Source organism: Amycolatopsis sp. NPDC104863, from assembly GCF_055582965.1.
In genome coordinates, this window is the sequence record NZ_JBVJOW010000003.1 from 198,764 (window position 1) to 252,144 (window position 53,381).

Genomic DNA, 53,381 nt, shown 5'->3' on the forward strand with positions numbered 1-53,381 from the left:
ATACGCAGGAGAGACAAAAGACGCGCCACCCGCACCCCCCCCCCCCCCCCCCACCCCCCTCCCCCCCCCCCCCCCCCCTCCCCCCCCCCCCCCCCCCGGGACCTCATGACGTTTCCACTCCGCTCACCGCTTCTCGAATACTCCGTCGCGGGTCGGTCGCCAGGATCTCCCGGACCTGCGTGTGTTCCGGCCGATCGGTGAGGGAATCGGCCAGACTTGCTCGGACTATCCGAGCGGGATCACGCGCCAAGGACAACCCGGGCTCCGGTTCTTCAGGCGCCTGAGCCCACAGCACGGCGGCCAGCGCCCTGACATGTTCGCTGACGTGGGTCGCCAAGAGAGCCGGTGGCAGGTCCTCCGCCGACGAATCCAGAGTCAGCAACGTCCGGACGATGTTCTTCACGTCGATCTCGTCCGGGCGGCCGAGCAGGCGGATCGCGTGTTTCCGGACCGCTGCCCGCTGCTCCGCTGTGTCCGCCAAGTAGGCACAGGCTTGGACAGCCCCATCGGCTGTCGTGCTGGGACCCATGTCGACCCGCATCGCACTCAACGGATGCCTCATTCCCGCCATCAGCAGGTCATGCGCGCCGAGGGCCTGGTCCCCGCCGGTCAAGGGAAACACGGCGTCGAACGCGCGCTTGCGTTCTCCGGGGGGTAAGTCCGGCGCGAGGCCGGCCAGCTCGGCCAGGGAATCCCGGCGGTTGGTCATTCCCGTTGCGGGGTCGAGAGAAGACCGCAGCAACGCTGACACGACCTCACTTCTCAGTCCTTCGTCCAGAAAAGCGGCGGAATGAACCAGCGACGCGTCGTAGCCCCAGATCGACATGACGCCGGGCTTCGGGCGTTCGCGATCGATGAACGCTCGTGCCGCGGTCGCCATGTGCTCGCGAGTCCGTTCGGTGGCGACGCCGATGGCGGCGAGGATCGAGCGCGCCCACCGGTTTCTCGCTTCGGCGGGACCGGTCAGCACAGCCTCGGCTCGCTGTCGGTGCTTCTGCAGAACCGGTAGTCCCGGACCCAGCGCTCGTTCACCGAAATGCTGACTGAAGATCGCACCTTCGAGCAGTTGCCGGATTGCCGAGTCGGCCAGGTCGGCGTGCTGTTCTGCGATACCGAGCAGCAGCCGTGAGTGATCACGATCCGTCAGCCGGTACCGGTTCTCGTCGCTGGGCAGCCACGGTTCCGTCGCGGTCAGGACCCGACGTGCCTGGGCCTCGTTCAGCTGCGAACAAAGCGCCGCGAGGACCGTCGTGCCGCGCTCGACGAGATAGCTGAAGAAGGTAGGGCGCGGTCCGCCGCCTTCGATCAGGTCCAGCGCAACGGTGATCCAGGCCCCTGCGTCTTCCTCGTCGAGGAGGTCGGCTACGACCGCTGCGACTTCCAGAGCTGCGCCCAGCTGACCAGCGGTGCCACCGCCGACCGAAACCGGCCAGCCGAGCGGTGCTTCCGGAAGGGCGGCTGCCGCTGTCGCGGCTCTCTTTCCAGCCTCCCCTCGGACCAGTTCTCGCAGGCCTGCGACGGGCTCGCCGTTGTCCTTCAGCACGGCGCCGAGCCGTCCCGAAGTCTCGTTCTCCCCGACGAGGTCGGCCCGGATGCAGGCCTTCCACCGCCATTGCGTGAGCAGCCTCACGGCGCTGCGGCCCTTGCCTTCGGTCAGGCTGCGGAGCGCTCGTTCTTCGAGCATCGGGCTGCCGGGGAGCTGATGTGACACGCTGCCGTTGCGCAAGTGCTGGGCGAACGGGTGCTCCGTGTCGCCGGTTGCGAACAAGGCGCCGCAGCGGGCTCGGAGTCCCCTGAGCGAGTAGAGCCAGTCGGCAGCCTCTTCGTTCATCCGTTGGGTGAGCGCCTGCGAGATCGCTTCCTGGTAAGTGCGAATTGCTCCGGCGAAGTCGTCCGTGAACGACAGGCAGCGCGCCTCGCGGGCGAGGATCCACGTTCGTTGCACAGGCGTGAACAGGCGAGCTCGATCGTGCAGTTCCGTCCATTCCCCGGTGACATCGGCAACACACATGCTCAGCCGTACCACCAGAGCCTCTTCGGGCGAACCGCTCGGGTGCAACGGAAGAGACAGGGGAACCAGCCGTTCGAGGCGCTCCTCGAGCACGTCGTGCTCTCGTTCCGCGATCGAGTGTTCGGCCAGGAACACGGCCGCCTCCAGCAAGTAAGGATCGTCTTGCCGCAGCGCATCGAAGGAAGCCGCGAGTTCGCCGGCGCCGAGCAGTCCGGTGAGGACGCGCTCGGCAGCCCGGGCGGCGGCGATTGCCCGGCCGAACCCGCAATCGCCGGCGTGCCCCTCGTCCGGTCGTTCGAACAGGGGAAGCCTTTCCGTGGTGTCCCCGATCTGGTTCATCGACGTCCACATCAGGCCGAGGCGGACGTCCGCGCCTTCGTCGAGGCAGCCGGCCTCGTCCAGTGCTTTTGCTTGTTTTGACCGGAGGTCTCGCGCATGCACGTCGAAGCCCGCTTGGACGAGGACTTCGGCGGCCCTGCCGTAGCGACCCGCGGCCCCCAGCGGATCCGTCTTCGCCATCTCGTCGGCCTCGGCGCACTCGTGGTCGATGCCGAGGTGGCGCAGCGGTCCCCGGTTGACGGCGTCGGCCAGGACCTCGTGGTCCGACGGCAAGGCTTCCACCGGAGCGGACTGTGCGGTTGTCGAGTACTTGCTCCGGAACTCGGCCACCGACCGGCGGATCATCGGGGCGACGGACTGCGCGAACGCGGGTGTCGTGCCGGCCGCTTCGAACGCCGCACGGACGTCGTCCTGCCGCAGTGGAGGGATCCGCAGTGGTTCGGAGGGCAGGTTGCGGCCGGGACCGGTGGGCAGCAGAACGTGGTGGCCGCGCTCGATGGCCGCATCGATGTCAGGGTCGTCGTACCGAGGTACCAGGACGCACGGGCGCGCAACGGCGATGCACCGTGACCAGGCTTCGGCGTCGAACACCAGGATGGTCCGCAGATCCTGCCGCACTTCGACCGAGAAAACAGCGGCGATGAAGGCCAAGGTCAGTTCCTCGGACTCGCCCTGGACGACAGTGGACGCTGCCGGTCCTGCCGGCAGCTGCCGAACGGCATCAACGGCCGCCGAACGGCCGGCCAGCAGGACAGCGGCCGGCAGCGCCGGCTCAGTCTGCTTCGACCACTCCGCCCACCAGGCGGTGAGCTCCTGGCTTCCGGGAAAGCGGCCTGCTGCCAGTTCGGGGACTTCGTGGATCAGCTCGGTGACCACGCGCTCGATGTCCTGGGGTGTGCTTCGCCGGTTGATCGGGCGATATTGGCGGTCGAGGAGGCCCCGGATGTCGTCGGGCAGCTGCTCGCGCGCCGGCATCGTCGTGTTGACCAAGAGCGGAACGACTCGCTTTCCCGCGGTCAGGGCGAGCCGGATCTCGCGACGGACCCAGTCTCCCTCAGCATGCAGCTTGCCGAGGTTGACCTCGTCCAGCCAGCGGTCTCCGATGACGACGATCAGCACCGAGCAGTGCGCGATCGCCTGTTCGATCTCGTCGGCGAACAGGCTGCCGGCGGGCGCCTCCTGCGAAACGTGAAAGACCTCTTGCTGGCCCAGCTTCGCCTTCAGGTGCTCCGCCAGCAACGCCGCGAACGCCGCCTCGTCGCCGACCCGGTAGTTCACGAAGACGGTGCCTTCAAAGGCGTTCATCAAGTCTCCTTCGGCTCCGGACGGATCAGCTCATGGTTCACGACCGGTGTCCGGCCGCGCCATGCTACGGGCGAGTAGGCAACGGGAAACACCTGTCCCTCACCAGGAAACCCCAGGAGACTCGGCGAAGCTCGTCCACGGCTCTCGAAGGAGTCCGCTGTGTACTCGAAATCGCATTCCCGGTCGTTGCAGGAAATCCGGCGGCAATGCTTGGTGGTAATTGCCGCCTCCTCTGTCGCGCTGGAGGGCTGGAGGCTTTCCGGCGACCTGCCGGACCGTGCCCTGACCTGGACCGAGCTGGTCGAGCTGGCACAGTCGGCGACGACTTCGCCGGAGGCCAAGGCAGCGATCTGGGCGGAAGCCGTCAGACTTGCGCAGACGGACCCGCGGTCCTGGCTGCCGGCGGCCGTGGCATTGATGGTTCCGCAGTTCCTGTTCGCGGTCAGGAAATCAGCCGAAGAAAACGGCCTGGACCCCGACGACGTTGCGGGAGACCTCGTGGTCGGGTTCCTCGAAGACCTACGGGGAGTCGATCCCGACATGCGGAGGCTGTCGGCTCATCTCAAGCGCCTGACCAAGGCGAGGGCGACACGCCCGTTGGACGGTCGCACCGCGGGGTACGGAGCCGTGCCGGCAGTACGTGCGGTCCCGTTGACACCTCCGGCCGGTCACATCGACCTGGTGCTCGCCGAGGCGGTGGCGCACCATTTCCTGACCCGTGCCGAAGCTGAACTGGTGGCCCGAGCGCACTTCGAAGGTCAGCCCGTGTCCGTCGCGGCTCGGGAGCTCGGTTTCCCGCCAGGACAGGGACCGACGGCGCTGCAGCACGCCGGGCGCAAGTTGATCGAGTACCTCGGGTGCGCGGCGAACTGGTCTGTCCGTACCGGGCGTGGGCGTTAGCGAGCCGGCTGCAGGGCCAGGCTCAGTGCCGGCTCGAGCGCGCGCACTTCGGAATGACCGTGCCACCGCCGGAGAGTCTTGGCCAACAGGTGGAGATCGGAGCGAATGGTCGCGGAATCGATGCGTGCTGCGTCGGCGACGATCGCACGCGTCAGTGTGCAGGCCTTGTCCAGTTCACCCGATGCCGCGCATGCCAACGCCCTTCGCGCGCCGAAGCGGGTGCGTGCGCGGACCGCGCCGGGCAGAATCCGGGGTACTTCCCGGTCGAGGATCTCGGTGGCCGCTCGCGGTCGGCCCAAGTCGTACAAGCACCACCCGGTCACCACGCCGACCGGGTCCGAGACGTGCGCAGTGCCGATCACCGGCCCTGACGGCCGATCCGCCGACGCGAGCGCCAGCTGTTCGCGTGCCCGGTCGAGAGCCCGCATGCAGGCGTCGTAGTCGCCGGCCAGTGCGTGTCCTTGCGCTTCTCGTTGGGCGGCCAGGCCCAGAATGCGGTGCGGTACACCGCGTTTTGCCTGCGCTTCGCGGGCGAGTGCCACGGTGGCCGCGGCGTCTCCGCGGTAGAGCGCGATCAGGCCACGCCGCACGAGCGCATAGCTCGCCACATGGTGGTCGCCCGCGGCGGCGGCGACTTCAACCGCTTCGTTTGTCCACCACACGGCTTTGTGGTCGTTCCCGGATTCCTGAGCCATCCACCCCGTGTATTCCGCCACGCGCGCGGCGAGGGTCGCCAGGGGGAGGGGTGGCGTGCCGCCACTTCGGCCGATCAGCGCACGCAGAGCGTGCGCTTGGGCCGTCACCATGGGAAGAACCGCGGCCGGCGAGGCCACCTGTCCCAGCTCCCGTAGCCCCGCGAAGATCTCGAGGTGACTGGTGAGCTGGTCAGCGGTCTCGACCGGACTGTTCCGGCGAATCGAACCCGGCCGATCGGACTGGCGCGACATCCTGACCAGAGTGGATTGCCAGGCTTCTTGGCACGCCGCCGGTTCCGGGAGACCTTCCGGAACCGGCGGGGAGACCAATGACGACAACATCCCCTTCGCGTCGAGTTCAACGTCGCAACGACGTGCGAAGAGCACGGTGGGGCGCTGGTGCCCGTTCTCGATTTTGCTTAGGTGACTACTACTGTAGTTGAGGCGGCGGGCGAACGCGTTGAGCCCCAGGCCGCGCTTCGTCCGCAGGACCCTGAGTCGTGGACCGAACTCGTTCGGAAGACCCGATGCGACATCGTCGTTCTCGATGTCGTCCGCCATGGTTCCTCCCGGGCGCTGGATCGGTCACGCGGATGTTAGGGGAGGCCGTTCCGCCGTTGTTCGGTTTTTCGTGCCATCACCCGCTTGCCGCAGACGATTCGCGCGCCCGGGTGAACCGGTCACTCCCGCCAGCCGGACAGCTCCACGCCCTTCGCGACATCCACCCGATAAGACAGCGTCACCACGCCCGTTTCCCCAGGCGCCAACGACAACTGCCACGTGAACTCACCCAGCGCCGACGTCTCCACCGGATCCGGCGACGTCTTCACGTCCCGCACCGTGATCGTGTCGTCGCGGGACACCGGCGCCTGGTCCAGCACCGTCACCGTCGCCGGACGCGGCCCGTGGTTGCCCACCGAAATCCGGTACTCCGCTTCACGCCGTTTCTGCCCCGACAGCGTCGCCTTCGAAGCCGTGCGGCGGACCAGCTCGCGCTCGATCCGGATCCGGTCGTCGACGCCCAGGGCCAGCTCGAGGTCTTCGCCCGGCGCCCACGCCTCCAGCACCGTCGTCCCGACGAACTCCGCGTCGTGGAACACCGAAGCGCGCCCAGGCCGCAGCGCGTGCTCCGACGTGTTGACCACCGTCGCGCGCAGGTACGCCTCTTCGGCCAGCACCGGCGCCGTCACGTAACCCAACGAGGCCGTGAGCGAAAGCTGCGCCAACGTCGTGCGGTGGCCCTGCGCCCCCGACGGGATCTCCACCGGGCGCGAAGGCCGGTACGTCACCGCCGTCGTCCCCTGCTCGACCGCGGCGAACTTGGGCGCCATCGCCGCGAAGCGCATTCGTGAACCCTCCGGGACGCCGCCGCCGGAACCGCCGTACGCCGCCGCCGGGGCGGCTGGGACCGGGTGGACGCGGTCCAGGTACCACGGGGACAGCTCCGGGACCACCACCGAAACCGCCGGCCGCGCCGTCGACAGCGCCAGCTCGCACTCCGGCCAGTCCTCACCCGTGTGCTGGGTGACGAGCCCGTACGACAGCACCGTGACTTCGGTGCCGCGCACGCGGATGTCGTACCCCGGCTCCCAGCTCGCTCCGGGGACCACATAGGACAGTTCCAGCTCGGCCGACCCGGCCGGGTCCGAAATCTCCAGCTCCACCACGACCGACGTACTGTCCTCTTCGGACCGGGTGCTGTGGGACTCGATCCGGCGGTCGAGCGCCGCCAGGTCCTCGCGCAACCGCGTGATCCGATCCGAAAGAACCCGCCGGGCCTTCAACGCCGAGGCCAGCCGCGAGCCCAGCGCGTCGGTCACCTCGCTGACGCGTGACGGCTCCGCGGTCCCGGCGGCCAGCGCCTTCGCGAAGCTGCCGCCACTGCGCTTCGCGAGCGAAGTCAGCAGATCCACCTTCATCGCTTCGGCCGCTTCGTCGTCGACGACGCCGTCGAGCGTGGCTTGGTCCGCACGCCGTTGTTCGACGAGCTCCCGCAACCCCGCGTCGGCCGGCGCGGCGTGCCGCTCGGTGCGCACGTCGACGCCGGTGATCAGCGCGGGCCCGGTCCCGGTGACGCGCACCGAGCCCGCGTCGAGGGCCAGGGGGAGCCCGGCGAAGGTCAGGCGCGGCCCGCCGTCGAGCGGGGCCTTCCCCCGGCGGGTGATCCGGGCCTGCTGCGGGTAGACGGTCACGGCTGCGATCGGCGCTTCCACGGTCGGCATGCCCCCGACGTTAGTCGCTTGACACCCCCTCGGCCCGGACGGAAGTCTCGACAGGTCGTCCGCTTCGCCCGGCTTGGGGGTTTGAGTGAAAGCCGCACGAACCGCAGTCCTGCTCCTCACCTTGGCGGTCCTGCCGCTGACAGCGGTCACCGCCGAAGCCGCCGATCCGCCCGGCCCGGTCTTCACCGGCGGCCAGGCGCAACCGGTGTTCGACCCCGCCGACGTCATCCGCGAGGACGTCTGGGTCACCGCGCCGGTCGACAGCGACCACGACGGCGCCGACGACCTCGTGCACGCCCAGGTCGTGCGCCCGCGCGCGACGCAGCAGGGCCTGAAGGTCCCCGTCGTCTACCAGGCCAGCCCGTACTACGCCGGCGGCAACGACGTCGCGAACCACGACGTCGACGTCGAGCTGTCCGCACCCGGCTACGCCCGCGAAGCCGAAGGCCCGCGCGTCGCCGCGCACGGCGTCGGCCCGGCCGCCCCGATCACCTGGCGCTACCAGGACTACTTCACCGCGCGCGGCTTCGCCGTCGTCTACGGCGAATCGCTCGGCAGCGGCCTCTCGACCGGCTGCCCGACCACCGGGGACGTCAACGAGACGATCGGCGCGCGCTCGGTCGTCGACTGGCTCAACGGCCGCACGCCCGCCCGGGACGCCGCCGGCGCCGCCGCGAAGGCCGACTGGAGCACCGGCAAGACCGGCATGATGGGCGTGTCCTACAACGGGACGCTGCCCAACGCCGTCGCCAGCACCGGTGTCGAAGGCCTCGAGACGATCGTCCCGATCGCGGCGATCTCCAGCTGGTACCAGTACTACCGCAACGACGGCGCGGTCGTCGCCGCCGGCGGCTTCCAGGGTGAGGACGCCGACGTGCTCGCCGAGTACGTCTACACCCGCGCGGACCGGCAGGTCTGCCGCTCGGTCATCGACGGGCTGACCCGCGACCAGGACCGCGTGACCGGCGACTACACGCCGTTCTGGGACGTCCGCAACTACCGCAACGACGTCGCGAAGGTGCACGCGTCCGTGCTCGCGGTGCACGGCCTCAACGACTGGAACGTCAAGACCGACCAGGTCGCCGAGTGGTACGAAGCCCTGAAGGCCCACGGCGTCGAGCACAAGATCTGGCTGCACCAGTCCGGCCACGCCGACCCGTACTCGCTGCGGCGCGACGTCTGGCTCGCAACGCTGAACAAGTGGATGTCGCACTACCTCTACAGCGTCGACAACGGCATCCAGAACGAGCCGAAGGCGACGATCCAGCGTGAAGACCTCTCGTGGGTCGACGAAGCCGACTGGCCGGCGCCCACGACGGCCGACGTCCGGGTCTACCCGTGGCCAGGCGGCAAGGCGAAGGGCACCATCGACACGCGCAACCCGGTGCCGGGCTCGTCGACGGTCGAAACCCTCGCCGACGACTCGTCGAAGACGATCGAGCAGCTGGCCGGCCTCGCGTCTTCGGGCAACCGCCTGCTGTACGCGACTTCGGCGGCGAAGCAGTCCGTACGGCTTTCGGGGACCGCTCGTGCCGACCTGGCGCTGGCGTTCGACCGGCCCGCGGCGAACGTCTCGGCGATCCTGCTCGACCGCGCTCCTGACGGCACGTCCCACGTGATCAGCCGCGGCTGGACCGATCCGCAGAACCGCACGTCCCCCGCCCGCACCGAGCCGATCACGCCGGGCCAGACGTACAAGATCGGCGTCGAGCTGATGCCGAAGGACTACGTCCTCGCGGCGGGGCACCGGCTGGAGTTCCTGCTGGCCTCCAGCGACCACGACTACACGCTGCGGCCGAGGCCGGGCGCGGGGCTGGCGCTGGATCTGACGAAGACGTCGGTGACGCTGCCGGTGACGGGAGGCAAGCCGGCCCTGCGAGCCGCGTTCGGCTGATGCTGCCCGCGCACCTCCACGCCGACGTCCGGACGTTGTGGGACTACCACGACCTGCGGCACCCGTTACGTCGGTCGGACGTCGGCATCGGGCTCGGCAGCCGTGACCCCGGCGTCGCCGTCCACACGGCGGAGCTGTTCCACGCCGGACGGTTCCCGCTGGTGGTCTTCACGGGCGCCAACGCGCCGACGACGGTGGACCGCTTTCCGCGCGGCGAAGCGGTCCACTACCGCGAGATCGCACTGGAGCTCGGCGTGCCCGACGAGGCGATCCTGGTCGAGCCCGAGGCCCGCAACACCGGTGACAACATCACGTTCACCCGCCGGCTGCTCGACGAACGAGGGCTTCCGGTCCGTTCGGTGACGCTGGTGTCCCGGCCGTACCAGCAACGTCGTGCGTACGCGACGGCGAAGCGGCTCTGGCCGGACGTCGACATCGTCTGCGCGGCGACGGCGGTCTCGCTCGAGGACTACTTGTCCGGCAGCGAGGACGCCGAGCGGGTGATCGGCATGCTCGTCGGCGAAACCCAGCGGATCACCGAGTACGCGGCGCGCGGGTTCGCGATCCCGCAGCGGGTCCCGACGGGGGTCGAGCGGGCGTTCGGCCGCCTGGTCGACGCCGGGTTCACCCAGCGGCTGATCCCGGCGGCTCAGTCCGCGATGCCCGCCCGGTAGGCGAAGGCGACCGCCTGCGCGCGGTCGCGCAGCCCGGCCTTCGTGAACAGGTGGTTCACGTGGGTCTTCACGGTCGCCTCGCTCACCACCAGGGTCCGCGCGATCTCGGTGTTCGACAGGCCCGCCGCGATCAGCCGCAGCACCTCGATCTCCCGCGCGGTCAGGCCTTCGACCTCCTTGACCCGCTTGGGTGTGCTGCGCGTGGCCGCGTCGACGAGCCGCCGCTGCAGCTCGCCGTCCACTGTGGACTGGCCGGCGGCGGCCGAGCGCAGCGCCCTGGCGATGGCCTCGGCGTCGGCGTCCTTGGTGAGGAACCCGCGGGCGCCGGCGCGCAACGCGGCCAGCAGCGACTCGTCGTCGGCGTAGGTGGTGAGCACGACGACTTCGGTGCCCGGGTGCTCGGCGCGGATCCGTTCGGTGGTCTCGACGCCGTCGCAGCGCGGCATCCGCAGGTCCACCAGCACGACGTCGGGATGGTGCTCGGCGACGAGGTCGAGCGCGGTGAGCCCGTCGGCGGCGGCGCCGACCACCTCGACGCCGGGCAGCAGCCCGAGCAGCGTGACCAGGCCTTCCCGGACGACCGCCTGGTCGTCGGCCAGCACGACCCGCAGGCTCACGCCGGCACCGTCAGGTGAATCCGCCATCCGTCCTCCCCCGGCCCGCTTTCGAGCTGTCCGTCGAGCAGCGCGACCCGTTCGCTCATCCCGCGCAAACCGTAGCCTGCCGCGGGCGCGTCCGGCGGGCGCCTGCCCTGGCAGTCCGTGACGGTGAGCGCGACGGTTCCGGCGCCGAAGTCCAGGGTGACGTCGACGTCGGCCTGCGCCGCGTGCTTGCGCGTGTTGGCCAGCGCCTCCTGCACCGCGCGGACCAGCGCGGTGCCGACCGCCGCGTCGAGCTCCCGCGGCTCGCCCTCGACCGTCAGGTCCGCCCGGGCTCCGCTGTCCAGCCGGTACGCGGCCAGCAGGTCCGCGATCGTGCGTTCGACCGGGACCGCGTCCTCGCGCAGCGCGGCGACGGCCTTGCGGGCTTCGGCGAGGCCTTCCGAAGCGAGCTTCTGGGCGCGTTCGATCTGCGCGACGGCGTCCGGGCTCGCCTGGTCGCGCACCATCATGAGCCGCGCGCCCTGCAGGTTCAGCGAGAGCCCGGCCAGCGAGTGCGCGAGGACGTCGTGCAGCTCGCGGGCGATCCGGGCGCGTTCGGCCAGCGCCGCCGCGCGGGCGTGCTCCTCGGTGGCCGTCTGCGCGCGGGCCAGCGCCAGCTCGGTCTGCTCGACCCGGGCGTTGCGCGTCCGCCGGTTCAGCCCCATGAGCACGATCACGGCGAGGACCGCATAGGTCGACAGGGCACTTTCCCAGACGTCCTGGCGGGCCACCCAGACCGTGGTGATCAGCGCGGCGTCCAGCACGACCGCCAGCACGACCGGCACCGCGGACTGCCGCAGCACCACGAAGAACGTCGTGCTGAACATCGCCACCGTCGCCCAGCTGCCCGGCAGGACCACCCACAGCGCACCCGCGCTCGCGATCACGGCGAGCGAGAGAACCGCCGACAGTGTCCGGGCCCCGAGGTCGGCGATCCACGGCATCGGGGTCGCCAGAACGAGGGTGATCCCGATCAACGCCCAGGCGAGCGCGTTCGCCCGGGGCATCGCGGTGACCATCGGCACCGCGATGAGCCCCCAGCGCAGCCAGCCCTGCGCCGAGGGGAACGGGAGTCGTCGGGATGTCATTCTTCGGTGTCCTCCGCGGGGTCCTTGTACGGAAAATGTACCGACGCGGGCTTCCCTTCGTGGTGTCAAGCTGTCCCGTTTGTCAGGAGGTTCCCCCATGTCCAGGTTGCGACGGCTCGCCGTGTTCGCCGCCGCCGCGGCGCTGCCCGCGCTCGGCCTCACCCTCTTCGGCCAGGCCGCCGCGTCGGCCGCGCCCAACTTCCAGGTGCCGTTCAAATGCGGCGTCACGGTGACCGCGGCGACGTTCAGCGGCCACAGCCCGGAGTACTCCGTCGACTTCCAGAAGTCGGGCATCACCGGGATGCCGGTGCTGGCGGCCGCTTCGGGCACCGTGACGCGGGTGGCGAACGAGGGCAGCACCAGCTACGGCAAGTGGATCGAGCTGGACCACGGCGGCGGCTGGCGCACCCGGTACGCGCATCTGTCCGACCAGGAGGTCTCGGTCGGGCAGTCGGTGGCCGGTGGCAAGGAGATCGGCAAGGCGGGGGCGACCGGCGGGGTCACCGGGCCGCACCTGCACTTCGAAGAGCGGCTCGACGGTGTTGTGCAGAAGGCGAAGCTGAACGGCGTCGCCGTGCCGTACTACGGCCACACGGACTTCACCAGCAAGAACGGCTGCGGCGGCAACCCGTACTCCGCCGAAGAGGTCTGCGGCGCCGGCTTCTCCGTCGTCGACCAGCAGGCGCTGGCGAACTCGTCGGGCACGGCCTACCTGCTGTACAACGCCTCGACGAAGGCGAACTGCGTGACGACGCTGAAGGCGACGTCGCTCGGCACGGCCAGCCCGGTTTCGGCGTTCCTCGAGGTCCAGGGTTCGGCGCGGACCACCGACTCCGGCAGCTTCACCTACTACGCCGGGCCGGTGAAGAAGACCGCCGAAGCGACCTGCGTGAAGTGGGGCGGCTCGGTGGGCAGCAACACCTACGAAAGCGGGTTCGAGCACTGCGGCTGAGCGGGACCGTCCGGTGGGGCCGGGCAGCATAGCCCGCCCCACCGACAAGAACCCGCCGTCCGGCCGGCTCCCGCCCGGTTCCGTCCACATCGGTCCCGGCGATCCACAGATTTGCCGCCACCGCCCCAGCCGGCCCCGTGCTGCCCCACGCTGGAGGCATGACCACCGCCACCCCGGCCGGCCGCACGCCGGTCGACCTCACGGAGCCCGCCCAGCTGCTGGCCGCGCTCCCGTACCTCGTCGGGTTCCGGCCCGAACGCTCCGTCGTCCTGCTCGGCCACCGGGCCCCGGCGGGCAACCGCCTGGGCCTGGTGCTGCGCGGCGACCTCCCGCGCGCCGAGCACCGGACCCACCAGGCCCGCGCGCTCGCCCCGAAGTTCGCCACGGGGGAGCACGCCGGCGTGACGCTGGTGATCGTCGGCGGCCGGCGAAGACCCGGCAACCCGCCACCGCACGCGGGCTTCGTCGACGAACTGGCCGAAGCGCTGGGGGAGTTGGGTCTCCCGGTGCTGCACGCGATGTGGGCCGAGGAGATCACCGAAGACGCGCCATGGGGCTGTTACGCCGACGAGGAGTGCGGCGGCACGCTGCCGGACCCTCGCGCGACCGTGGCGGCTGCGGCGGCCACCGAGCGCGGCACGGTGGTGTTCGCCAGCCGTGACGAAGTCTTGGCCCTGCTCGCCCCACGGTCGCCGGAGGCGCTCGACCGCCGTGCTTCCCGGCTGGCGCAGCTGTCTTCGCTGCCCTGGCCGGAGGCGAGCTGTGTCTCCGACGCGGCGTCGGAGATCCGTGCGGCGTTCGAGCGCCAGCTCCGCGACGACGGACCCCCGACGGACGAAGAAGCCGTCCTCCTGGCCTGTGCGCTGACGATCCCCGAGATCCGCGACGTGTGCCTGGCGATGGCGGTCCCACCCGACGTGCCGGCGGCCCGCGAAGCCGAGCGCCTCTGGCTGACGCTGGTCCGCGAGCTGCCGGCCCCGGAACGCGCGGAACCGGCGGCCCTGCTGGGGTTTTCGGCCTTCATGCGCGGCGACGGCACCTTGGCGGGCATGGCCCTGAACATCGCGCTGGAAGCCGCGCCGGGCCACGTCCTGGCCACCCTCCTGACGAGGGTGCTGAACCGGGGCACCCCGCCGGAGGTGCTGCTGGGCCTGACGCTGGCCGCCGCCCCGGGCCTCACCGGCTTCGGCCTGGAGCCCGCGGACCTGGACGCCTGTGAGACGTCCTGAGGCTCAGCACCATCGCGCACGCGCCGTCGGAAGACGGGCAACGTCTCGTCGTAGCGGCGCGCCCGAGCGCTCAGCCCCGGGCGGTCTGCCGCGACTGGGCGAAGGCCCAGGCGTCGCGCACGATGTGCGTGAGCTCGGTGCGTTCCGGCTTCCAGCCCAGCTCTTCGCGGGCGCGGTCGCTGGCCGCCACGAGCACGGACGGGTCGCCCGCGCGGCGCGGGGCCACCGCCGCCGGCACCGGGTGCCCGGTGACCTCGCGGCAGGCCTCGATCACCTCGAGGACGGAGAAACCGGTGCCGCTGCCCAGGTTGTAGATGCGGTGCTCACCCGCGGTCGCGTGCTTCAGCGCCAGCTGGTGGGCGTCGGCGAGGTCTGCGACGTGGATGTAGTCGCGGATCGCGGTGTGGTCGGGCGTCGGGTAGTCGTCGCCGAAGATCTGGATGCGCTCGCGGTCGCCCGAGGCGACCTGGAGAACGAGGGGAATGAGATGGGTTTCCGTGGTGTGGCGCTCGCCGAAGGCGCCGTACGCGCCCGCGACGTTGAAGTAGCGCAGGCTGACCGCGGCCAGGCCGTGGGCGACGGCGAAGCTGGTGATCGCGGCGTCGATCGCGAGCTTCGTGGCGCCGTAGGTGTTGGTCGGCTGCGTCGGCGCCGACTCCGGGATCGGCGACTGCTCCGGTTCGCCGTAGGTCGCCGCGGTCGAGGAGAACACGAGCCGGGGCGTGCCGTGCTCGTGCATGGCCTCGAGCAGCCGCAGCGAGGTGACGACGTTGCCTTCCCAGTACTTCGCCGGCTCCGCCATCGACTCGCCTACCAGCGACTTCGCCGCGAAGTGCAGCACGCCGTCAAAACCCTCGCGCAGCAGGCTGCCCGCCACCTCGGCGGCGTCACCCTCGATGAACCGCGCGTCCGGGTGGACGGCGTCGGCGTGGCCGGTGGACAGGTCGTCGACCACGGTGACCTGGTGCCCGGCCTCGATCAGCCGGGCGGCGCAGACACTGCCGACGTACCCTGCTCCGCCCGTCACGACCAGCTTCAGGGCGTTGCTCTGCTCCGACACATCCAGGCCTTCCTGCCGAGGGTGACTGTGCGCGACAGTCTTCCCCTAGGGCGACGCGCGGGTCCGGGCGGGGGTTGCCCCACGCGGACCCGCGCGGCCTCAGAGCTCGTCGCGCCCGGCGCCGCGGGAGGGGACGGCCGTGAACATCCGCGGCCGCCGGTAACCCGCCTTCTCGTACGCCGCTTCGACGGCCGCCTTGACACCGTCGAGGTCGGCGTCGCGGACCAGCGCGATCGCCGAGCCGCCGAAACCGCCGCCGGTCATCCGGGAGCCGAGGGCCCCGGCCGCGCGGGCCGAGTCGACCGCGAGGTCCAGCTCGGCCGTGGAGATCCGGTAGTCGTCACGCATGCTGACGTGCGAGGCGTCCAGGTACGGGCCGATCTCGGCCAGCCGCCCGGCGCGGAGCAGCTCGACCACCTCGAGCACCCGCTGGTTCTCGGTGACCACGTGCCGCACCAGCGGCGCCAGCTCGCCCGGCAGCCGGTCGAGGGCCTCGGCGAGGCCCTCGACGGTGACGTCGCGCAGCGCCTTCACCCCGAGCAGCTCGGCCGCCCGTTCGGTGCCGCGGCGGCGCTCGCCGTACCCGCCTTCGGCGTGCGAGTGCTTCGTGCGGGTGTCCATGATCAGCACCTGCAGCCCGGCCTCGGCCAGGCCGAAGGGCACCTGCTCCTGCTCGCCCGACCGGACGTCGAGGAACAGCACGTGCGACTCGGTGCAGCAGAGGGACGCCGTCTGGTCGAGCAGGCCGGTCGGCGCGCCGACGAAGTCGTTTTCCGAGCGCTGCACCCACCGGGCCACCTCGGGCCGGGGCGGGACGCGCTCGCCGGTTCCGTCGAGCTCCAGGCCGGCCAGGCCGAGCAACGCCAGCGACACCGCGCACTCGAGCGCGTGGGAGGAGGACAGCCCCGCCCCGGACGGCACGTCCCCGGCGATGACCAGGTTCGCGCCGGCCGTGAAGCCCTGGTCGCGCAGCACCCAGGCGACCCCGGCCGGGTACGCGGCCCACCCTTCGACCCGGCCCGGCGCCAGGTCGGCGATCTTGAGCTCGCCGGAGCGCTGGAGCTGGCCGTCGTCGCCCAGGGTGGCCACGGACAGCACGCCGTCCTCGCGGGGCGACGCCGCCGCGGCCAGGCGGTGCGGCAGGGCGAACGGCAGCACGAAGCCGTCGTTGTAGTCGGTGTGCTCGCCGATCAGGTTGACCCGCCCGGGCGCCGACCAGACCCCGGCCGGCTCGGCGCCGTGCACGGTGCGGAACGCGGCCGCGGCCTCCGAAGCCGGGCTCACCTGGCCTGCGCCAGGACGGCGTGCAGCGCGGAGCTGGCGACCAGGGCGGTGGTGTCCCCGCCGGTGACCTCGATGGTGGCGCCGTTGCCCTTGCCGATGGTGACCGTGCCACCCGGCACGATCCCGACCGACTTGAGCTCGGTCATCAGCGACTCGTCCAGCTGGACGTGCTCGGCGATGCGCCGGATCTCGACCCGGCCGCCGCCGGTGCGGGCGAACTCGTCCAGCCGGACGAGGTCGGCCTCGGCGGGCGGGGCGGGGTCGCCGTCGCCCAGCTTGTCCAGACCGGGGATCGGGTTGCCGTAGGGGGAGGTGGTCGGGTGGTCGAGCAGCTTGACCAGCTTGCGCTCGACGGCCTCGCTCATCACGTGTTCCCAGCGGCAGGCCTCGTTGTGGACGTGTTCCCACTCGAGCCCGATGACGTCGACGAGGAGGCGCTCGGCCAGGCGGTGCTTGCGCATCACCGCGATGGCCAGTTCACGGCCGTGGTCGGTCAGCTGGAGGTGCCGGTCGTCGGCCACCACGACCAGCCCGTCGCGCTCCATGCGGGCGACGGTCTGGCTCACGGTGGGGCCGCTCTGCTGCAGGCGCTCGGCGATGCGGGCGCGCAGCGGGACGACACCCTCTTCTTCGAGCTCGTAGATCGTACGCAAGTACATCTCGGTGGTGTCGATGAGATCGTTCACGCTGTCCCCTTCGTCCGCGTTGCTCATCGTAGTCGTTGGCCCCGACAGCGGCGGGGGGCCGTGCGGATACTGCGCCGACGGTTACCGATCCGACCGGCGGCCACGGCGGAACCCGCCACCGCAGGCGCGCCCGCTGCGGTCCGTCTCCGCCTGATTTCGGCCAAATCGGTGACAACTCGCCGGTGGGGGATATGTCCGCACCCCGGCGCGGCCGGGCAGTCGGCCGCTGGAAGATGGGAGGCATGCGTCCGCTGATCAGCACCACCGACCTCGCCACCGCGCTCGCCGGGCCGGCGGGTGACCGGCCCGTCGTCCTCGACGTCCGCTGGCGGCTCGCCGGGCCGCCCGGCGCCGAGTCCTACCGGGAGGGGCACCTGCCCGGCGCGGTGTTCGTCGACCTCGACCGGGTGCTCGCCGGGGAGCCGGGCGAGGGCGGCCGGCACCCGCTGCCCGACCCCGCCGACCTGCAGCGCGACCTGCGCGCGGCCGGGGTCCGGGCGGGCGCGCCGGTGGTCGTCCACGACGACGCCGACGGGTCGGTCGCGGCCCGGGCGTGGTGGCTGCTGCGCTGGGCCGGCCACGACGAGGTCGCCGTCCTCGACGGCGGTTACGCAGCGTGGACTTCGGAAAGGCGGCCGGTGAGCACGGAGCCGGCGCGGCCGGAGCCGGGCGACCTCACCGTCCGGCCGGGCGGGATGCCGGTGCTCGACGCCGACGAGGCCGCGGCCCTGGCTCGCGACGGCCTGCTGCTCGACGCCCGGGCGACACCGCGTTATGCGGGGGAGACCGAGCCGGTCGACCCGCGGGCGGGGCACATCCCGGGTGCGGTGAACGCGCCGTTCGCCGGCCACGTCGGTGAGGACGGCCGCTGGCGGACCCCGGCCGAGCTGGCCGAAAGGTTCGCCGGGCTGGGGCTGCGCCCGGGCGAGCCGGTCGGGGCGTACTGCGGCTCCGGCGTCACGGCCAGCTCGGTCGTGCTCGCGCTGGAGCTGGCCGGCCACGCGGGCGCCGGCCTGTACGCGGGCTCGTGGTCGCACTGGTCGCGGGACCCGGCGCGTCCGGCGGCGACGGGCACCCTGCCGGGCTGAGCGCCGCGGACGCTTCGACTCCACGATCTCCGGCGATCGGCACTACAGTCGGGCGGTATGGCGCCGGCTGTCGTGTGGGATCCCGCCCTGCTGGGTTACGACCTGGGCGGGGAGCACCCGTTCAACCCCGTCCGGCTGGAGCTCACCGTCCGGCTGGCCACCGAGCTCGGCGTGCTCGACGACGTCGAGCTGCTGGTCCCGACCGCGGCCGGGGACGAGGAGCTCCTCCGGATCCACGCTCCCGAGTACCTCGCCGCCGTGCGGGAGGCGCCGCTGGTCGGATGGGACGTCGGGCACGGGCTCGGGACCGCCGACAACCCCGTCTTCTCCGACATGCACGACGCCTCCGCCCTGGTCGTCGGCTCGACGCTGCTGGCCGCCCGCAAGATCGCCGAGGGCGAGGCGACGCGGGCGGTCAACATCGCCGGCGGCCTGCACCACGCCATGCGGGACCGGGCGTCCGGGTTCTGCGTCTACAACGACTGCGCGGTCGCCATCTCGTGGCTGCTCGACCACGGTTTCGAGCGGATCGCCTACATCGACACCGACGTCCACCACGGCGACGGTGTCCAGGCCGCCTTCTACGACGACCCGCGCGTCCTCACGATCTCGATGCACCAGCACCCCTTCACGCTCTGGCCGGGCACGGGCTACTCCGCCGAGACCGGCCGCGGGAAGGCCGAGGGCACTGCGGTCAACCTCCCGCTGCCGCCGCGCACGCGGGACCCGGGGTGGCTGAGGGCCTTCAACGCCGTTGTCCCTTCGCTGCTCGCGGACTTCGAGCCACAGCTGCTGTTCACCCAATGCGGTGTCGACTCGCACGAAGAGGACCCGCTGGCCGACCTCTCGCTCAGCGTCGACGGCCACCGGACCATCTACAGCACGCTCCGGGACCTCGCGCAGACGTACGCGGGCGGCAAGTGGATCGCCGTCGGCGGGGGCGGGTACCAGCTGATCCGGGTCGTGCCGCGGTCGTGGACGCACCTGATCGCGACGGTGCTCGACCGGGACGTCGCGCCGGCGACGCCGTTGCCGCCGGGCTGGGTCTCCACCGTCACGAAGGCCGCGCCGAACGCCGAGCTGCCGGCCGCGATGACCGACGACCGCGACACGGAGTTCAAGCCGTGGGGCGACGGTGCGGACGACCCGGTCGACGTCGCCGTCCGGGACACGCGCCGGGCCGTCTTCCCCTTGCACGGCCTCGATCCGGACGACCCCAGGGACTGACCATGGCCGGACGGGACCCCTTCGACTACCCCCACGCGTGGGAGGCCGACGTCGTGCTGTCCGACGGCGGCACCGTCCACCTGCGTCCGATCGTGCCCAGCGACGCCGACGGGCTCGTCGCCTTCCACGGCAAGCTTTCCGAGCGCACGCGGTACTTCCGCTACTTCGGTGCCTACCCGCGCATCCCCGAGAAGGACCTCAAGCGCTTCTCGACCGTCGACCACCACGACCGGGTCGCGTTCGCCGCGTTCCTGGGTGACGACATCGTCGCGGTCGGCCGGTACGAACGGCTCGACCACGGGCCGTCGGCCGAGGTCGCCTTTGTCGTCAGCGACGCGCACCAGGGCCGCGGGCTCGGCTCGATCCTCCTGGAGCACCTCGCCGCGGCGGCGTCGGAGTGCGGGCTGCGCCGGTTCACCGCCGAGGTGCTCGCCGAGAACGCCGCCATGGTGCGGGTCTTCCGCGACGCCGGTTACCAGGTCAGCCGCGAGATCGAGGAAGGCGTGCTGCACCTGGAGTTCGACATCGACCCGACCGAGGAGTCCCTCGCCGTGGCGCGCTCGCGGGAGCAGGCCGCCGAGGCGCGCAGTGTGCACAACCTGCTGCACCCGACGTCGGTCGCGGTGATCGGCGCGTCGGCCGAGCCGGGCAAGGTCGGTCACGTCGCGTTCGTGAACCTGCTGGCCGCCGCGTTCACCGGCACCGTCTACCCGGTCAACCCGGAGCACCGCTCGATCCGCGGTGTCCGCGCCTACCCGTCGGTGCTGGACATCCCGGACCCGGTCGACCTGGCCGTCGTCGCGGTGCCCGCGGAGGCCGTCGAGTCCGTTTTGGACGCTTGCCTCGCGAAGGGCGTCAAGACGCTGCTGATCCTCTCCAGCGGCTTCGCCGAGGCCGGGCCGCACGGCCTGCACGCCGAGCTGCGGCTGGTCGGCGAGGCGCGGGCGCACGGCATGCGTGTGGTCGGCCCGAACGCGCTCGGTGTGCTGAACACCGCGCCGGGCGTCCGCCTCAACGCCACCCTCGCGCCGCGGCTGCCGGCCCGCGGGCGCACCGGGTTCTTCTGCCAGTCCGGCGCGCTGGGCACGGCGATCCTCGCCGACGCCGAAGCGCGCGGCCTCGGCCTCTCGACGTTCGTCTCGGCCGGCAACCGCGCCGACGTCTCCGGCAACGACCTGCTCCAGTACTGGGAAACCGACCCGGACACCGACCTCGTGCTGCTGTACCTCGAGTCGTTCGGCAACCCGCGCAAGTTCGCGCGGCTGGCCCGGCGGCTCGCGCGGACGAAGCCGATCGTCGCGGTGAAGTCCGGGCGGCACGCGGTCCGCCCACAGCTCGCGGCGACGTCGACGGAGATCGACGAGGCCAGCGTCCAGGCGCTGTTCGAGCAGGCGGGCGTGGTGCGCGTCGAGTCGCTGGCGCAGCTGTTCGACACCGCGCTCGTGTTCGCCCACCAGCCGCTGCCGGCCGGGCCGCGGGTCGCGATCGTCGGCAACTCCAGCGCGATCGGGCTGCTGGCCGCCGACACCGCGCGGATGCAGGGGCTGCGGCTGGCGTCGGACCCGGTGGACGTCGGCCCACAGGCCGGGCCGGAGGACTTCGCGAAGGCCGTCGGCGAAGCGCTCACCTCTCCGGACACCGACGCGCTGGTCGTCGTGTTCGCGCCGCCGGTGGCGATCCCCGGCACCGCCTATGCGCGCGCCCTGCGCGAAACCGTCATTGAACTGGGGCAGCGCAAGCCGATCGTCTCGACGTTCCTCGCGGCCGAAGGTGTGCCGGCCGAACTGGCCGTGTCGAGTGACGACGGCGTGCCGACGCGCGGCTCGATCCCGTCGTACCCGAGCCCGGAACGCGCGGTGAACGCCCTGGCCCGGGTCGTCCGGTACGCGGCGTGGCGGCAGCGGCCGCAGGGCACGCTCGTGACGCCGCCGGGGATCCACACCGAGCAGGCGCAGGTGATCGTCCGCGAGCTGCTGGAAAGCGAGAGCGGCAAGACGACGTTGCTCTCGGACACCGACGTCGTGCGGTTGCTGGGCTGTTACGGCATCAACGTCGTGCCCTTCCGGGTGGTGTCCACAGTGGACGACGCGGTCGCCGCGGCGGCCGAGCTGGGGTACCCGGTGACGCTCAAGGCGGTCGACGAGCGCCTGCGCGGGCGTCCGGACCTGGCCGGCGTGCGGCTCGACCTGGCCTCCGAAGACTCCGTGCGCACGGCCTACCGGACGCTGCGCGAGATCTCCGACGACGACGACGTGTACGTCCAGCGGATGGCCCCGAAGGGCCTGTCGTGCGTGATCGGGCTGCAGGACGACCCGTCGTTCGGCACGCTCGTGTCGTTCGGGCTGTCCGGGCTGGTCAGCACGCTGCTGGGGGACCGCGCCTACCGGGCGGTGCCGCTCACCGACGTCGACGCGGCCACGCTGCTGCGCGAGCCGCGGACCGCGCCGCTGCTCACCGGCTACCGCGGCGACGAGCCCGCCGACCTCGCCGCGCTGCAGGACATGGTGCTGCGGGTCGCCGCGCTGGCCGAGGACAACCCGGAGGTGCGGTCGCTGGTGCTGGACCCGATCCTGGCCTCGCCGGACGGCGCTTTTGTCGCCAACGCCCGGCTCGTCCTGGGGCCGCCCCCGTCGCGGCCCGACACCGGCCCGCGGCGCCTGCGCGCCATCAACCCCCTGGACTGAAACGATGCTGACCGAACTGCTGAAGCAGCACGCGGCGGACGTGCCCGGCGCGGTGGCCCTCGTCGCGCGCGGCGGCCAGGTCGAGGTGGCGGTCGTGGGCTCGGCCGACGCCGAAGGCACCGTGCCGATGGCGCGGGACTCGGTGTTCCGCATCGCGTCGCTGACCAAGCCGATCGTCGCGGCGGCGGTCCTGCTGCTCGTCGACGAGGGTGAGCTCGCGCTCGACGACCCGGTCGCGCAGTGGCTGCCGGAGCTGGCGTCGCCGGTGGTCGTGCGGACGCCGGCCGGGCCGGTCGACGACGTGGTGCCCGCCGTCCGCCCGATCACGGTGGCCGACCTGCTCACGTTCCGCTGTGGGTACGGCTTCGCGGCGGACATGACGCTGCCCGCGGTCGACCTGCTGCTGCAGGTGCTGGGCCACCCGGCGGCGGCGCCGCGCGACCTGACGCCGGACCAGTGGACGGCCGCGCTGGCGCAGGTGCCGCTGCTGCACCAGCCGGGGGAGGGGTGGCTCTACGGCACCGGCTCGGCCATCCAGGGTGTGCTGATCTCCCGTGTGTCGGGCCGGCCGCTGCCGGAGTTCCTGGCGGAGCGGCTGTTCGAGCCGTTGGGCATGGCCGACACCGGGTTCACCGTGCCGACCGCGGCGCTGGGCCGGTTCACGAGCGCGTACCGCCCCGGCGAGGAGGGCCTGCGCCTGATCGACTCGCCGGAGGGCCGGTGGAGCAGCCGGCCGTCCTTCCCGTCCGGTGCGGCGGGCCTCGTCTCGACGGCCGACGACCTGCTGACGTTCGCTCGGTTCCTGCTGGCCGAGGGGGTCGCCGGCGACCACCGGCTGCTGACCCCGGAGTCGGTGCACCGGATGACGACCGACCACCTGACCCCGGCCCAGCGCGAAGCCGGGCGGACGTTCCTGCAGGGCCAGGGCTGGGGGTACGGCGGCTCGGTCGACGTCGAGGCGACGCGGCCGTGGGAGGTCCCCGGCCGCTACGGCTGGATCGGCGGCGCCGGCACGGCCTGGCACGTGGTCCCGGCGACCGGCACGGCCACGGTCCTGCTCACGCAGGTCGAGATGACCAACCCGGCGCCGACCCCGCTGATGCGCGAGTTCTGGACCTACGCCGCGAAGTAGCGCTCAGTCCGCGGCCAGCTCGTCGCCGAGGGCCAGGAGCTGCGGAGTCGCCGAGCCCAGCAGGAACTCCAGGCGCTTCGCCGCCGTGAAGTACCGGTGCACCACGTGGTCGACGTCGATGCCGACACCGCCGTGGACGTGCACCGTCGTGTGGGCCACCCGGTGCCCGGCCTCCGCCGCCCAGAACTTCGCCGTCGCCACCGCTTCCGCCGACGGGAGGTCCGACGCCAGCCGCCAGGCCGCCTGCAGGGACGTCAGCCGCACGGCTTCGACGTCGACGTACGCGTCCGCGAGGCGCTGGCGGACCGCCTGGAAGCCGCCGATGACGTGGTCGAACTGCTTGCGCTCGGCCGCGTACGCCGCCGTCAGCTCCAGCGCCCGCTCGACCACGCCGAGCTGCTGCGCGCACACGCCGACCGTCCCGCGCAGCCGCAGCCACTCGCCGATGTCGCCCAGCGACGTCCCCGGCACCCCGGACAGCTCCAGCAGGGCCGCGTCCGCGTGGTCGGTCGTCTGCTGCGGCCGCACCGTCACCCCGGGCGCGGCCGCGTCGACCAGGAAGACCTCGCCGGACGCCGCCACGAGGAAACCGTCGGCGAACGCGGCGAACGGCACCGCGGACCGGGACCCGGACACCCGGCCGTCCGAAGCGGTGAAGCCGAACAAAGCGACCGTGAGCACCCGCGCGCCTCGCAGCACCGGCAGCACCCAGCGGTCCACCAGCTCCGGTGTGCCGAACTCGGCCAGCGCCGACGCCGCCATCGTGATCGACGTCAGGTAGGGGACCGCGGCCACCGCGCGGCCGATTTCGGTGAGCACCGCGCACTGCTCCAGCAGCCCGAACCCGCCACCGCCGAGGGACGACGGCAGGGCCGCGTCCAGCACGCCGGCCTGGCCCAGCGCCGTCCACAAGGGAGCGTCGAAGCCGCCGGTGCCGTGCGGGTCGTGGGTGGCCTTGTCGGCGAGGATCCGCCGGGTCAGCGCGGCGAGGTCGGCCGACGCTTCGGAAGGGGTGAAGTCCACTGGACGCTCCTAGCGCGTGACGGGCAGGCCGAGGGCGGTCGCGGCGATCATGTCCCGCTGGATCTCGTTGGTGCCGCCGCCGAAGGTGAGGATCAGCGCCGAGCGGTGCAGCCGCTCGATCCGGCCGGCCAGCAGCGCGCCCGGCGAGCCGTCACGGACGACGGCCGCTTCGCCGAGCACCTCCATCAGCAGCCGGTAGGCCTCGATCGCGAACTCCGTGCCGTACACCTTCGTCGCCGACGCCTCGGCCGGGCCGAGCTCGCTCGCCGCCGCGGCCCAGGCGATCCGCCAGTTCCGCAGCTTCAGATACTCCGCGCCGGCGTGCACCCGCGCGAGGTGCGCCCGCACCCATTCCTGGTCGATCGCGCCGGTCTCCTTCGCCCACGCCAGGACGTCGGAAAGCGCCTTGCGGACCGGCGCCGACGACGTCAGCGCGACCCGCTCGTGGTTGAGCTGGTTGGTGATCAGCGGCCAGCCCGCGTTCTCCTCGGCGACGCGCGCCGACACCGGCACGCGCACTTCGTCGTAGTAGGTCGCGCTGGTCCCCGCGCCCGCCACGGTGCGCACCTTGGTCCAGGAGAACCCGGGTGCCGACGTCGGCACGATCAGCATCGACAGGCCCCGGTGCTTCTTGGCGTCGGGATCGGTCCGGACCGCGAGCCAGACGTAGTCGGCGTACTCGATCAGGCTCGTCCACATCTTCTGGCCGGTGACGACGTACTCGTCGCCGTCGCGCACCGCGCGTGTCTTCAGCGACGCGAGGTCGGTGCCCGCCTCCGGCTCGGAGTAGCCGATCGAGAAGTGCAGCTCGCCGGCGGCGATCTTCGGCAGGTAGAACGCCTTCTGCTCGTCGGTGCCGTAGCGCATGATGGTCGGCCCGACGGTGTTCACCGTGAGGAACGGGACCGGCACCCCGGCGATCGCGGCCTCGTCGGTGAAGATGAGCTGGTCGAGCATCGGCCGGCCCTGGCCGCCGTACTCCGGCGGCCAGCCGAGCGCCAGCCAGCCGTCTTTTCCCAGCTGCCGCACGATTTCCTTGTACGCGACGCCGTCGCCGTACTCGTCACCCGCGCGGAGGCTGTCCCGCCGCTCGGGCGTCATCAGCTCGGCGAAGTACTCCCGGAGCTCCGCGGCCAGTGCCCGCTGCTCGGCCGTGTAGTCGATCCGCACCCGTCACCTCGATCCGGCGTTATAGTAGAACCTGTTCTAGTTGTACCAGGACTCACGCGGCGGAGGAAGCATGGAGATCGACGTCGACCGCTCGCTCTGCGAGGCGAACGCGGTGTGCGTGGGGTTCGCCCCGGACGTCTTCGACCTCGACGACGACGAGGAGCTGGTCGTCAAGTCGGGCGAAGTGCCCGCCGACCAGGTGGAACGTGTTTCCGATGCGGTCAAGGGCTGCCCGAAGAACGCCCTGTTCATCACGGGTTAGCACCGTTTACTGAAAGGCTTGCCCAGAACGAGAACAGATTCTAGTGTAGGCGCGAGATCCGGGACTCGACGAGGAGGCCTTGCGTGAGCCTGACCGGCAGGACAGCGATCGTGACGGGTGCCGCCGCCGGGCTGGGACGGGCCGAAGCGCTCGCCCTGGCCGCGCGGGGCGCCTCGGTCGTCGTCAACGACATCGGTGAGCCGAAGGACGTCGTCGAAGAGATCGAAGCCGCTGGTGGCAAGGCCGTGGCGGTCGCCGGGGACGTCGGCGAACGCGCCACCGCGGACGCCCTCGCCGCGGCCGCGCTCGACCTCGGCGGGCTCGACATCGTCGTGAACAACGCGGGTGTGCTGCGCGACAAGATGCTGTTCTCGATGTCGGACGACGACTGGGACACCGTGCTGCGCGTCCACCTGCGCGGCCACTTCCTGTTGTCCCGCAACGCCGCGAAGCACTGGCGCGACAAGTCCAAAGAGGACGGGAAGCCGGTGTACGGGCGGCTGGTCAACACCGCGTCGGAGGCCTTCCTGATCGGCTCGCCCGGCCAGCCCAACTACGCCGCGGCGAAGGCCGGCATCACCGCGCTCACCATGTCGGCCGCCCGCGGCCTGGCCAAGTACGGCGTCCGCGCCAACGCGATCTGCCCGCGCGCGCGGACGGCGATGACCGAGGGCGTGTTCGGCGCCGCCCCTGCCGAAGGCGCCGATCCGCTCTCGGTCGAGCACGTCGCCCCGTTTGTCGCCTACCTCGCCTCGCCGGCGGCCGAGCACGTCAACGGCCAGGTCTTCATCGTGCACGGCGGCGCGGTCTCGCTGGTCGCGGCGCCCCGGATCGAGCAGCGCTGGAGCCTCGGCGAGCTCGACACGACCGTCAGCGCGTACTTCGCCGAGCGCGACCCCGCCCGGATGTTCGCCGCCACCGAGATCTTGGAGGAGCCGTGAGGCTTGCGGGAAAGATCGCCCTGATCACCGGCGCCGCGCGCGGCCAGGGTGAGGCCGCCGCACGCGCGTTCGTCGCCGAAGGTGCGAAGGTGCTGCTCGCCGACATCCTCGACGACGAGGGCAAGCAGCTCGCCGCCGACCTCGGCGAGAACGCCGTCTACCAGCACCTCGACGTCGGCAGCGAGGACGACTGGGCTGCGGCCATCGAGCGGGCGACCACGGAGTTCGGCGCGCTGAACGTGCTGGTCAACAACGCGGGCATCCTCCATTTCTCCGAGCTGGGCAAGACGACGCTGGCCGACTACGAGCGCGTGATCCGGGTGAACCAGATCGGGGCGTTTCTCGGGATGCGCTCGGTCGTTGAACCGATGACCGCCGCCGGCGGTGGCTCCATCGTCAACGTGTCCTCTGTGGAGGGTCTGGCGGGGATGCCGTACCTGATCGCCTACACCGCGAGCAAGTTCGCGATCCGCGGGATGACCAAGGTCGCGGCGATGGAGCTCGGGAAGAAGCACATCCGCGTCAACTCCGTCCACCCCGGCGCGATCGACACCCAGATGGTTTCGACCGCCGCCGGCGGCCAGAAGGTCGACATGTCCTACGTCGGCAAGAAGGTCGCGCTCGGGCGGGTCGGGCAGCCGGAGGACATCGCGAAGCTCGTGTTGTTCCTGGCCAGCGACGAGAGCGGGTACTGCACGGGATCGGAGTTCGTGGCGGACGGCGGGGCGACGGCGTCCCACGCCCTGAACTTCTAGTTAACACCGCTAACGAAAATCGGGCACCGGGTGTGGAGAAGACTCGGAGGTCAGCGACGACCTACTGGGAGGTGTGGTGAGCGAGAGCACGGGCACGCTCCCGGGAACCGCGGCCCTGACCCAGGTCGGGCGCCTCGCGACGCTGTCGTGGGAGGTCCTGCGCGCGATCTTCAAGCGCCCGTTCCAGGCCCGCGAGTGGATCCAGCAGTGCTGGTTCTTCGCCAGCGTCACGATCCTGCCGACCGCGCTGGTGGCCATCCCGTTCGGCGCGGTGATCGCGTTGCAGCTCGGTTCGCTGACCGCGCAGATCGGCGCCCAGTCGTTCACCGGCGCGGCCAGCGCGCTGGCCATCGTGCAGCAGGCGAGCCCGCTGATCACGGCGTTGCTCGTCGCGGGCGCCGGCGGCAGCGCGGTCTGCGCGGACATCGGCGCGCGCAAGATCCGGGAAGAGATCGACGCCATGGAGGTCCTCGGCGTCAACCCGATCCAGCGCCTGATCGTGCCGCGCGTGCTCGCCGCGATGGTCGTTTCGGTGCTGCTGAACGGCTTGGTCAGCGTCGTCGGCGTGCTCGGCGGGTACTTCTTCAACGTCGTCCTGCAGGGCGGCACCCCCGGCGCGTACCTCGCCAGCTTCAACGCGCTGGCGCAGGTGCCCGACCTCTGGGTCAGTGAGATCAAGGCGCTGCTGTACGGCTTCGTCGCGGGTGTGGTCGCGGCCTTCCGCGGGCTGAACCCGCCGCCCGGGCCGAAGGGGGTCGGCGACGCCGTCAACCAGGCCGTCGTGATCACGTTCCTGCTGCTGTTCCTGATCAACGTGGTGCTCACCGCGATCTACCTGCGGATCGTCCCGCCGAAGGCCATGTGATGACGGCGGAGCCCCTCGAACGCGACCGGACGCTCGAGTACATCGCGCGTCCCGGCCAGAGCCTGGAAGGCCTCGGCAAGCAACTCGCCTTCGCGGCGAAGGCGCTCGCCTGGTCCCCGCGCACGATCCGCCGCTACGGCCGGGAAACGCTGCGGCTGCTCACCGAGGTCTGCTTCGGCACCGGCGGGCTCGCGGTCATCGGCGGCACGCTCGGCGTGATGATCGGGATGACGCTCTTCACCGGCCTGATCGTCGGCCTGCAGGGCTACTCCGCGCTCAACCAGCTCGGCACCGCCGCGCTCACCGGGTTCATCTCCGCCTACTTCAACACCCGCGAGGTCGCGCCGCTGTCGGCCGGGCTCGCGCTGAGCGCGACGGTCGGCTGCGGTTTCACCGCGCAGCTCGGCGCGATGCGGATCTCCGAGGAGATCGACGCCCTCGAGGTGATGGGCGTGCCGAGCATGCCGTACCTGGTGACGACCCGGGTGCTGGCCGGGGTCGCCGCGGTGATCCCGCTGTACGCGGTCGGCCTGCTGTCGAGCTACCTCGCGTCCCGGCAGATCACCATCTGGCTCTACGGCCAGTCCGCCGGCACCTACGACCACTACTTCACGCTCTTCTTGCCTCCCGGCGACGTGCTCTGGTCGTTCGGGAAGGTGATCGTCTTCAGTGTGCTCGTGATCCTTTCCCATTGTTACTACGGCTTCACCGCCAGCGGCGGCCCGGCCGGGGTCGGCGTGGCCGTCGGCCGCGCGGTGCGGACGTCGATCGTGCTGATCTCGGTGCTCGACTTCTTCCTGTCCCTCGCGATCTGGGGCGCCAACACCACGGTGAGGATCTCGGGATGAGGCGCGAGCTCTGGCAGCGGCTCCGGTACCAGGTGCTGGGGCTGGCCTTCCTGCTCGTCGCCGCGCTGTTCATCGCCTTCACCCTCGCCGTCTACCAGAAGGCCTTCACGCCGGTGACGCTCGTGAAGCTGGAAACCGACCACGTCGGCAGCCAGCTGCGCACGGGTGGCGACGTCAAGGTCCGCGGCATGCTCGTCGGCGAAGTCCGGTCGGTGCTGGCGAAGGGCGACCACGCCGAGCTGGAGCTGGCGCTCGACCCGGACAAGACGAGCGTGATCCCGAAGAACGTCTCGGCGCGGCTGCTGCCGAAGACGCTCTTCGGCGAGCGGTACGTCTCACTGCAGCTCCCCGAGACGTCGCAGGGCGCGATCAAGGCCGGCGACGTCATCCCGCAGGACCGCAGCAGCACCGCGATCGAGCTCCAGAAGGTGCTCGACGACGTGATGCCGCTGCTGCAGGCCGTCCAGCCGGAGAAGCTGGCGAGCACGCTCACCGCGGTGTCGACCGCGCTCGACGGCCGGGGCAAGCAGCTCGGCCAGACGCTGGTGCAGCTGTCGGACTACCTCGGCAAGCTGAACCCGTCGCTGCCGGACGTCAAGGCGGACATCACCGGCCTGGCGAACGTCGCGAACACCTACAACAAGGCGGCGCCTGACTTGCTGCAGGCATTGTCCGACCTGACGACGACGAGCCGCACGATCGTCGACCAGCGTGCCCAGCTCAGCGACCTCTACGCGACGGTCACCGCGGCTTCGGTCGACCTGACGAACTTCCTGCAGGTCAACAAGGACAACCTGATCCGGCTCACCACGGCCGTCCAGCCGACGCTGGACGTGCTCGCCAAGTACGCGCCCGAGTACCCGTGCCTGATGCGGCAGCTCGCGGAGTCCGTGCCGCGCGCGGAGCTGGCCTTCGGCAAGGGCACCGCGCACCCCGAGGTCAGCCGGGTCACCATCGAGTTCGCCGCGAGCCGCGGCAAGTACCTCCCCGGCGTCGACGAGCCCAAGTACGAGGACAAGCGCGGGCCGCGCTGTTACCCGTCGGTCCCCAAGCCGGGCGTGTGGCCGCAGTACCCGCCGGACGGCGCGATCAAGGACGGCTCCAGCAAGCCCCCGCCGCCGAAGTCGCCGCCCGAGTCACTGCCCGCGGGCGGTGGCGCCCTCGGCTCTTCCGGCAGCATCATCGGCTCGGCCGACGAGTCGGACCTGATCGCGCTGCTCGCGTCCCCGGCGCTCGGCGCGTTGCCGGACCAGGTGCCCGGCTGGGCGGGGCTGCTGGTCGGGCCGCTCTACCGCGGGGCGGAGGTGGAGCTGAAGTGAGGACCTTCGTGCCGTCGCTGATCAAGCTCGCGGTGTTCGCCGTCGTCACCGTGCTGCTCACCGGCGTTCTCGCGGCCACCATCGCGAACACCAACTTCGGCGACACTTCGGGCTACCTGGCGAAGTTCACCGACGCGTCCGGCCTCAAGGAAGGCGACGACGTCCGCATCGCCGGGGTCAAGGTCGGCCAGGTCGACACGATCGAGGTCGTCGAAGGGGACCGGAACCTCGCCCAGGTGCGGTTCGACGTCGAGCAGGCCTACCGGCTGCCGGAGTCGGTGACCGCGACGATCAAGTACCGCAACCTGGTCGGGCAGCGGTATCTCGCGCTCGGCACCGACGTCCCCGGCGACAAGGCGCTGCCGGACGGCGGCACGATCCCGCCCGAGCGCACCAAGCCCGCGCTGAACCTCACCGTGCTGTTCAACGGCTTCAAGCCGCTGTTCAAGGCGCTCAGCCCGAAGGACGTCAACCAGCTCTCGGCCGAGATCATCAGCGTCTTCCAGGGTGAGGGCGGCACGATCACCAGCCTGCTGCAGCACACCGCGTCGCTCACCACGGCGATCGCGAGCAAGGACCAGGTGATCGGCCAGGTCATCACGAACCTCAACACGGTCCTCGGCACGGTCAACGCCCACGGCCCGCAGCTCGGCGACCTCATCGAGCAGACGCAGAAGCTGGTCAGCGGCCTGGCCGAGCAGCGCAAGCCGATCGGCGACGCGGTGACCGCGCTCGGCGATCTCGCCGTGTCGACCACCGGCCTGCTCGCCGACGCGCGCCCGGCGCTGAAGGACGACGTCGCGCAGCTCGGCGTGCTGTCGCAGAACCTCGGCGACTCGGGCGAGCTGCTCAACCACCTGCTGGAGGTGCTGCCGGGCAACCTCCAGAAGTTCACCCGGACCCTGTCCTACGGCAGCTGGTTCAACTACTACCTGTGCGGGATCACCGGCACCATCGGCATTTCCTCGCTCGACATCACCCTGCCGATCATCCCGATCCCCGGCACGCAACGCGCGGAGAGGTGTGGTCCGTGAAACGGCTGAAGGATCGCAACCAGGCCGCGGTCGGCGCGGTCGCGCTCGTGCTGATCGTGCTCGTCACGGCCACGACGTACTTCTCCGACCAGCTCCCGTTCTTCGGCAACGGCACGACGTACTCGGCCTACTTCGGCGAGTCCGCCGGGCTGGCGCCGGACAACGAGGTCGAGGTCGCCGGCGTGAAGGTCGGCACGGTGTCGTCGGTGGCGCTGGCCGGGAAGCAGGTGCTGGTCCGCTTCCGCGTCAAGGACGTCCGGGTCGGGGATAAGACGACAGCATCTATTGAGATCAAGACACTCCTGGGGGAGAAGTACCTCGCGCTCGACCCGAAGGGCGGCGGCGCGCAGGAACCGGACGCGACGATCCCGCAGGCCCGCACCCGCACGCCGTTCCAGCTGCAGGACGCCTTCGAGCAGCTGTCGACAACGGTCGGCGACATCAACACCCAGCAGCTGGCCGACAGTTTCAACGCGTTGTCCGACAGTCTCAAGGACAGCCCGCAGTACCTGAAGGACACGCTGAACGGGCTGTCGTCGTTGGCGCGCACGGTGTCCTCCCGCGACAACGACCTGCACACCCTGCTCGCCAACACGAGCCAGGTGTCGAAGACGCTCTCGGACCGCAACGCCCAGCTCCAGCGGGTGATCAGCGACGGCAACCTGCTGCTCACCGAGCTGCAGAACCGCAAGACCGCGATCCACGCCCTGCTCACCGGCACCCAGCAGCTCTCGCAGCAGCTGACCGGGCTGGTCCAGGACAACCGCGCGCAGCTGAAGCCGACGCTGGACAAGCTCGGGAAGGTGACCGACATCCTGCAGCGCAACCAGGGCAACCTCGACCAGAGCCTGGCGCTGATGGCGCCGTTCGCCCGCGTCGGCGCGAACGCCACCGGCAACGGCCGCTGGTTCGAGGGGTACCTGTGCGGCCTCCTGCCGCCGACGATCACCGCGGCCGGGCTGTCCATCAACCCCGAGGGCTGCACCCCGCCGATCGCGGCGCCGAACCAGGGGGTGGGCGGCCGATGACCATCCGCACCTACCGCGGGCGCAGCCTGGTGACGTGGCTGGCGTTCGCCTGTGTGCTGGCTTTGCTGGTGACGGCCGGGCTGTGGCTGGTGTTCCGCGCCTCCACCGGCACGACGCTGTCCGCCTACTTCGGCAAGACCGTCGGGCTCTACGCGGGTTCGTCGGTGAGGGTGCTCGGTGTGCCGGTCGGGCAGGTCACCGACGTCACGCCGGCCGGGGACGCGGTGCGCGTGGACATGCAGGTCGATTCCGCGGAGCTGCCCGCCGACGTCGGCGCGGTGGTCGTGGCGCCGAGCCTGGTCAGCGACCGGTACGTCCAGCTGACGCCCGCGTACGACAGCGGCCCGACGCTGGCGACCGGGACGGTCCTGCCGCGCGACCGCACGGCGACCCCGGTGGAGCTCGACGACCTGTACTCCAGCCTGGACAAGCTGTCGACGGCCCTGGGTCCCAACGGCGCGAACAAGGACGGCGCGCTGTCCGGCGTCCTTGACACCGCTGCCGGCGCGTTGAAGGGCAACGGCGCTTCGCTGAACTCGACGGTCGGGCAGCTCGCCGGCCTCGCGAAGACGTTGGACGGTTCGAAGGACGACCTGTTCTCGACCGTGCAGAACCTCAACTCCTTCACCGGTGCCCTGGCCCAGAGCGACCAGCAGCTCAACGAGTTCTACGGGCGTGTCGCCGACGTCAGCCAGTTCCTGGCGGCGGACTCGTCCGACGTCGGGGCGGCGCTGCAGTCCCTCGGCGGGGCGCTCGGCGACGTCCAGCAGTTCGTCAACGACAACAAGGGCGCGCTGGAGTCCAATGTGGACAAGCTGGCGTCGCTGTCGAAGGTCCTGGTCGACCAGCGCGCCGCGCTGGCCGAGGTGCTCGACATCGCCCCGACCGGCGCGACCAACTTCATCAACTCCTACGACGCCGCGTCGGGCACCATCGCCGTCCGCGACAACCTGAATGAGCTGACCAACCCGCCGATCCTCACCGTGTGCCGCCTGATCAGCGCGGGCACCCCGAAGCAGATCCCGGACACACTGGGGAACATCTGCAAGCAGCTCGCGCCGATCCTGGACGGCGCGCTGAAGCTGCCGACGATCCCGCAGGTGCTCAACTCCCTGCAGAACGGCACCCTGCCACCGTTGCCGCTCCCGCTAGTCGACGTGATGGAACAGCTTTCCGGCGGTGCGAAGTGAAGCGGCTCGCGGGCGTGCTCGCCGGGGTGCTGGTGCTGGCGGCCTGCAGCGACGGCGGGTTCAACGGCCTCTACGGGACGCCGCTGCCGGGCGGCGCCGACGTGGGCGACCACCCGTACCACGTCACGGCGCTGTTCACCGACGTGCTGGACCTGGTGCCGCAGTCGAGCGTGAAGGTCAACGACGTCGCGGTCGGGCGGGTCGACAAGATCACCCTGACGCCGGACACGCGGTCCGCGCAGGTGGCGATGACCGTCAACGGAGACATCGCGCTGCCCGCCAACGCGCACGCCGAACTCAAGCAGTCTTCGCTGCTGGGCGAGAAGTTCGTCGAGCTGAGCGTGCCGACGGCCGAACCGGCGTCCGGTCAGCTGGGGGACGGCGCGCAGATCCCGCTCGGGCGCACCAACCGCAACCCCGAGGTCGAGGAGGTGCTCGGCGCGCTTTCCCTGCTGCTCAACGGCGGCGGTGTCGAGCAGATCCAGAAGATCAGCCACGAGCTGAACGATGCGTTGTCGGGCAACGAGCCGGAGATCCGCGCGCTGCTGTCCCGAGTGGACGATCTCGCGACGCAGCTCGACGGGCACCGGACCGAGATCCTGCGCGCGATCGACGGGCTCGGGAAGCTGTCCCAGACGTTGACGGGGCAGACGCAGAACCTGTCCAACGCGCTCGACAACCTCGCGCCGGGCCTGAAGGTCGTCACCGACCAGCGTGACCAGCTCGTGGGGATGCTGAACGCGCTGAACTCGTTGTCGGGCGTCGCCGTGGACACGGTCACGAAGAGCCGTGACCAGCTCGTGGCGAACCTCAAGGCGCTGCAGCCGTCGCTGACCAAGCTGGGCGAGGCCGGCTCGAACCTGCCGAAGGCGCTGCAGATCCTGCTGACCTACCCGTTCCCGGACTACGCGGGCAACGTGATCAAGGGTGACTACGCGAACGTCGAGGCGAACGTGAACCTCGACCTGGACACGCTGATCCAGAACTTCACCAACTCGTCGCAGCCGCCGATCGCGCTGCCGTCCGGGCAGCCGTCCGCCCTCGCGCCGCCGTTGCCGCTGCCCGACCTCGGCTCGGGTCCGCAGTCGGCGGGCCCGAACCTCCTGGGCGGGCTGCTCGGCCTGATCGGGGGCGGCAAGTGACCACCCGCAAGATCCGGATCCAGCTGATCGCGTTTGTCGTCATCGCCGTGGTGTCGGTCGTCTACGCCGGCGGCCGGTACGCCGGGCTGGACCGGCTCTTCGGCAACCGCGGCTACGTCGTCACGGCGCAGCTGACCGACTCCGGCGGGGTCTTCGTCAACTCCGAGGTCGCCTACCGCGGGGTCACGGTCGGCCGGGTGACGGGCATGACGCTCACCGAGCACGGCGTCGACGTCGCCCTCGACATCGACGCCGGCGCACCGGACATCCCGGCCGACGCGCACGCGCAGGTGGCGAACCGGTCGGCGGTGGGGGAGCAGTTCGTCGACCTGCTGCCCCTGCACGACGGCGGGCCGTTCCTCAAGGACGGATCGGTGATCACCACCGACAAGACGTCGCTGCCGCCGTCGCCGGACACCGTGCTGACGCACCTCGACGACCTGGTGGCGAGTGTGCACCCGGAGTCGCTGCGGACGGTCGTCGACGAGACTTACAACGCGTTCGCCGGTTCCGGGCCCGAGCTGCAGCAATTGCTGGACAGCACGGGCTCGCTGACGGCGGTGGCCGCGCAGTACGTCCCGCAGACGCAGGGGCTGCTCGCGAACTCGCGGATCGTGCTGGACACCCAGCAGCGGCAGGAGGCGAACATCACCGACTTCGCCTCCGGGCTTCGCACTATCTCGGGTCAGCTCAAGAAGTCCGACCCGGACCTGCGGCGCGTGATCGCGGAGGCGCCGCAGCTGAGCCGTCAGATCAGCGACGTGCTCGCCGCGTCCGGCACCGATCTGGGGGTGCTGTTCGCGAACCTGCTGACCACGGCGCAGATCACGTCGTCACGCAAGGACTCGGTCGAGGAACTGCTGGTGGCGTACCCGATCATCTCGGCGTTCTCGCCGTCGACGTCCCCGGACGGCACGGGTCACCTCGGTGTGGTGCTGAACTTCTTCGACCCGGCTTCGTGCACGAAGGGCTACGAAAGCACAAAGCAGCGTCCGGCGAACGACACTTCCGAGGCGCCGGTGAACATGAACGCGTACTGCGCGGAGCCGCCGGGCAGCCCGACGGGGGTGCGCGGCTCGCAGAACGCGCCGTACGCGGGCAAGCCGCCGGCGATCCCGGCCGCGCCTTCGCAGACGGCTGCTTCGGCTCCGCAGCCCCTGCCGGGAATGCTGAGCCTGCTGACCGGGCCGTCCGCGGGCGGGCTCGGCCGGTTGCTGGGCGCGCCGTGAAGGTTCTGGTCGCGGCCGCGGTGCTTTCCGTGCTGGCTGCGCTTTTTTCGGGGTGGTCGTGGTGGCGGGCCGCTTCGGACGACTCGGCCGCCCGGGGGCGGGACCGCGACGCCGTGCTGGCCGCGGCGGGCCCGGAGCTGGTCACGCTGAACACGATCGACTACCGCTCGGCCGGAGCGGACGTCGACCGCTGGATCGCGGCGACGACGGGTCAGTACGGGAAGGACCTCTCGGGCGATCGGCAGTTGCAGATCGACCGGGCCACGACGGCGCGGACGGTGTCGACGGCTTCGTTGGTGCAGGCTGCGGTGACTGAGGTTTCCGCTGACTCGGCCCGGTTGCTGGCCGTTCTGGATGTGCGGGTGTCCACCGGTGGTTCGGCTGCCTCGCCTCGGCTCAACCGGTTGACCGTGGATGTTCTGCGGTCGTCGGAGGGGTGGAAGATCTCGGGTGTGCAGGCGGCCGGGTCATGACGCGGGTGTTGGCTGCTGTGGTCGTGGTGGCTTTGGGGTGTGCCGTTTGGTTCGGCGTTGAGGCGGCTTCGCTTTCCCCGGGCGACAATCAGGCTTTGGTGGATACTGCGGCTACTGCTTCCGTCTCTTCTGAGGTGAGTGACGCGGTGAAGGCCGTGTTCTCTTACGACTACGCCAATCTGGCTCGGACTGAGCGGGCTGCTGCCGATCTGTTGACCGGGGATGCTGTGGGGCAGTACCGGGATCAGTTTGCTTCGGCTCGTGCGCGGGCTTCGGCTGAGAAGCTGGTTCGGACTACTACTGTTCGGGCTGTTGGAGTTCGTTCTCTGCAGGGGGATGACGCTTCGCTCTTGTTGTTCTTGGATCAGCAGACTGTTGCTCAGGGTGGGGGTGCTCCTTCGTCCTCTGTTGCCCAGTTGGCTGTTACCGCCAAGCGGGTTGATGGGCGTTGGAAGCTTGCTGGGCTTACTGCTCTCTGAATTCCCGTGCGTTCATCCCATTGAGTGATGACCAGATGTTCGAGCTGTCGGTAATCTTGTTGCGTGGACAGCGAAACGATGCGGCAAGCAGACGCGACGGTCCTGGCCGCCAAGGCTGAATCGGTTCGCTGCTCATGGAAATCGAAACATGGGGCGTGCTCGAACTCTTCGGATACCGCTCGGTCACGCGGTTGTTCGAGCACCTCGCCGACATCCCCGCGCTGCCATCCCGACGGGCCGCACTGCGCTCACTCGTCGTCGCGACCGAGTAGCCGATGATCGCTACTCGAGTCTCGCGGCCTTGGCCCGGCCCGCGCCGCCTGCGCCCCAACCCGCCCAGGCGAAACCGCCACTTGCGCCGATTCCCGCGCCGCTGTCCGGGCTAAAGGGGAAACCGGTCCGCGCCGGCACTCACCTGTCGGCGTGACCGCGAAGCTGCGCCCAGCCCACACCGCGAACCCGAACTCGACCTAACCGTCCCAGACTGAAGCGCCCTGCCTCAAGACCTCAACCCCTGACGGAGCCGCCACCGGCCACAGCTCCACCACATACCGGTAATGCTCCCCGAACTCATGATCATTCCACTCGGCCGACGGCGGCCCAGCCGGCACGTACGAAACCCGCGCCCGGTACAAACCCGGCAGCACCGAAAAGAACTTTTCCTGCGACGGATAGTCAACAGGACCGGAAATCACCAGCTTCCCGCTCGGAACCGGAAGATCTGCTTCCACGACGTGCTCCGCATCGGCCATCAGAGCCGGCGCCGACGGAACCAGCGTCACCGACGACTCGACCAGGTCCGACCGCGCCGTGGCGATGGCCACGCCGCCCGGCTCCGCCCCGATGCGGTGGTCCACCGCCGCCGGGGTCCAGCCGCTTCCGGTCAGGCGGGAAGCTGAGTCGCGCAACGAGAACTGTCGCTGGTCGGCGTGGACTACCAAATGCACACCAACCACCCTAGCCAGGACCCGCCCCGAAATGGTATCGACGCCGGGTTTAGCGTAAACGCCATGACCACTGCTTCCGTCGACGTCGACTCGGCCCGCCGCGACTACGCGGCCCTGGTCGACCGCGGCCTCTCCCTCGACATCACTCGCGGCAAGCCCTCCCCGGAGCAGCTCGACCTCGCGAACGGCCTGCTGACCCTCCCCGGCGAGGGCGCCTTCAAGGCCGAAGACGGCACCGACGTCCGCAACTACGGTGGCCTCAAGGGCCTGCCGGAGCTGCGTCGCATCTTCGCCGGGCCGCTGCAGGTTCCGGCCGAGCAGCTGCTCGCCGCCGGCAACTCCAGCCTCGAGCTGATGCACGACGCCGTGGTGCAGGCGCTGCTGAGCAAGCTGCCCGGGGCCGAGCGCCGGTGGGCCGACGAGCCGCAGGTGAAGTTCCTCGCTCCCGTCCCGGGCTACGACCGGCACTTCGCGCTCACCGAGCGGTTCGGCATCGAGCTGGTCCCGGTCGCGATGACCGACGAAGGCCCCGACATGGACGCCGTCGAGACGCTGGTCGCCGAGGACCCCGCCGTCAAGGGCATCTGGTGCGTGCCGAAGTACAGCAACCCCACCGGGGTCACGTTCAGTGACGACGTCGTGCGGCGGCTCGCCACCATGACCACCGCGGCGCCCGACTTCCGGATCTTCTGGGACAACGCCTACGCCGTGCACCACCTGACCGACGCCGAGCCGGAGCTGGCCGACGTGCTCGCGCTGGCCACCGAGGCCGGCCACGCCGACCGCGTCTTCGTCTTCGGCTCGACCTCGAAGATCACCTACGCCGGCGCCGGCGTGGGCTTCTTCGGCGCGTCCGAAGCCAACCTCGCCTGGTGGACCGGCAACATCGGCAAGCGCACCATCGGCCCGGACAAGGTCAACCAGCTGCGCCACGCCGCCTTCCTCAAGGACGAGAACGGCGTCCGGGCGCACATGCGCAAGCACGCCGAGGTCATCGGGCCGAAGTTCGCGGCCGTCGACCGCATCCTCACCGAGGAGCTGTCCGACCTGGCGTCCTGGACCAAGCCGACCGGCGGGTACTTCATCTCGCTGACCGTGCCCCAGGGCACCGCGAAGGAGGTCGTGCGGCTGGCGAAGGAGGCCGGTGTCGCGCTGACCCCCGCCGGGGCGACCCACCCGCACGGGAACGACCCCGCCGACGCCGTCATCCGCATCGCGCCGACCTTCCCGAAGCTCGCCGACGTCGAAGCGGCCGTCCGGGCGCTGGCCGTCTGCGTGCGGCTCGCCGCCGCGCAGCGCTCCTGACCTGCACAAACAGAATCCGGAAGAACTTTTTCCCGATTTGACCGAGCCGGGGGCCGTCCGGGTACGTATGACCGGTGGGTGAGGTGGACGAACTCGTCACGAGAGGACGTCCCCCGGTGTTCGGAAAACGCTACACACAGCAGCTCGTCGAGCGCAGCGCGGAGAACGCGACCGACCGCCGCCGCTTCCTCAAGGCTGCGGGAGCGGCGGGGCTCGGCGTTGCGGGTGCCGGCGCGCTCGGAACCGCGCTGTCGCTGGGCCTCGGCTCGGCGGGCGCGACTTCGCAGTACCCGGAGCAGAACGCGCAGGACGCCGCCGCCAGCGACGCCGCGGTGCTGAACTTCGCGCTCAACCTGGAGTACCTCGAGGCGAACCTGTACTCGTTCGCCGTCTACGGCTACGGGCTGAACGAGAAGTACGTCAACGGTGTCGGCAACCTGGGCAAGGTCTCCGGCGGGCACGCCGTGAAGTTCAAGAGCGAGCACACCAAGCAGATCGTCCAGGAGATCGCCGGCGACGAGGTCGCCCACGTCACCTTCCTGCGCAAGGCGCTCGACAAAGCCGCCGTCGCGCAGCCGGAGATCGACTTCCAGAACAGCTTCACCGCCGCCATGCAGGCCGCGGGCGTGATCAAGGAAGGCCAGACCTTCGACCCGTTCGCGAGCGAGAACAACTTCCTGCTCGCCGCGTTCCTCTTCGAGGACGTCGGCGTGTCCGCCTACAAGGGCGCGGCGCCGCTGGTGAACAACAAGACGTTCCTCGACGCGGCGGCGGGCATCCTCGCGGTCGAGGCCTACCACGCGGGCATCGTGCGCGGGCAGCTGTTCGAACGCGGCCTCGGCGACGTCACGAACAAGATCTCCGACGCCCGCGACAGCCTCGACGGCAAGGCCGACGACGACGAAGGCGTGCTCAAGGACGGCAAGGCCAACCTCGTCCCGGCCGACGCCAACGGCATCGCGTTCGGCCGCTCCGCCGACCGCGTGCTCAACGTCGCCTACCTCAACCCGGACAAGGTGAGCTCGGGCGGCTTCTACCCCCGGGGCCTCAACGGCGACATCGCCACCAGTGGCGCCAAGGAGTGAGCGCCGCGTGCCGCCGTCACGGTAACGTCGTGGACGGCGGCACGCGGAGTCCACGAGGGGGAGCACGGTGCGAGTTCTGGTCGCGGGTGGCGGCATTTCCGGCACGGTCACGGCGATGGCGGCGAAGCTGGCGGGGCACGACCCGGTCGTCTTCGAGGCCTACCCGGCCGGCGGGGACGACATCGGCGCGTTCCTCACGATCATGCACAACGGCATGGACGCCCTGCGCGCGATCGGCGCCGACCGGCCGGTGATCGACGCCTCGTTCGCCGCGTACGGCGTCGAGCTGGTGGCGCCGACCGGGGAAACCGTCGGACGGCGTGAGTTCGACACCGAAGGCCTCGACGGCCCACGCACCCTGACCCGCGCCACGCTCTACCGCGTCCTCCAGGACGAAGCCACGCGCCGCGGTGTCCCGCTGGAGCGTGGCAAACGCCTGGTGGACGCTCGGACCGGGCCCGGCGGAGTCACCGCGGAGTTCGCCGACGGCACCACCGAGACCGGAGACGTCCTGGTCGGCGCCGACGGCCTGCGCTCGGTCGTCCGGCGGCTGATCGACCCGGCGGCGGACGAACCGCGCTACACCGGGCTGACCGTCGTCTACGGCTACACGCGCGCTGCGGGCCTGCCGTCGGCGCCGGGGATCTACCGGATGGTCCGCGGCAGCAAGGCGGCCTTCGGGTTCACGACCGACCCGGACGGCGCCACGTTCTGGTTCGCCCGCATCCCGGACGCCGAGCGCTCCCGCGAGGAGATCGCGGCCGTCACCCCGGCCGGCTGGCGCGAGTTCGCGCACACGACGTTCGCCGACGACAACGCGTTGCCCTGCGCGGAAATCATCGCCGCCACGGGCGACGAAGTGTTCGGCGGGCACTCCTACGACGTCCCCGAGACGCGGATCTGGTCGACGCCCGAGATGGTCCTGACCGGCGACGCCGCGCACGCCGCGTCCCCGGCCGCCGGGCAGGGCGCGTCGATGGCGCTGGAGGACAGCGTGGTCCTCGCGCAGTGCCTGCGCGACCTCCCGGATCCGAAGACGGCTTTCGCGGCGTACGAAGGGTTGCGGCGCGAGCGGGTCGAGAAGCTGGTGAAGGCGAGCGCCGGTGGCGACGTCGGTGAAGAGCGCGGCTGGCTCTACTCGCACCACATCGACTGGGACACGAAGATCACCGGCTAGGTGCCGCAGGAGTCGCGGACCACCAGTTTCGTCGGCAGGTGCACCGGATCCGGGGCCGTCCCGGTTTCGATCATCGCCAGCAGTGCGCCCGCCGCCGCCGTGCCGAAGCCCGGTTTGTCCTGGGCCACCGTCGTCAGCGCCGGGTCGACCAGGGACGCCACCTCGATGTCGTCGAAGCCCACCACCGCCAGGTCCGCCGGCACGCGCAGGCCGGCCGCGCGGGCCGCCAGCAGGGCGCCGACCGCCATCTCGTCGCTGGCCGCGAACACCGCCGTCGGCGGGTCCTTGCGGGCCAGCAGCCGGCGCATGCCGACGAACCCGCTTTCGCGGTAGAAGTCGCCGGTGACCACGTAGTCCTCCCGCGCCGGCAGGCCCGCTTCGGCCAGGCCGCGCCGGTAGCCCTCGGCGCGGGCGGCGGCGGGGGTGTTGCCGCGGGGGCCGGTGATCGTCGCGATGCGCCGGTGGCCGAGCGCGGCCAGGTGCCGGACGGCTTCCGCCGCGCCCGCCGCGTTGTCCGACGTCACGTAGGTCGCCCGCGGCCCCGACAGCGCGACGTCCACCGCGACGCACGGCAGCCCGGACTGGGCGAACGTGGTGAACGCCTCGGCGTCGGTCCCGCTGTCGATCAGCACCAGTCCGGCCAGGTGGTGCCGCCGGGTCATGCCGATGTAGGCGACCGGGTCGGCCAGCGACACGCCGGGGTTGCGGTCGCGGGCGTCGTCGCTCGTGGCGAGCAGCAGCAGGTGGTACCCGTGCGAGCTGAGCGCGGACTTGAGGCCCAGCAACAGGTCCTGCAGGAACGGGTGCCGCCAGCCGGGCCGCCGGTGGTCGGTGTCCCAGACCAGCCCGACCATCGCCGACTGCTGCCGGGACAGCGCCCGCGCCGACTCGTTGGGGGAGAAGTCGAGCTCCCGGGCGACGCGCTCGACGTGTTCACGCGTGGCCGCGCTGACCGTCGCGGGGCGGTTGAACACCCGGGACACGGTCGCGACCGAGACCCCGCAGAGCTGGGCGATTTCGCGCGCGGTGACCATGGCGACCTCCTGAGCTGTAACCGGTTACATCTGTAGCACATGATCTCTGTCTGCGGAAACCCGTCAGCAAGTTACCTTTTCGTTACTTGACGAACCAGGCCTGGGAGCGCTCTCATGGGTCCCGCGTTTTCCGATCGGCCCGCAGAACAACGGAGATCTCATGCGCCCGAAAACGACAACCCGCCGGATCCGCCTGATCGCCGGCCTGGTGTGCGCCGGCCTGGCCGCGGTCACCGCGCTGAGCGCCTGCGGCAGCAGCGACGCCGGCGGCGGCGGGAAGGTCAAGCTCAGCCTCGGCCTCTTCGGCAACTTCGGTTACACCGACCTGATCAAGGAGTACCAGGCGGCCCACCCGGACATCGAGATCACCGAGCGGACCGCGTCCTACTCCGACCACCACAAGAACCTCGCCGCCCACCTGGCCACCGGCGGCGGCGCCGCGGACATCGAAGCCATCGACACCGGGTACGTCGCCCAGTTCAAGGCGACACCGGACAAGTTCGTCGACCTCAACACCGTCGGCGGCGACAAGCTCAAGGACCGCTGGCTGGGCTGGAAGTGGGCGGCGTCGCTGGGCAAGGGCGGCCAGCAGATCGGCTACGGCACCGACGTCGGCGGCCTCGCCATCTGCTACCGCCGTGACCTGCTCCAGAACGCCGGGCTGCCCGCCGACCGCGACGCCGTCTCCGCGCTCTGGCCCACCTGGCAGGCGTTCTTCGACGCCGGTAAGCGCTTCCAGGCCAAGGCGCCGAACGGCGTCAAGTGGATGGACGGCGGCCCGACCGTGCTCAACGCGATCTTCGGCCAGGCGCCGGTCGGCTACTACGACCAGAGCGACCAGCTCGTCGTCGCCAGCAACCCGGCGCTGCGCACCGGCTGGGACCAGGTCGTCGACGCCGTCAAGGCGAACCTGAGCGCCGGCCTGCTCTACAGCACGCCGACCTGGAACACCGGCTTCACGCAGAGCCAGTTCGCCACCGTCACCTGCCCCGCCTGGATGATGACCAAGATCAAGGACCAGGCGCCGGACACCTCGGGCAAGTGGGACGTCGCGAGCGTGCCCGGCGGCGGTGGCAACTGGGGCGGCTCGTACCTGACCGTCCCCAAGCAGGGCAAGCACACCAAGGAAGCCGCCGACCTCGCCGCGTGGCTGACCGCGCCCGAGCAGCAGGCGAAGGTCTTCACCAGCCAGGGCCTGCTGCCCTCGACGCCGTCGCTCTACGACGACCCGAAGATCACCGGCTACACCAACCCGTTCTTCAACAACGCTCCCGTCGGCAAGCTCTTCACCGACGCCGCCAAGAAGCTGAACCCGCAGTACCAGGGCCCCAAGGCGGGCGACGTCCAGACCGAGTTCGGCAACGCGATGCAGCGCGTCGAGCAGGGCAAGCAGGACGGCGCGGCGGCCTGGCAGCAGCTGGTCGGTGACGTGGCGAAGATCAAGTAATGGCGCTGACGTTCGCCGACCGGCGGCACAAGTGGGACGTCAAGCTGTCGCCGTTCGGCTTCATCAGCCCGTACTTCCTGATCTTCGGCGTCTTCGGGCTGTTCCCGCTGCTCTACACGGCTTTCGTGTCGCTGCAGAAGCGCAACCTGCTCGACGCCGAGGGTGCGACGTTCATCGGGTTCGGCAACTACGACCAGCTGCTGTTCCACGACGCGTACTTCTGGAACGCGATGGGGAACACGGTCAGCCTGTGGTTGCTGACCACGATCCCGCAGATCCTGTTCGCGCTCGGCATCGCGCACCTGCTCAACCGCCGGCTGCGCGGGCGGACGCTGTTCCGGATGGGGATGATCCTGCCGAACATCACCTCGGTGGCGGCGGTGACGATCATCTTCGCGCAGCTGTTCGGCCGGGACTTCGGCCTGGTGAACTGGGGCTTGAGCTGGTTCGGCGGCGGGCACGTCGACTGGCAGGCCGGCACGGCCAGCTCCCACACCGCCATCGCGGCGATGGTGGTGTGGCGCTGGACCGGCTACCACGCGCTGATCTTCCTGGCGTCGATGCAGGCGATCCCGTCGAGCATGTACGAGGCCGCGACGCTCGACGGCGCCCGCGGGTGGCAGCAGTTCTGGCGGATCACCGTCCCGTTGCTGCGGCCGCAGATCATCTTCTCGACGGTGATCGCGACAACCGGGAACATGCGGCTGCTCGCCGAGCCGCTGCTGTTCAACCCCGGCACGGCCGCGGCCACCGGCGGGTCGGACCGGCAGTTCCAGACCGCCGCGCTCTACCTCTACGAGCAGGGCTTCACCAAGTACGACTTCGGGTACAGCTCGGCGATCGCGCTGGTGCTGGCCGTGGTCACGATGCTCGTCGCGGGCCTGTCGTACCTGGTGACCCGGCGCATCCAAACCGACTGAGGAGCGGACATGACCACCGTGCTGACCCCGGCCGCGCCCGCGCCGCCTGCGGCCCCAGGGCGGGCCCGGCGCCTCGTGCGCCGGGTCGCGAGCCCGTGGACCTACGCCGCGCTGATCGCGATCCTGGCCGGCTCGGCGTTCCCCGTGTACTGGTCGTTCGTCGTGGCTTCGCAGACGACGGAAGCCGTCGGCAGCGTGCCGCCGGTGCTCGTGCCCGGCGGGCACCTGTTCGAGAACATCGCCCGGGTCTTCGACGAGTCGGAGTTCGCGCTGGCGCTGGGGAACTCGATGATCGTCGCGGGCACGATCACCGTGTCCGTGGTGCTGTTCTCGACGCTCGCCGGGTTCGCCTTCGCCAAGCTGCGCTTCCGCGGCCGGACCGTGCTGCTGCTCGTCGTCATCGCCACCCAGGCGATCCCGACCGAGCTGGGTGTCGTGCCGCTCTACATGATGATGGCCGACTTCGGGTGGGCCGGGCAGCTGCAGGCGGTCATCGTGCCCGGCCTGGTGACCGCGTTCGGCGTGTTCTTCATGCGCCAGTACTTCGAGCGGGCGCTGCCGCTGGAGCTCCTGGAGGCCGGGCGGATGGACGGCTGCAACTCGCTGCGGCTGTTCTGGCACGTCGCGCTGCCGGCCGCCCGCCCGGCCGCGGCGGTGCTCGGGCTGTTCACGTTCATGCAGGCGTGGAACGACTTCTTCTGGCCGCTGGTCGTGCTGGTGCCGGAGAACCCGACCGTCCAGACCGCACTGTCCACCCTGGCCAGTGGCTACACCACCGACTACACGCTCGTGCTCACCGCCGCCACCATCGGCACCGTCCCCGTCCTGCTCGTGTTCCTGCTGTTCGGCCGCCAGATCGTCGGCGGCATCATGCAGGGCGCGCTCAAGGGCTGACCTCCCGGAGATGACCGTGACCAGCTGTGACAACCGGGGCTTCGCCCCGGGCCAGGGGCTTCGCCACCCGGACCCCCGAAAAGCGGTCTTCCCGCCCGGCTTCCGCTGGGGTGTCGCGACCTCGGCGTTCCAGATCGAGGGCGCGACCACCGCGGACGGCCGTGGACCGTCCATTTGGGACACCTTCGCGGCGGTCCCCGGCGCGGTGGCCGGGGGTGACACCGGCGAGCCGGCGGCGGACCACTACCACCGCTGGCCGCGTGACGTCGCCCTGCTCGCCGCGCTCGGCGTCGACTCCTACCGGTTCTCGGTGTCCTGGCCGCGGATCCAGCCGTCCGGCCGCGGCGGCGCCGCACCGAAGGGGATCGGCTTCTACCGGAAGCTCGTCGAAGCCCTGCGGGAGCACGGGATCGAGCCGTTCCTCACGCTCTACCACTGGGACCTCCCGCAGGCGCTGGAGGACAACGGCGGCTGGCGGTCGCGCGACACGGCGGCCCGGTTCGCCGACTATGCCGCGCTGGTGCACGCCGAGCTCGGCGACGTCGTCGACCACTGGACGACGCTGAACGAGCCGTACCCGTGCGCGGTCGCGGGGTACGGCGAAGGACGGCACGCGCCGGGCGCGCGGGAAGGGCACGGCGCGCTCGCCGCCGCCCACCACCTGCTGCTCGGCCACGGCCTGGCGGTCCAGGCGATGCGGGCGCAGGCACCACCGCAGCACCAGTTCGGGATCGTGCTCAACCAGTCGCCCGCGGTGCCGGTGACGGACTCGGCCGCCGACGCCGCTGCGGCGGCTCGTCAGGACACGCTGCTGCGCCGCCAGTTCACCGACCCGCTGTTCGGCGGCCGCTACGCGCCGGGCCTGGCGGCGATGTTCGACGGCGTCACGGACTTCTCGTTCCGCCACGACGGCGACCTGGCGACGATCGGGCAGCCCCTGGACTACCTGGGCGTCAACTACTACTACCGGCTGCACGTCGCGGACGCGCCGCACCGCGAGCCGGTCCCGGCCCGCCGCACGGTGGCCGACATCGGCGTCGACACGACGCGTGTGCCGGACGTCCCGCGCACGGGCATGGGCTGGCCGGTCGAGCCCGAGGGGCTCACCGAAGCCCTGGTCGGGCTGCACAACCGCTACCCGGGCCTGCCTCCGATGTACGTCACCGAGAACGGCTGCGTGTACGCCGACCGGAGCGATCTCGCCGACTACGAGCGCATCTCGTTCCTGAGCGAGCACATCGAGGCGGCGCGCACGGCCGCGGCGGCGGGGGTCGACCTGCGGGGGTACTTCTGCTGGTCCCTGCTCGACAACTTCGAGTGGGCCCACGGGTACAAGCACCGGTTCGGCCTGGTGCACGTGGACTACGCGACGCAGGCCCGCACACCGCGGGCGAGTTTCCGCTGGTACCGCGACTTCGTCGCGGCCCAGCGGCTCGAGTGACGCCTACTTCTTGTACAGGCCTTCGATGTCGTTCGCGTAGTTCTTCGAGACCACGTTTCGCTTCAGCTTGAGGCTCGGGGTGATCTCGCCCCCGGCTTCGGTGAAGTCGTTGGCCAGCACCGTGAACTTCTTGATCGCCTCGGCCTTGGACACCTGCTTGTTCGCCTCGTCGACCGCGGCCTGGATCTCCGCGAGCAGGTCGGCGTCGGTGGCCAGGTCGGCGACCGTGGCCGCCGCCGGCTTGTTGTGCTGGGACTTCCAGGACGGGAAGTACTCCTCGTCCACCGTCACCAGCGCGGCGATGAACGGGCGCTGGTCGCCGACCACCATCGCCTGGCTCACCAGCGGGGCCGCCTTGATCGTGTCCTCGAGGCCGGACGGGGCGACGTTCTTGCCGCCCGCCGTCACGATGATCTCCTTCTTGCGGCCGGTGATCTTGAGGAAGCCGTCGACGTCCAGCTCGCCGAGGTCGCCGGTGTGGAACCAGCCGTCGGTGAGCGACTCGGCCGTCGCCTGCGGGTTGTTGTAGTACGCCCGGAAGACGACGTCGCCCTTGAGCATGACCTCGCCGTCGTCGGCGATGCGGACCGACGTGCCGTTGACCGGCTTGCCGACCGTGCCGACGCGGAACGCCGTCTGGGTGTTGACGTTCGCCGCCGCGGACGTCTCGGTCAGGCCGTAGCCCTCGAACACCGGGACGCCGATGCCGCGGAAGAAGTGCGCCAGCCGCGCACCCAGGGGAGCGCCGCCGGACACCGCCGCCACACAACGGCCGCCGAGGGCCGCGCGCAGCTTGCCGTAGACGAGCTTGTCGAACGCCAGGTGCTTCAGCTTCAGCGCGACACCGGCGCCGCCCTTGTCCTGCGCCTCGCTGTAGGCGACCGCGACGGCTTCGGCGGCGTCGAAGATCTTGCCCTTGCCGTCGCCGTGGGCTTTCTGCTTCGCTGAGTTGTAGACCTTCTCGAACACCCGCGGCACCGCGACGACGAACGTCGGCCGGAAGGTGCCCAGGTCGGCGACCAGGTTCTTGACGTCCGGCGTGTGCCCGAGGGTGACCCGGGCGGTGAGCGCGGTGACGGCGATCGCGCGGGCCAGCACGTGCGCCAGCGGCAGGAAGCACAGCAGCGAGTTGCCCTGCTCCATCAGCTGCGGGAACGCCTCGATGTCGGCGCGGATCTCGGCCAGCAGGTTGCGGTGGGTCAGCTCGACGCCCTTGGGGCGGCCGGTGGTGCCCGAGGTGTAGACGATCGTGGCCAGCTCGTCGGCGACGACCTCGCGGCGGCGCTCGTGCAGCTCGTCGTCGGACAGCCCGGCGCCCAGCGCGGCCAGCTCCTCGACGGCGGGGGAGTCCCCCTCGATCTGCCAGGTGTGGTCCAGGTCGATGAGCCGGCTCCGGACCTCGTCGACCGCGGCCGCGTGGCCGTTCGTCTCGACGAACACGGCCTTCGCGGCCGAGTCGGAGAGGATCCAGTGCACCTGTTCGGGGGACGAGGTGTCGTAGATCGGGACGGTCACCGCGCCGGCCGCCCAGATCGCGAAGTCGATCAGCGTCCACTCGTAGCGGGTCTTCGACATGATCGCGACGCGGTCGCCGCGGCCGATCCCGGCCTGGGCCATGCCCTTGGCGACGGCCAGCACCTCGCCGGCGAACTCCTTGGCGGTCACGTCCAGCCAGCTGCCCTCGACCTGGCGGCGGAAGCTCACCACGTCGGAGAACCGCTCGGCGTTCGCCCAGACGACGTCGGACATGTTTTCGTCGTCGGCCACCGGCTTCCCGGCGGGAGCGCTGTATTCGCGCACGTGGACCTCCGTGTTCAACGCGTGCGGCAGGCGACACCGCTGTTACCCGCCAGTCAACTTAGCGTGGTGAGCACCTTAAGACCATGCTGATCGCCGTCGCACGGCGAGGGCGTGACATTCTTCGCACGTGAACGCGCCACCCTCACTCGACATCGTCGACGAGACGTTCCTCGCCGTTCCGCCGGCCACCGTGGCCGCGGTCTTCGCCGCACCGGCGTCCTGGCGGCGCTACTGGCCCGACCTGGTCCTCGAGGTCTACACCGACCGGGGGGACAAGGGCCTGCGCTGGACCGTCCGGGGCGCGCTCGTCGGTACGATGGAGGTGTGGCTCGAGCCGGTGCTCGACGGCACCCTGCTGCACTACTTCCTGCGGGCGACCCCCGCCGACGCGGCCGGGACGCCCCGGGCGCTGGCGCCGCGCGACCTGCGCCGGGAGTTCGACCGGCGGGCCCGCGCGGCGAAGGCGATCGCACTCGGGCTGAAGGAGATCCTGGAGGACGGGCGTGAGCCCGGCGTTCCTCCTCGGGGCGAAAGCTAAGGGGAAGCTGGGTGCGGGTACACGTCGTCTCGGACGTGCACGGCAACGCCGACGCGCTGAAGCGGGCGGGGGACGGGGCCGACGCGCTGGTCGTGCTCGGCGACCTGCTCGACTTCGTCGACTACCGGGAGCACGACAAGGGCATCATGGGCGCGCTGTTCGGCGCCGAAAAGGTCGGCGAGTTCGCCCGGCTGCGCCGTGAGGGCACCCGTGACGAAACCGTTGCCTACTCGCGGACGCTCTGGGCGAGCCTCGACGACCCGGCCGCCGCGGTCGACGAGGCCATCCGCGCCCAGTACGCGACGCTCTTCGCGGCGATGACCGCGCCCACCTACGCCACGCCCGGCAACGTCGACACCCCGGCGATGTGGCCCGAGTTCACCGGCGAGGGCATCCGCGTCCTGGACGGCGAGGTGACCGAGATCGGCGGCCTCCGCTTCGGGTTCGTCGGCGGCGCGCTGCTGCCGGACGGGGTCGTCCCGCGCCGCCGCAAAGGCGCCGCCTGGCGTCCCTACCTGCGGGATCGTGAGGACTACGACCGCGGGGTGGCCGCGCTCACCGACGTCGACGTGCTCTGCACGCACGGCCCGCCCGCCCTGCCGGAGCTGACCTACGACGTCGTCGCGCGGCGCAACGAGATCGGCTCCACGGCGCTGCTGGAGCTGATCCGGGAGCAGCGCCCGCGCTGGTCGGTGTTCGGGCACGTGCACCAGCCGCTGTCCGCGCGCGCCCGGGTCGGGCTGACCGAGTGCCGTAACGTGGGTCACTTCAAGGAGACCGGGCAGCCCTACGTGCTGCGCTGGTGACCGACCGCGGCGGCTACGCTTCGTCCCATGGCCGAGCAGTCCACACAGTCCATCGAGGTCGACGCCGAGCCCACGCGGGTGATGGCCGTGATCGCCGACTTCCCCGCCTACCCGGAATGGGCCAAGGCGGTCCAGCAGGCCGAGGTCCTCGACACCGATGGTGACGGGCGGGCCAAGCAGGTCAAGCTGACCCTCGACGCGGGCCCGATCAAGGACGTCTACACCCTCGAGTACGACTGGGACGGCGACGGCCTCGGCGTCAGCTGGCACCTGGTCAAGGGCCAGATGCAGAAGGCGCAGAACGGCCGGTACGCCCTGGAGGACCTCGGCGGCCGCACCCGCGTCACCTACACGCTGTCGGTCGAGCTGGCGCTGCCGATGATCGGCCTGCTGCGCCGCAAGGCCGAGAAGATGGTCATGGACACCGCGCTCAAGGAGCTCAAGAAGCGGGCCGAGGGGTAACCGGGTGCGGATCCTGCTGTTCACCGGCAAGGGGGGTGTCGGGAAGACCACGCTGGCCGCGGCGACCGGCGCCGCCCTGGCCGCCCGCGGCAGGAAGACCCTCGTCGTGTCCACCGACCCGGCGCACTCGCTCGGCGACGCCTTCGGCCACACCCTCGGCGCCGAACCGTCCGAAGTGGACGCTCTCCTCTCGGCCGTCCAGCTGGACTCCCGGACGCTCGTCGACACCATCTGGCACCGGCTGCGCGCCGAGCTGCAGACCGTGCTGTCCGGCGCGGGACTCGACACCCTCGATGCCGAAGAACTGACGGTCCTCCCCGGCGTCGACGAGCTGCTCGCGCTCACCGAGGTCCGGCGGCTCGCCGAGGACGGGCCGTGGGAGACCATCGTCGTCGACTGCGGGCCGACGGCCGAGACCCTGCGGCTGCTCGCCCTGCCCGAAGCCGTCTCCGGCTACCTGACCCGGCTGTTCAACCGCCGCGTCAGCGAGTCCGTGCGCCGCCTCGGCACCCACCTCGACGGCCTGCGCGCGCTGCTGACCGAGCCGTCGGTGACCACCGTCCGGCTGGTGCTGACCCCCGAGCGCGTGGTGGTCGCCGAGGCGCGGCGCACCCTCAGCTCGCTCGCCCTGCGCGGCATCGCCGTCGACGGCCTGGTCGCCAACCGGCTGATGCCCGCGCCCGGGTTCTGGCGCGGCGGGGCCGCGTCGTGGCTGCGCACGCGCCGGACCCAGCAGGACGCCGTGCTGGCCGAGCTCACCGCGGCCGGTTTCACCCGGGTCGCCCGGGTCGAGCACCGCGCCGTCGAGCCGGTCGGGCTGCCCGCGCTGCTGGAGATCGCCGCCGAGCTGTACCGCGACGGCGACCCCCTCGACGGCGACGGGACCCCCGTCACCCCGCTGCTGCGCGTGCGGCCGGCGGCCGGCGGGTACACCCTGCGCGTCGCGATCCCGCTGGGCCGGGACGCCGAGGTCGACCTCGCCCGCGTCGACGACGACCTGGCGATCACCGTGGACGGCTTCCGCAGGCTCATCGCCCTGCCGGAGGCGCTGCGGCCGTGCCGGATCACCGGCGCGGAATCCGACGCCGACGGCCTGCTGGTGAGCCTGGCCGGGAACCGGGGACGCGGGTGAGCGAAGACGAACACGGGCCGCGGCTCGCGGAGGAGATCCGCCTGCTCGCCGAGCTGGTCGTGGAGAAGGCGGCGCCGTGGCTGGAGGGCGTCCTCGCCGCCGGGCACGGTGACCCTGACCAGGCGAACGCGGACGGCTCGGCGTGCGGCTGGTGCCCGCTGTGTGCGATCGTCGCCGTTGTGCGAGGTGAGCGCCCCGAGCTGGCCGCCCGGCTGGTCGAGCAGCTCGCGCAGCTGGTCGCCCTGCTGCGCGCGGTGCTCGCGGACCGCTGGGAGCCGGACGAGGGTGTGCACATGCCCGGGTTCCGGCCCGCGCCGCGGCCGCCGGCGGACGCTTCGGCGGCGTCGCCGCGGGTGCAGCACATCACCGTCCGCAGACGGGACGAGTGGCGGCCGGATCGGGAGAGCTGAGTGCGGACGATAGGGGTGGACGTCGGCGGGACGAGTGTCCGGGCCGGCGTGGTGGACGAGCGCGGCTCCCTGCTCGACACGGCGCGGGTCGCGACGCCGAGCGAGGAAGGCGCCCTCGAGGACGCCATCGCGGGTGTGGTCGAGGACCTGCGCAACCGGCACGAGGTGGCGGGCGTCGGCCTGGCCGTGGCCGGGTTCGTGGCGCGCGACCGCCGGTCGGTGATGTTCGCGCCGCACCTGGCCTGGCGCGGCGCGCCGGTCGCGGACCGGATCGAGAAGCGGGTCGGCCTGCCGGTGCTGCTGGAGCACGACGTCAACGCGGCGATGGTGGGCGAGCACCGCTTCGGCGCGGCCCGCGGCGCCCATGTGGCGGCGCTGGTGGCACTGGGGACCGGGATCGGAGCGGGTCTGCTGCTGGACGGCAAGCTGTTCCGCGGTGCGTACGGCGTGGCGCCGGAGCTGGGACATTTGACGGTGGTCCGCGGCGGGCGGCCGTGCCCGTGTGGCAAGTACGGCTGCTGGGAGCGTTATTGCAGCGGGACGGCGCTGGCGGCGACGGCGGTGGAGCTGCTCGCGCGGCACCCGGGGCGGTCGACGGTGCTGGCCCCGCAGGTTGCGGGTGACCCGGGCTCGGTCACGGGACGGCGCGTGGCGGGAGCGGCTCGCGACGGTGATCCGATTGCCCAGCTGGCGATGGCCGAGCTGGCCAAGTGGCTCGGTGAGGGCCTGGCTCTGGTGGCGGATGTTTTCGACCCGGAGATCATCGTGATCGGTGGGGGTGTTTCGGAGTCGGCGCCGTTGTTTTTGGATGAGGCTCGGGAGCATTACGCGGGGGCTATCACCGGGGCTCGGCATCGGCCGTTGGCTCGGATCAGGACTGCTCACTTGGGTGATGACACGGCGATTGTCGGTGCGGCTGCGTTGGCGCTGGAAGCGGCGAAGACTCCGGTTTGACCGCTTGCGGATGGCGGCTGCCCCGTTTCAGGCCGTGGCTGACCCCTTCCGGGTTTCCCGCCACCCCGAAGCCTGATTGTGACTACGGCCGGGGGGGGGGGGGGGGGAGGGGGGGGGGGGGGGGGGCGGGGGGGGGGGGGGGGGGGTTTGGGGTTGGGGG

At 71.0% G+C, this 53,381-nt stretch carries 48 protein-coding genes; 35 read left to right on the plus strand and 13 right to left on the minus strand.

The genetic code is table 11. The features are described from left to right. Positions 1–103 precede the first annotated feature (103 nt). The gene (locus tag ACZ63J_RS17580; protein ID WP_465403154.1) at positions 104–3,655 is read right to left on the minus strand and encodes a TIR domain-containing protein; all 3,552 of its coding nucleotides are present in this window, start codon (positions 3,653–3,655) and stop codon (positions 104–106) included. A gap of 159 nt (positions 3,656–3,814) precedes the next feature. On the opposite strand from ACZ63J_RS17580, the gene ACZ63J_RS17585 reads away from it, so the two are divergent. Then, a complete protein-coding gene (locus tag ACZ63J_RS17585) occupies positions 3,815–4,555 on the plus strand; it encodes a hypothetical protein (RefSeq protein ID WP_465403156.1) in 741 nt (246 codons plus the stop codon). On the opposite strand, the gene ACZ63J_RS17590 is transcribed toward ACZ63J_RS17585, so the two are convergent. After that, positions 4,552–5,811, minus strand: coding sequence for a helix-turn-helix domain-containing protein (locus tag ACZ63J_RS17590; protein WP_465403158.1), 1,260 nt, complete (start codon positions 5,809–5,811; stop codon positions 4,552–4,554). The two genes, ACZ63J_RS17585 and ACZ63J_RS17590, sit on opposite strands and share 4 nt — an antisense overlap. 119 nt (positions 5,812–5,930) lie before the next feature. Next, entirely contained in the window at positions 5,931–7,472 is a 1,542-nt protein-coding gene (locus ACZ63J_RS17595; protein WP_465403160.1) for a mucoidy inhibitor MuiA family protein, read from the minus strand. Between the two features lie 85 nt (positions 7,473–7,557). Between ACZ63J_RS17595 and ACZ63J_RS17600 the strand changes: the two genes are divergently transcribed. Beyond that, positions 7,558–9,366: a Xaa-Pro dipeptidyl-peptidase gene (locus tag ACZ63J_RS17600; protein ID WP_465403162.1), complete on the plus strand. Its 1,809-nt coding sequence runs from the start codon at positions 7,558–7,560 to the stop codon at positions 9,364–9,366. Further along, the gene (locus tag ACZ63J_RS17605; protein ID WP_465338063.1) at positions 9,366–10,040 is read left to right on the plus strand and encodes a YdcF family protein; all 675 of its coding nucleotides are present in this window, start codon (positions 9,366–9,368) and stop codon (positions 10,038–10,040) included. Before ACZ63J_RS17600 ends, ACZ63J_RS17605 begins: the two co-directional genes overlap by 1 nt. On the opposite strand, the gene ACZ63J_RS17610 is transcribed toward ACZ63J_RS17605, so the two are convergent. Together ACZ63J_RS17610 and ACZ63J_RS17615 are read right to left on the minus strand one after the other, a co-directional pair. After that, entirely contained in the window at positions 10,016–10,657 is a 642-nt protein-coding gene (locus ACZ63J_RS17610; protein ID WP_465338062.1) for a response regulator, read from the minus strand. The two genes, ACZ63J_RS17605 and ACZ63J_RS17610, sit on opposite strands and share 25 nt — an antisense overlap. Then, the gene (locus ACZ63J_RS17615; protein ID WP_465403164.1) at positions 10,654–11,769 is read right to left on the minus strand and encodes a sensor histidine kinase; all 1,116 of its coding nucleotides are present in this window, start codon (positions 11,767–11,769) and stop codon (positions 10,654–10,656) included. The genes ACZ63J_RS17610 and ACZ63J_RS17615 overlap by 4 nt, the downstream gene beginning before the upstream one ends. A gap of 97 nt (positions 11,770–11,866) precedes the next feature. Here ACZ63J_RS17615 and ACZ63J_RS17620 point away from each other — a divergent pair, with 97 nt between their 5' ends. Both ACZ63J_RS17620 and ACZ63J_RS17625 read left to right on the plus strand, forming a co-directional pair. Beyond that, positions 11,867–12,721 carry a M23 family metallopeptidase gene (locus ACZ63J_RS17620; RefSeq protein ID WP_465307766.1) on the plus strand — a complete coding sequence of 285 codons (855 nt, stop codon included), beginning with the start codon at positions 11,867–11,869 and terminating at the stop codon, positions 12,719–12,721. A 158-nt stretch (positions 12,722–12,879) separates the two neighbouring features. Further along, the gene (locus tag ACZ63J_RS17625) at positions 12,880–13,950 is read left to right on the plus strand and encodes a DUF4192 domain-containing protein (protein ID WP_465403166.1); all 1,071 of its coding nucleotides are present in this window, start codon (positions 12,880–12,882) and stop codon (positions 13,948–13,950) included. 70 nt (positions 13,951–14,020) lie between these two features. Here ACZ63J_RS17625 and galE read toward each other — a convergent pair whose 3' ends face one another. The 3 genes from galE to ACZ63J_RS17640 form a co-directional block, all read right to left on the minus strand. Continuing rightward, a complete protein-coding gene (gene galE, locus ACZ63J_RS17630) occupies positions 14,021–15,010 on the minus strand; it encodes a UDP-glucose 4-epimerase GalE (RefSeq protein WP_465307762.1) in 990 nt (329 codons plus the stop codon). A gap of 99 nt (positions 15,011–15,109) precedes the next feature. Next, on the minus strand, positions 15,110–16,294 hold the full coding sequence (gene galK, locus ACZ63J_RS17635) for a galactokinase (protein WP_465403168.1): 1,185 nt from the start codon (positions 16,292–16,294) through the stop codon (positions 15,110–15,112). Further along, positions 16,291–17,007 (minus strand): metal-dependent transcriptional regulator, encoded by a 717-nt coding sequence (locus ACZ63J_RS17640; RefSeq protein ID WP_465307758.1) that lies wholly within the window; start codon positions 17,005–17,007, stop codon positions 16,291–16,293. The genes galK and ACZ63J_RS17640 overlap by 4 nt, the downstream gene beginning before the upstream one ends. A 215-nt stretch (positions 17,008–17,222) precedes the next feature. Here ACZ63J_RS17640 and ACZ63J_RS17645 point away from each other — a divergent pair, with 215 nt between their 5' ends. Genes ACZ63J_RS17645 through ACZ63J_RS17660 form a run of 4 tightly spaced genes read left to right on the plus strand, consistent with a single transcriptional unit; the run spans position 17,223 to position 23,111 of the window. Then, positions 17,223–18,068 carry a sulfurtransferase gene (locus tag ACZ63J_RS17645; RefSeq protein WP_465403170.1) on the plus strand — a complete coding sequence of 282 codons (846 nt, stop codon included), beginning with the start codon at positions 17,223–17,225 and terminating at the stop codon, positions 18,066–18,068. Between the two features lie 57 nt (positions 18,069–18,125). Continuing rightward, positions 18,126–19,295 (plus strand): acetoin utilization protein AcuC, encoded by a 1,170-nt coding sequence (locus ACZ63J_RS17650; protein ID WP_465403172.1) that lies wholly within the window; start codon positions 18,126–18,128, stop codon positions 19,293–19,295. A 2-nt stretch (positions 19,296–19,297) separates the two neighbouring features. Continuing rightward, on the plus strand, positions 19,298–21,979 hold the full coding sequence (locus ACZ63J_RS17655) for a bifunctional acetate--CoA ligase family protein/GNAT family N-acetyltransferase (protein WP_465403173.1): 2,682 nt from the start codon (positions 19,298–19,300) through the stop codon (positions 21,977–21,979). A 4-nt stretch (positions 21,980–21,983) separates the two neighbouring features. After that, positions 21,984–23,111: a serine hydrolase domain-containing protein gene (locus tag ACZ63J_RS17660; RefSeq protein WP_465403175.1), complete on the plus strand. Its 1,128-nt coding sequence runs from the start codon at positions 21,984–21,986 to the stop codon at positions 23,109–23,111. 3 nt (positions 23,112–23,114) lie between these two features. On the opposite strand, the gene ACZ63J_RS17665 is transcribed toward ACZ63J_RS17660, so the two are convergent. Continuing rightward, positions 23,115–24,134 carry an acyl-CoA dehydrogenase family protein gene (locus ACZ63J_RS17665; protein ID WP_465403177.1) on the minus strand — a complete coding sequence of 340 codons (1,020 nt, stop codon included), beginning with the start codon at positions 24,132–24,134 and terminating at the stop codon, positions 23,115–23,117. 9 nt (positions 24,135–24,143) lie between these two features. Continuing rightward, positions 24,144–25,304: an acyl-CoA dehydrogenase family protein gene (locus ACZ63J_RS17670; protein WP_465403179.1), complete on the minus strand. Its 1,161-nt coding sequence runs from the start codon at positions 25,302–25,304 to the stop codon at positions 24,144–24,146. Between the two features lie 70 nt (positions 25,305–25,374). On the opposite strand from ACZ63J_RS17670, the gene ACZ63J_RS17675 reads away from it, so the two are divergent. The 13 genes from ACZ63J_RS17675 (at position 25,375) to ACZ63J_RS17735 (ending at position 36,869) form a co-directional block, all read left to right on the plus strand. Further along, positions 25,375–25,566 (plus strand): ferredoxin, encoded by a 192-nt coding sequence (locus ACZ63J_RS17675; RefSeq protein ID WP_465403181.1) that lies wholly within the window; start codon positions 25,375–25,377, stop codon positions 25,564–25,566. Positions 25,567–25,649: 83 nt separating this feature from the next. Next, positions 25,650–26,507 carry a 3-oxoacyl-ACP reductase gene (locus ACZ63J_RS17680; protein ID WP_465403182.1) on the plus strand — a complete coding sequence of 286 codons (858 nt, stop codon included), beginning with the start codon at positions 25,650–25,652 and terminating at the stop codon, positions 26,505–26,507. Next, a complete protein-coding gene (locus ACZ63J_RS17685) occupies positions 26,504–27,262 on the plus strand; it encodes a glucose 1-dehydrogenase (RefSeq protein ID WP_465403184.1) in 759 nt (252 codons plus the stop codon). The genes ACZ63J_RS17680 and ACZ63J_RS17685 overlap by 4 nt, the downstream gene beginning before the upstream one ends. A gap of 76 nt (positions 27,263–27,338) precedes the next feature. Then, positions 27,339–28,127 (plus strand): MlaE family ABC transporter permease, encoded by a 789-nt coding sequence (locus ACZ63J_RS17690; protein WP_086674213.1) that lies wholly within the window; start codon positions 27,339–27,341, stop codon positions 28,125–28,127. Next, complete coding sequence (locus tag ACZ63J_RS17695; RefSeq protein ID WP_465403186.1) at positions 28,127–28,975, plus strand: MlaE family ABC transporter permease; 849 nt, start codon at positions 28,127–28,129, stop codon at positions 28,973–28,975. Before ACZ63J_RS17690 ends, ACZ63J_RS17695 begins: the two co-directional genes overlap by 1 nt. Then, positions 28,972–30,294 carry an MCE family protein gene (locus ACZ63J_RS17700; protein ID WP_465403188.1) on the plus strand — a complete coding sequence of 441 codons (1,323 nt, stop codon included), beginning with the start codon at positions 28,972–28,974 and terminating at the stop codon, positions 30,292–30,294. Before ACZ63J_RS17695 ends, ACZ63J_RS17700 begins: the two co-directional genes overlap by 4 nt. Next, positions 30,291–31,328, plus strand: coding sequence for an MCE family protein (locus ACZ63J_RS17705; protein ID WP_465403190.1), 1,038 nt, complete (start codon positions 30,291–30,293; stop codon positions 31,326–31,328). The genes ACZ63J_RS17700 and ACZ63J_RS17705 overlap by 4 nt, the downstream gene beginning before the upstream one ends. Then, the gene (locus ACZ63J_RS17710; protein ID WP_465403192.1) at positions 31,325–32,356 is read left to right on the plus strand and encodes an MlaD family protein; all 1,032 of its coding nucleotides are present in this window, start codon (positions 31,325–31,327) and stop codon (positions 32,354–32,356) included. The genes ACZ63J_RS17705 and ACZ63J_RS17710 overlap by 4 nt, the downstream gene beginning before the upstream one ends. After that, positions 32,353–33,546: an MCE family protein gene (locus ACZ63J_RS17715; RefSeq protein ID WP_465403194.1), complete on the plus strand. Its 1,194-nt coding sequence runs from the start codon at positions 32,353–32,355 to the stop codon at positions 33,544–33,546. Before ACZ63J_RS17710 ends, ACZ63J_RS17715 begins: the two co-directional genes overlap by 4 nt. Then, positions 33,543–34,688 carry an MCE family protein gene (locus tag ACZ63J_RS17720; protein ID WP_465403196.1) on the plus strand — a complete coding sequence of 382 codons (1,146 nt, stop codon included), beginning with the start codon at positions 33,543–33,545 and terminating at the stop codon, positions 34,686–34,688. Before ACZ63J_RS17715 ends, ACZ63J_RS17720 begins: the two co-directional genes overlap by 4 nt. Beyond that, the gene (locus ACZ63J_RS17725; RefSeq protein WP_465403198.1) at positions 34,685–35,917 is read left to right on the plus strand and encodes an MCE family protein; all 1,233 of its coding nucleotides are present in this window, start codon (positions 34,685–34,687) and stop codon (positions 35,915–35,917) included. Before ACZ63J_RS17720 ends, ACZ63J_RS17725 begins: the two co-directional genes overlap by 4 nt. Continuing rightward, positions 35,914–36,390, plus strand: coding sequence for a hypothetical protein (locus tag ACZ63J_RS17730; protein ID WP_465403200.1), 477 nt, complete (start codon positions 35,914–35,916; stop codon positions 36,388–36,390). The genes ACZ63J_RS17725 and ACZ63J_RS17730 overlap by 4 nt, the downstream gene beginning before the upstream one ends. Then, positions 36,387–36,869, plus strand: a complete 483-nt coding sequence (locus ACZ63J_RS17735; protein WP_465403202.1) for a hypothetical protein — start codon at positions 36,387–36,389, stop codon at positions 36,867–36,869. Before ACZ63J_RS17730 ends, ACZ63J_RS17735 begins: the two co-directional genes overlap by 4 nt. A gap of 470 nt (positions 36,870–37,339) precedes the next feature. Here ACZ63J_RS17735 and ACZ63J_RS17740 read toward each other — a convergent pair whose 3' ends face one another. Further along, positions 37,340–37,816: a hypothetical protein gene (locus ACZ63J_RS17740; protein ID WP_465338037.1), complete on the minus strand. Its 477-nt coding sequence runs from the start codon at positions 37,814–37,816 to the stop codon at positions 37,340–37,342. A 63-nt stretch (positions 37,817–37,879) separates the two neighbouring features. On the opposite strand from ACZ63J_RS17740, the gene ACZ63J_RS17745 reads away from it, so the two are divergent. The 3 genes from ACZ63J_RS17745 (at position 37,880) to ACZ63J_RS17755 (ending at position 41,383) form a co-directional block, all read left to right on the plus strand. Further along, positions 37,880–39,121, plus strand: coding sequence for an aspartate aminotransferase type Ic (locus ACZ63J_RS17745; RefSeq protein WP_465403204.1), 1,242 nt, complete (start codon positions 37,880–37,882; stop codon positions 39,119–39,121). A 116-nt stretch (positions 39,122–39,237) separates the two neighbouring features. Beyond that, a complete protein-coding gene (locus ACZ63J_RS17750) occupies positions 39,238–40,206 on the plus strand; it encodes a ferritin-like domain-containing protein (RefSeq protein ID WP_465403206.1) in 969 nt (322 codons plus the stop codon). A 67-nt stretch (positions 40,207–40,273) separates the two neighbouring features. Beyond that, entirely contained in the window at positions 40,274–41,383 is a 1,110-nt protein-coding gene (locus ACZ63J_RS17755; protein WP_465403208.1) for an FAD-dependent oxidoreductase, read from the plus strand. Here ACZ63J_RS17755 and ACZ63J_RS17760 read toward each other — a convergent pair. After that, positions 41,380–42,417 (minus strand): LacI family DNA-binding transcriptional regulator, encoded by a 1,038-nt coding sequence (locus ACZ63J_RS17760; protein ID WP_465403210.1) that lies wholly within the window; start codon positions 42,415–42,417, stop codon positions 41,380–41,382. The two genes, ACZ63J_RS17755 and ACZ63J_RS17760, sit on opposite strands and share 4 nt — an antisense overlap. Before the next feature lie 160 nt (positions 42,418–42,577). Here ACZ63J_RS17760 and ACZ63J_RS17765 point away from each other — a divergent pair, with 160 nt between their 5' ends. The 4 genes from ACZ63J_RS17765 to ACZ63J_RS17780 are packed head-to-tail and all read left to right on the plus strand — an operon-like array spanning position 42,578 to position 47,119. Then, a complete protein-coding gene (locus tag ACZ63J_RS17765; RefSeq protein WP_465403212.1) occupies positions 42,578–43,864 on the plus strand; it encodes an ABC transporter substrate-binding protein in 1,287 nt (428 codons plus the stop codon). Beyond that, positions 43,864–44,784, plus strand: a complete 921-nt coding sequence (locus tag ACZ63J_RS17770; protein ID WP_465403214.1) for a carbohydrate ABC transporter permease — start codon at positions 43,864–43,866, stop codon at positions 44,782–44,784. Before ACZ63J_RS17765 ends, ACZ63J_RS17770 begins: the two co-directional genes overlap by 1 nt. A 9-nt stretch (positions 44,785–44,793) precedes the next feature. Next, entirely contained in the window at positions 44,794–45,678 is an 885-nt protein-coding gene (locus tag ACZ63J_RS17775; RefSeq protein ID WP_465307706.1) for a carbohydrate ABC transporter permease, read from the plus strand. A gap of 10 nt (positions 45,679–45,688) precedes the next feature. Continuing rightward, positions 45,689–47,119 (plus strand): GH1 family beta-glucosidase, encoded by a 1,431-nt coding sequence (locus ACZ63J_RS17780; protein WP_465403216.1) that lies wholly within the window; start codon positions 45,689–45,691, stop codon positions 47,117–47,119. A gap of 3 nt (positions 47,120–47,122) precedes the next feature. Here the strand turns inward: ACZ63J_RS17780 and ACZ63J_RS17785 are convergent, their stop codons facing one another. After that, positions 47,123–48,919, minus strand: a complete 1,797-nt coding sequence (locus ACZ63J_RS17785; protein WP_465403218.1) for an AMP-dependent synthetase/ligase — start codon at positions 48,917–48,919, stop codon at positions 47,123–47,125. Between the two features lie 127 nt (positions 48,920–49,046). On the opposite strand from ACZ63J_RS17785, the gene ACZ63J_RS17790 reads away from it, so the two are divergent. The 6 genes from ACZ63J_RS17790 to ACZ63J_RS17815 are packed head-to-tail and all read left to right on the plus strand — an operon-like array spanning position 49,047 to position 53,221. Beyond that, entirely contained in the window at positions 49,047–49,457 is a 411-nt protein-coding gene (locus ACZ63J_RS17790; RefSeq protein WP_465403220.1) for a polyketide cyclase / dehydrase and lipid transport, read from the plus strand. 11 nt (positions 49,458–49,468) lie between these two features. Continuing rightward, a complete protein-coding gene (locus ACZ63J_RS17795) occupies positions 49,469–50,263 on the plus strand; it encodes a metallophosphoesterase family protein (protein WP_465307698.1) in 795 nt (264 codons plus the stop codon). A 27-nt stretch (positions 50,264–50,290) separates the two neighbouring features. Next, complete coding sequence (locus ACZ63J_RS17800; protein ID WP_465403222.1) at positions 50,291–50,725, plus strand: SRPBCC family protein; 435 nt, start codon at positions 50,291–50,293, stop codon at positions 50,723–50,725. Positions 50,726–50,729: 4 nt separating this feature from the next. Further along, positions 50,730–51,857, plus strand: coding sequence for an ArsA family ATPase (locus tag ACZ63J_RS17805; protein WP_465403224.1), 1,128 nt, complete (start codon positions 50,730–50,732; stop codon positions 51,855–51,857). After that, positions 51,854–52,267 (plus strand): hypothetical protein, encoded by a 414-nt coding sequence (locus ACZ63J_RS17810; RefSeq protein WP_465338023.1) that lies wholly within the window; start codon positions 51,854–51,856, stop codon positions 52,265–52,267. Before ACZ63J_RS17805 ends, ACZ63J_RS17810 begins: the two co-directional genes overlap by 4 nt. Before the next feature lie 15 nt (positions 52,268–52,282). Then, positions 52,283–53,221 carry an ROK family protein gene (locus tag ACZ63J_RS17815; protein WP_400893338.1) on the plus strand — a complete coding sequence of 313 codons (939 nt, stop codon included), beginning with the start codon at positions 52,283–52,285 and terminating at the stop codon, positions 53,219–53,221. Positions 53,222–53,381 lie beyond the last annotated feature (160 nt).

Bases quoted from the DNA above. Each gene is read 5' to 3' on its own strand.
- ACZ63J_RS17595 (WP_465403160.1), bottom strand. From the start codon at position 7,472: ATGCCGACCGTGGAAGCGCCGATCGCAGCCGTGACCGTCTACCCGCAG.
- ACZ63J_RS17775 (WP_465307706.1), top strand. From the start codon at position 44,794: ATGACCACCGTGCTGACCCCGGCCGCGCCCGCGCCGCCTGCGGCCCCA.
- ACZ63J_RS17625 (WP_465403166.1), top strand. From the start codon at position 12,880: ATGACCACCGCCACCCCGGCCGGCCGCACGCCGGTCGACCTCACGGAG.
- ACZ63J_RS17620 (WP_465307766.1), top strand. From the start codon at position 11,867: ATGTCCAGGTTGCGACGGCTCGCCGTGTTCGCCGCCGCCGCGGCGCTG.
- ACZ63J_RS17700 (WP_465403188.1), top strand. From the start codon at position 28,972: ATGAGGCGCGAGCTCTGGCAGCGGCTCCGGTACCAGGTGCTGGGGCTG.
- ACZ63J_RS17800 (WP_465403222.1), top strand. From the start codon at position 50,291: ATGGCCGAGCAGTCCACACAGTCCATCGAGGTCGACGCCGAGCCCACG.
- ACZ63J_RS17640 (WP_465307758.1), bottom strand. From the start codon at position 17,007: ATGAGCAACGCGGACGAAGGGGACAGCGTGAACGATCTCATCGACACC.
- ACZ63J_RS17745 (WP_465403204.1), top strand. From the start codon at position 37,880: ATGACCACTGCTTCCGTCGACGTCGACTCGGCCCGCCGCGACTACGCG.
- ACZ63J_RS17660 (WP_465403175.1), top strand. From the start codon at position 21,984: ATGCTGACCGAACTGCTGAAGCAGCACGCGGCGGACGTGCCCGGCGCG.
- ACZ63J_RS17655 (WP_465403173.1), top strand. From the start codon at position 19,298: ATGGCCGGACGGGACCCCTTCGACTACCCCCACGCGTGGGAGGCCGAC.
- ACZ63J_RS17580 (WP_465403154.1), bottom strand. From the start codon at position 3,655: ATGAACGCCTTTGAAGGCACCGTCTTCGTGAACTACCGGGTCGGCGAC.
- ACZ63J_RS17675 (WP_465403181.1), top strand. From the start codon at position 25,375: ATGGAGATCGACGTCGACCGCTCGCTCTGCGAGGCGAACGCGGTGTGC.
- ACZ63J_RS17590 (WP_465403158.1), bottom strand. From the start codon at position 5,811: ATGGCGGACGACATCGAGAACGACGATGTCGCATCGGGTCTTCCGAAC.
- ACZ63J_RS17645 (WP_465403170.1), top strand. From the start codon at position 17,223: ATGCGTCCGCTGATCAGCACCACCGACCTCGCCACCGCGCTCGCCGGG.
- ACZ63J_RS17780 (WP_465403216.1), top strand. From the start codon at position 45,689: ATGACCGTGACCAGCTGTGACAACCGGGGCTTCGCCCCGGGCCAGGGG.
- ACZ63J_RS17695 (WP_465403186.1), top strand. From the start codon at position 28,127: ATGACGGCGGAGCCCCTCGAACGCGACCGGACGCTCGAGTACATCGCG.
- ACZ63J_RS17650 (WP_465403172.1), top strand. From the start codon at position 18,126: ATGGCGCCGGCTGTCGTGTGGGATCCCGCCCTGCTGGGTTACGACCTG.
- ACZ63J_RS17770 (WP_465403214.1), top strand. From the start codon at position 43,864: ATGGCGCTGACGTTCGCCGACCGGCGGCACAAGTGGGACGTCAAGCTG.
- ACZ63J_RS17615 (WP_465403164.1), bottom strand. From the start codon at position 11,769: ATGACATCCCGACGACTCCCGTTCCCCTCGGCGCAGGGCTGGCTGCGC.
- ACZ63J_RS17735 (WP_465403202.1), top strand. From the start codon at position 36,387: ATGACGCGGGTGTTGGCTGCTGTGGTCGTGGTGGCTTTGGGGTGTGCC.
- ACZ63J_RS17715 (WP_465403194.1), top strand. From the start codon at position 32,353: ATGACCATCCGCACCTACCGCGGGCGCAGCCTGGTGACGTGGCTGGCG.
- ACZ63J_RS17605 (WP_465338063.1), top strand. From the start codon at position 9,366: ATGCTGCCCGCGCACCTCCACGCCGACGTCCGGACGTTGTGGGACTAC.
- ACZ63J_RS17760 (WP_465403210.1), bottom strand. From the start codon at position 42,417: ATGGTCACCGCGCGCGAAATCGCCCAGCTCTGCGGGGTCTCGGTCGCG.
- ACZ63J_RS17765 (WP_465403212.1), top strand. From the start codon at position 42,578: ATGCGCCCGAAAACGACAACCCGCCGGATCCGCCTGATCGCCGGCCTG.